General features: G+C 20.2%; 50 protein-coding genes and 5 tRNA genes (1 of these 55 running past the window's edge). 12 read left to right on the top strand and 43 right to left on the bottom strand.

The window, feature by feature from the left end; translation table 11 throughout:
- Positions 1-21 precede the first annotated feature (21 nt).
- The 27 genes from V9D86_RS00825 to V9D86_RS00955 all read right to left on the bottom strand — a co-directional run bounded on the left by V9D86_RS00825 (position 22) and on the right by V9D86_RS00955 (position 28,277).
- Positions 22-112 (bottom strand) — tRNA-Ser (locus tag V9D86_RS00825).
- 141 nt (positions 113-253) lie between these two features.
- Positions 254-1,429: an acetate kinase gene (locus tag V9D86_RS00830; RefSeq protein WP_334330913.1), complete on the bottom strand. Its 1,176-nt coding sequence runs from the start codon at positions 1,427-1,429 to the stop codon at positions 254-256.
- A 66-nt stretch (positions 1,430-1,495) separates the two neighbouring features.
- The gene (gene trhA / locus V9D86_RS00835; RefSeq protein WP_334330914.1) at positions 1,496-2,185 is read right to left on the bottom strand and encodes a PAQR family membrane homeostasis protein TrhA; all 690 of its coding nucleotides are present in this window, start codon (positions 2,183-2,185) and stop codon (positions 1,496-1,498) included.
- A gap of 46 nt (positions 2,186-2,231) precedes the next feature.
- A complete protein-coding gene (gene priA / locus V9D86_RS00840) occupies positions 2,232-4,592 on the bottom strand; it encodes a replication restart helicase PriA (RefSeq protein WP_334330915.1) in 2,361 nt (786 codons plus the stop codon).
- A 64-nt stretch (positions 4,593-4,656) separates the two neighbouring features.
- Positions 4,657-5,001 carry a 30S ribosome-binding factor RbfA gene (rbfA, locus tag V9D86_RS00845; protein ID WP_334330916.1) on the bottom strand — a complete coding sequence of 115 codons (345 nt, stop codon included), beginning with the start codon at positions 4,999-5,001 and terminating at the stop codon, positions 4,657-4,659.
- A gap of 5 nt (positions 5,002-5,006) precedes the next feature.
- Positions 5,007-6,824 carry a translation initiation factor IF-2 gene (infB, locus tag V9D86_RS00850; protein ID WP_334330917.1) on the bottom strand — a complete coding sequence of 606 codons (1,818 nt, stop codon included), beginning with the start codon at positions 6,822-6,824 and terminating at the stop codon, positions 5,007-5,009.
- A 48-nt stretch (positions 6,825-6,872) separates the two neighbouring features.
- A complete protein-coding gene (locus V9D86_RS00855; protein WP_334330918.1) occupies positions 6,873-7,148 on the bottom strand; it encodes a YlxR family protein in 276 nt (91 codons plus the stop codon).
- Between the two features lie 45 nt (positions 7,149-7,193).
- On the bottom strand, positions 7,194-8,270 hold the full coding sequence (gene nusA / locus V9D86_RS00860; protein WP_334330919.1) for a transcription termination factor NusA: 1,077 nt from the start codon (positions 8,268-8,270) through the stop codon (positions 7,194-7,196).
- 362 nt (positions 8,271-8,632) lie between these two features.
- A complete protein-coding gene (locus tag V9D86_RS00865; protein ID WP_334330920.1) occupies positions 8,633-9,400 on the bottom strand; it encodes a diadenylate cyclase in 768 nt (255 codons plus the stop codon).
- A 65-nt stretch (positions 9,401-9,465) separates the two neighbouring features.
- Positions 9,466-12,129, bottom strand: a complete 2,664-nt coding sequence (gene mgtA / locus V9D86_RS00870) for a magnesium-translocating P-type ATPase (RefSeq protein WP_334330921.1) — start codon at positions 12,127-12,129, stop codon at positions 9,466-9,468.
- 189 nt (positions 12,130-12,318) lie between these two features.
- Positions 12,319-12,918 (bottom strand): 30S ribosomal protein S4, encoded by a 600-nt coding sequence (gene rpsD / locus V9D86_RS00875; RefSeq protein WP_334330922.1) that lies wholly within the window; start codon positions 12,916-12,918, stop codon positions 12,319-12,321.
- A gap of 182 nt (positions 12,919-13,100) precedes the next feature.
- On the bottom strand, positions 13,101-13,736 hold the full coding sequence (locus V9D86_RS00880; RefSeq protein WP_334330923.1) for a hypothetical protein: 636 nt from the start codon (positions 13,734-13,736) through the stop codon (positions 13,101-13,103).
- A gap of 102 nt (positions 13,737-13,838) precedes the next feature.
- Positions 13,839-14,036, bottom strand: a complete 198-nt coding sequence (gene rpmF / locus V9D86_RS00885; RefSeq protein WP_334330924.1) for a 50S ribosomal protein L32 — start codon at positions 14,034-14,036, stop codon at positions 13,839-13,841.
- 102 nt (positions 14,037-14,138) lie between these two features.
- A tRNA-Arg gene (locus V9D86_RS00890) sits at positions 14,139-14,215 on the bottom strand.
- A 99-nt stretch (positions 14,216-14,314) separates the two neighbouring features.
- Positions 14,315-14,815, bottom strand: coding sequence for a tRNA (adenine(22)-N(1))-methyltransferase TrmK (locus tag V9D86_RS00895; RefSeq protein WP_334330925.1), 501 nt, complete (start codon positions 14,813-14,815; stop codon positions 14,315-14,317).
- A 650-nt stretch (positions 14,816-15,465) separates the two neighbouring features.
- Positions 15,466-16,725, bottom strand: coding sequence for a sigma-70 family RNA polymerase sigma factor (locus tag V9D86_RS00900; protein WP_334330926.1), 1,260 nt, complete (start codon positions 16,723-16,725; stop codon positions 15,466-15,468).
- A 36-nt stretch (positions 16,726-16,761) separates the two neighbouring features.
- Positions 16,762-18,582, bottom strand: coding sequence for a DNA primase (gene dnaG, locus V9D86_RS00905; protein ID WP_334330927.1), 1,821 nt, complete (start codon positions 18,580-18,582; stop codon positions 16,762-16,764).
- A gap of 13 nt (positions 18,583-18,595) precedes the next feature.
- Positions 18,596-19,954: a glycine--tRNA ligase gene (locus V9D86_RS00910; protein ID WP_334330928.1), complete on the bottom strand. Its 1,359-nt coding sequence runs from the start codon at positions 19,952-19,954 to the stop codon at positions 18,596-18,598.
- Between the two features lie 53 nt (positions 19,955-20,007).
- Positions 20,008-20,655, bottom strand: a complete 648-nt coding sequence (gene recO, locus V9D86_RS00915; RefSeq protein ID WP_334330929.1) for a DNA repair protein RecO — start codon at positions 20,653-20,655, stop codon at positions 20,008-20,010.
- Positions 20,655-21,536, bottom strand: a complete 882-nt coding sequence (era, locus tag V9D86_RS00920) for a GTPase Era (protein ID WP_334330930.1) — start codon at positions 21,534-21,536, stop codon at positions 20,655-20,657. Before era ends, recO begins: the two co-directional genes overlap by 1 nt.
- A 28-nt stretch (positions 21,537-21,564) precedes the next feature.
- Positions 21,565-21,999 carry an rRNA maturation RNase YbeY gene (gene ybeY / locus V9D86_RS00925; RefSeq protein WP_334330931.1) on the bottom strand — a complete coding sequence of 145 codons (435 nt, stop codon included), beginning with the start codon at positions 21,997-21,999 and terminating at the stop codon, positions 21,565-21,567.
- A gap of 119 nt (positions 22,000-22,118) precedes the next feature.
- Positions 22,119-22,286 carry a 30S ribosomal protein S21 gene (gene rpsU, locus V9D86_RS00930; RefSeq protein ID WP_012504448.1) on the bottom strand — a complete coding sequence of 56 codons (168 nt, stop codon included), beginning with the start codon at positions 22,284-22,286 and terminating at the stop codon, positions 22,119-22,121.
- 105 nt (positions 22,287-22,391) lie between these two features.
- Positions 22,392-22,652 carry a hypothetical protein gene (locus V9D86_RS00935; protein ID WP_334330932.1) on the bottom strand — a complete coding sequence of 87 codons (261 nt, stop codon included), beginning with the start codon at positions 22,650-22,652 and terminating at the stop codon, positions 22,392-22,394.
- A 28-nt stretch (positions 22,653-22,680) separates the two neighbouring features.
- Positions 22,681-25,017: an endopeptidase La gene (gene lon / locus V9D86_RS00940; protein WP_334330933.1), complete on the bottom strand. Its 2,337-nt coding sequence runs from the start codon at positions 25,015-25,017 to the stop codon at positions 22,681-22,683.
- Between the two features lie 101 nt (positions 25,018-25,118).
- Positions 25,119-26,414, bottom strand: coding sequence for a trigger factor (gene tig / locus V9D86_RS00945; protein WP_334330934.1), 1,296 nt, complete (start codon positions 26,412-26,414; stop codon positions 25,119-25,121).
- Between the two features lie 300 nt (positions 26,415-26,714).
- Positions 26,715-27,848, bottom strand: a complete 1,134-nt coding sequence (gene metK, locus V9D86_RS00950) for a methionine adenosyltransferase (protein ID WP_334330935.1) — start codon at positions 27,846-27,848, stop codon at positions 26,715-26,717.
- Positions 27,849-27,959: 111 nt separating this feature from the next.
- Entirely contained in the window at positions 27,960-28,277 is a 318-nt protein-coding gene (locus V9D86_RS00955; protein WP_367950704.1) for a cold shock domain-containing protein, read from the bottom strand.
- A 348-nt stretch (positions 28,278-28,625) separates the two neighbouring features.
- On the opposite strand from V9D86_RS00955, the gene V9D86_RS00960 reads away from it, so the two are divergent.
- Together V9D86_RS00960 and V9D86_RS00965 are read left to right on the top strand one after the other, a co-directional pair.
- Positions 28,626-28,985: a 4'-phosphopantetheinyl transferase superfamily protein gene (locus tag V9D86_RS00960; RefSeq protein WP_334330936.1), complete on the top strand. Its 360-nt coding sequence runs from the start codon at positions 28,626-28,628 to the stop codon at positions 28,983-28,985.
- A 121-nt stretch (positions 28,986-29,106) separates the two neighbouring features.
- Positions 29,107-29,198: transfer RNA gene (locus tag V9D86_RS00965), tRNA-Ser, on the top strand.
- Between the two features lie 97 nt (positions 29,199-29,295).
- Here V9D86_RS00965 and V9D86_RS00970 read toward each other — a convergent pair.
- From V9D86_RS00970 to lepA, 5 genes are all read right to left on the bottom strand, one after another.
- Entirely contained in the window at positions 29,296-30,510 is a 1,215-nt protein-coding gene (locus V9D86_RS00970; protein WP_334330937.1) for an extracellular solute-binding protein, read from the bottom strand.
- Positions 30,507-31,298 carry an ABC transporter permease gene (locus V9D86_RS00975; protein WP_334330938.1) on the bottom strand — a complete coding sequence of 264 codons (792 nt, stop codon included), beginning with the start codon at positions 31,296-31,298 and terminating at the stop codon, positions 30,507-30,509. Before V9D86_RS00975 ends, V9D86_RS00970 begins: the two co-directional genes overlap by 4 nt.
- A gap of 21 nt (positions 31,299-31,319) precedes the next feature.
- Entirely contained in the window at positions 31,320-32,123 is an 804-nt protein-coding gene (locus V9D86_RS00980) for an ABC transporter permease (RefSeq protein ID WP_334330939.1), read from the bottom strand.
- The gene (locus tag V9D86_RS00985) at positions 32,123-33,415 is read right to left on the bottom strand and encodes an ABC transporter ATP-binding protein (protein ID WP_334330940.1); all 1,293 of its coding nucleotides are present in this window, start codon (positions 33,413-33,415) and stop codon (positions 32,123-32,125) included. Before V9D86_RS00985 ends, V9D86_RS00980 begins: the two co-directional genes overlap by 1 nt.
- Before the next feature lie 225 nt (positions 33,416-33,640).
- Complete coding sequence (gene lepA / locus V9D86_RS00990; RefSeq protein WP_334330941.1) at positions 33,641-35,458, bottom strand: translation elongation factor 4; 1,818 nt, start codon at positions 35,456-35,458, stop codon at positions 33,641-33,643.
- 346 nt (positions 35,459-35,804) lie between these two features.
- Between lepA and V9D86_RS00995 the strand changes: the two genes are divergently transcribed.
- The 9 genes from V9D86_RS00995 to V9D86_RS01035 all read left to right on the top strand — a co-directional run bounded on the left by V9D86_RS00995 (position 35,805) and on the right by V9D86_RS01035 (position 42,392).
- Positions 35,805-37,142, top strand: coding sequence for an FAD-dependent oxidoreductase (locus V9D86_RS00995; protein ID WP_334330942.1), 1,338 nt, complete (start codon positions 35,805-35,807; stop codon positions 37,140-37,142).
- Between the two features lie 121 nt (positions 37,143-37,263).
- Positions 37,264-37,617, top strand: a complete 354-nt coding sequence (locus tag V9D86_RS01000) for a hypothetical protein (protein WP_334330943.1) — start codon at positions 37,264-37,266, stop codon at positions 37,615-37,617.
- A gap of 108 nt (positions 37,618-37,725) precedes the next feature.
- Complete coding sequence (locus tag V9D86_RS01005) at positions 37,726-38,328, top strand: nitroreductase family protein (RefSeq protein ID WP_334330944.1); 603 nt, start codon at positions 37,726-37,728, stop codon at positions 38,326-38,328.
- 187 nt (positions 38,329-38,515) lie between these two features.
- Positions 38,516-39,457: an oxygen-dependent tRNA uridine(34) hydroxylase TrhO gene (trhO, locus tag V9D86_RS01010; RefSeq protein ID WP_334330945.1), complete on the top strand. Its 942-nt coding sequence runs from the start codon at positions 38,516-38,518 to the stop codon at positions 39,455-39,457.
- Positions 39,458-39,488: 31 nt separating this feature from the next.
- Positions 39,489-39,797, top strand: a complete 309-nt coding sequence (gene rplU, locus V9D86_RS01015) for a 50S ribosomal protein L21 (protein ID WP_334330946.1) — start codon at positions 39,489-39,491, stop codon at positions 39,795-39,797.
- A gap of 13 nt (positions 39,798-39,810) precedes the next feature.
- Entirely contained in the window at positions 39,811-40,128 is a 318-nt protein-coding gene (locus V9D86_RS01020; RefSeq protein WP_334330947.1) for a ribosomal-processing cysteine protease Prp, read from the top strand.
- Positions 40,129-40,156: 28 nt separating this feature from the next.
- Positions 40,157-40,447 carry a 50S ribosomal protein L27 gene (rpmA, locus tag V9D86_RS01025; protein WP_334330948.1) on the top strand — a complete coding sequence of 97 codons (291 nt, stop codon included), beginning with the start codon at positions 40,157-40,159 and terminating at the stop codon, positions 40,445-40,447.
- Between the two features lie 66 nt (positions 40,448-40,513).
- A complete protein-coding gene (gene obgE / locus V9D86_RS01030; RefSeq protein WP_334330949.1) occupies positions 40,514-41,779 on the top strand; it encodes a GTPase ObgE in 1,266 nt (421 codons plus the stop codon).
- 28 nt (positions 41,780-41,807) lie between these two features.
- Complete coding sequence (locus V9D86_RS01035; RefSeq protein WP_334330950.1) at positions 41,808-42,392, top strand: ECF transporter S component; 585 nt, start codon at positions 41,808-41,810, stop codon at positions 42,390-42,392.
- Between the two features lie 66 nt (positions 42,393-42,458).
- On the opposite strand, the gene V9D86_RS01040 is transcribed toward V9D86_RS01035, so the two are convergent.
- Together V9D86_RS01040 and rpmB are read right to left on the bottom strand one after the other, a co-directional pair.
- Positions 42,459-44,147 (bottom strand): hypothetical protein, encoded by a 1,689-nt coding sequence (locus V9D86_RS01040; protein WP_334330951.1) that lies wholly within the window; start codon positions 44,145-44,147, stop codon positions 42,459-42,461.
- 100 nt (positions 44,148-44,247) lie between these two features.
- Positions 44,248-44,436 carry a 50S ribosomal protein L28 gene (gene rpmB, locus V9D86_RS01045; protein WP_334330952.1) on the bottom strand — a complete coding sequence of 63 codons (189 nt, stop codon included), beginning with the start codon at positions 44,434-44,436 and terminating at the stop codon, positions 44,248-44,250.
- A gap of 260 nt (positions 44,437-44,696) precedes the next feature.
- On the opposite strand from rpmB, the gene V9D86_RS01050 reads away from it, so the two are divergent.
- The gene (locus V9D86_RS01050; protein ID WP_334330953.1) at positions 44,697-45,671 is read left to right on the top strand and encodes a DAK2 domain-containing protein; all 975 of its coding nucleotides are present in this window, start codon (positions 44,697-44,699) and stop codon (positions 45,669-45,671) included.
- A gap of 1,408 nt (positions 45,672-47,079) precedes the next feature.
- On the opposite strand, the gene V9D86_RS01055 is transcribed toward V9D86_RS01050, so the two are convergent.
- From V9D86_RS01055 to hisS, 9 genes are all read right to left on the bottom strand, one after another.
- Positions 47,080-47,154, bottom strand: a tRNA-Gly gene (locus V9D86_RS01055).
- A 56-nt stretch (positions 47,155-47,210) separates the two neighbouring features.
- Positions 47,211-47,285: transfer RNA gene (locus tag V9D86_RS01060), tRNA-Thr, on the bottom strand.
- A 122-nt stretch (positions 47,286-47,407) separates the two neighbouring features.
- The gene (locus tag V9D86_RS01065; RefSeq protein WP_496559802.1) at positions 47,408-48,751 is read right to left on the bottom strand and encodes a hemolysin family protein; all 1,344 of its coding nucleotides are present in this window, start codon (positions 48,749-48,751) and stop codon (positions 47,408-47,410) included.
- 315 nt (positions 48,752-49,066) lie between these two features.
- Positions 49,067-51,046, bottom strand: a complete 1,980-nt coding sequence (gene ligA, locus V9D86_RS01070; RefSeq protein ID WP_334330954.1) for an NAD-dependent DNA ligase LigA — start codon at positions 51,044-51,046, stop codon at positions 49,067-49,069.
- 56 nt (positions 51,047-51,102) lie between these two features.
- The gene (locus V9D86_RS01075; protein ID WP_334330955.1) at positions 51,103-52,005 is read right to left on the bottom strand and encodes an RluA family pseudouridine synthase; all 903 of its coding nucleotides are present in this window, start codon (positions 52,003-52,005) and stop codon (positions 51,103-51,105) included.
- Between the two features lie 109 nt (positions 52,006-52,114).
- Entirely contained in the window at positions 52,115-54,118 is a 2,004-nt protein-coding gene (gene ftsH, locus V9D86_RS01080; protein WP_334330956.1) for an ATP-dependent zinc metalloprotease FtsH, read from the bottom strand.
- A 150-nt stretch (positions 54,119-54,268) separates the two neighbouring features.
- On the bottom strand, positions 54,269-55,522 hold the full coding sequence (gene tilS, locus V9D86_RS01085) for a tRNA lysidine(34) synthetase TilS (protein WP_334330957.1): 1,254 nt from the start codon (positions 55,520-55,522) through the stop codon (positions 54,269-54,271).
- 35 nt (positions 55,523-55,557) lie between these two features.
- The gene (gene aspS / locus V9D86_RS01090; protein WP_334330958.1) at positions 55,558-57,282 is read right to left on the bottom strand and encodes an aspartate--tRNA ligase; all 1,725 of its coding nucleotides are present in this window, start codon (positions 57,280-57,282) and stop codon (positions 55,558-55,560) included.
- Positions 57,279-57,671, bottom strand: partial view of a histidine--tRNA ligase gene (gene hisS, locus V9D86_RS01095; protein ID WP_437439147.1) — the end only. Its footprint extends 876 nt past the window's final position; the window shows 393 of its 1,269 coding nt (coding positions 877-1,269); the start codon falls outside the window, past its right edge — the gene reads right to left on this strand; it ends in the stop codon at positions 57,279-57,281. Before hisS ends, aspS begins: the two co-directional genes overlap by 4 nt.

Consider the following 57,671-nt stretch of genomic DNA (forward strand, 5'->3'; position numbering starts at 1 on the left):
TTATTTTTATTTAATTAATAATGGCGGAGGAAAAGGGATTCGAACCCTTGCATCTTTTTAAAGACCTATATACTTTCCAAGCATACCTCTTAAACCTCTTGAGTATTCCTCCAATCCATGAAAAATAAAAAAATACAATAATTACAATTTTATTGATAAAATTAACAAAAATATATTTTATTTAATTAAATAAAATAATAAATAATTTTATCAATAAAAAATATAATATCTTTGTATAACTAAGAATAAAAATTTAATTTTTAATTCTAACAACTTCCCGAACAATTTCAATTTCTTCATTTGTAGGTATAACTAAAACTTTAAAAAATGAAGATGGAGTGCTAATAACTCTTTCGCCTTTGGAATTATTAAATTCATCATCTAAATAAACTTTTAAAAATGATAAACGTTGAATGATTTTTTTTCTAAATAATAAGGAATTTTCACCAATACCTGCGGTAAAAACTAAAGCATCTATTCCTTGTAATAAAAAATAATAAATACCGATATAATCGACTATTCTTTTAATTTGAACATCATGAGCTAATAAAGATCTTTTATTTCCTTTTTGCAAAGATATTTCAATATCTCTAGCATCATTAGAAACGCCTGAAACACCTAAAAAACCTGATTTTTTATTCAAAATATTCATAATTTCTTTAATACTTTTATTTTCTTTATAAGATATAAATTCAATAATAGTAGGATCGATATTACCACTTCTTGTACCCATCGGCACACCTTCAAGTGGTGTGAATCCCATAGAAGTATCTACAGACTTGTTATCTTTAATAGCACATAAAGAAACACCATTACCTGCATGACAAACAATAATTTTTAAATCTTTTTTATCTAATATTTCTGAAGTTCTATTAGATACATATTTATAAGAAATACCATGAAATCCATATTTTCTAATTTTATATTTTTGATACCATTCATAAGGAATAGCATAAGAAAAATTTTCTTGATTTATAGTTTGATGAAATGTAGTATCAAAAACCCCCACTTGAAAAATATTAGGTATAATTTCTTCAAAAGCCTTTATGCCCAAAACATTAGCATAATTATGTAAAGGAGCTAAGTCATTTAAACTTTCAATTTTTAAAATATTTTCTTCAGTTAAAACAACAGAATCTTTAAATAATTCTCCACCTTGTACAATTCTGTGTCCCACTCCTTTAATGTCTTCTAAATTATCAATAATTTTATTAATTTGCAAAGATTCTAACAATAATTTTACCGCTTGTTGATGATTTAAAACTGGTATAATTGTTTCTTTTTTAGTAATCCCATAAATTAAACTAAAAATAGCGTTTTGATCTCCTATTTTTTCGATCAAACCAGAAACAATCAATTTTTCTTTTGGCATATCAAATAATTTAAATTTTAAAGAAGAACTTCCAGCATTTACTGATATAATTTTCATATAATTAAACATTTCTCCTATGATATATGTATTAGTATACATTATAATTTATTATTATTGAATTTTTTATAGAAAACTTAAAAAAACAATAATAGCAATAAAATGACAAATAGTCCCTAATGAAACAAATAAATGCCAAATAAAATGATAATATTTTTTATAATCTTTAATATAAAAATAAACTCCTAAACTATAGAAAAAACCACCAAATAATAAAAAATACAAAATTGACTTGTCTAAATTTAAAAATGGAAAAATAAACAAAGAACTCCAACCTAATAAAAGAAATAAACAAATATGTATTTTATTCCATTTATAAATCCAAAACCATTTTAATATAATACCAATTGTTATTATAATAAATTGAACAACAAACAAAAATAGACCCAAATTAATATTACCAAAAAATTTTTGTTTATTTAATTCTGGAGATAAAAGTAAAAAAGGAGTAAAAGTTCCAAATATTAACAAATAAATACCAATATGATCTAATTTTTTTAATATTTTTTTTGCCTTTGTAAAACTTAAAGCATGATATAAAGTGCTAACTAAATAAAGAAAAATCATAGAAAAGGGTGAAAATATAGAAAAAAATTTATTAAAAGGTGAAATAATGGTAATTTTTAATGAAAATATATAACATGAAATAAAAATTAGCATTATAATTCCAAAAGGAATCATTAAACCATGAGAAATAGCATTAGCTATTTCTTCACCTAAAGTTTGTGAGTTATTTTCTTTTTTTCTTTTATACATAAAAAATTATCTCCTAAAAAATATAAAAAAATTTAAAATCATAAATTTAAAATAAATTTGCAAATCTGTCAAAAAAAATATCAGCATTTTTTAAAACATTATATTTTAAAATAAAATCTAAATTTAAAGGCCATTTAAAATATTTTAATGTTAATAATATTCTATATTTATTATTTTTTTTAGATATTAAAGATAAAATAGGTCCCAGTACTATCATTTCTTTTTTATTATATGTTTGCTCTAAAATATATTTAATATTTTTAGATATTAAAAAAACCTGTAAATATGATTCATGACAAATTAAAATTTTACTAAGATAATTAAATGGAGGTAATTGAGATATTTTTCTTTCATATAAAAGTTTTTTTAAAACATATTTTTCTTGATAACAAGAAACTGATTTAATAATATAATTATCAATATCATAACTTTGAATAATTACTGTACCTTGTTTAGTTCTTCCAGAACGACCTGATGTTTGCATTAATAACTGAAAAGTTTTTTCAGAAGCTTTAAAATCAGGTATTTTTAATAAATTATCAGCTGCAATTATTCCAACAAAAGTAACATTAGAAAAATCTAAGCCTTTAGAAATCATTTGTGTGCCTAATAAAATTTGAGCTTTGTTTTGATTGAATTCATTCCAAATATTTTCATATTCACCAATTTTTGAAATAGTGTCTGCATCTGTTCTTTTAATTATTACTTTAGGAAAATTTTGTTTTAAATAATTTTCTAAATATTCAATTCCTATACTAAAAGTTTTAATTTTTTTTTGATTACATTTAGGACAAACTAATTTAAATTCTAAAATAAAACCACAATGATTACATTTTAAAATATTTTTTTTTTGATAAAATGTAAGACTAATGTTGCATTTGATACATCTCGGAACATAACCGCAAAAACGACACAACAAAAAAGGTGCATAACCTTTAGTATTAATAAAAATAATTGCTTGTTCATTTTTTTTTAATGTTTCATTTAGTTTTTTTTTTAATTCAAAAGAAAAAGGTTCTAAATTACCCTTTTTTAATTCTTCTTTCATATCAACTAATTTTATTAAAGGAAAATGATTTACTAAAACTCTTTTATTTAAAGTTAATAATTTATATATATTTTTTTGAACATTATAATGACTTTCCAAAGAAGGAGTGGCGCTACCTAAAATTAAAGGAACATTATGATATTTTGTTCTAATTTTAGCTAATTCTTTTACATCATAAGATAAAGATGTTTCTTTTTGTATAAAAGATTCATCATGCTCTTCATCAATAATAATAATACCTAACGATTGTAAAGGAGAAAAAATAGCACTTCTAGTGCCTAATACAATTGATGCTTCTTGATTTTTAATCATTTTATATTGATTATATTTTTCTTTTGGCGATAATAAACTATGCATAATAGATATTTTTTCTTCAGTAAATTTAGATTTCAACCTTTGTGCTAAAGGAGCTATCAAAATTATTTCAGGAACTAAAATCAAAACTTGACGTTTATTTTTTATTATTGTTTCAATTAATTTTAAATAAACTTCTGTTTTTCCAGTTCCAGTTTTACCATAAAGTAAATATACTTTATTTTTATTTAAGTCAATTTGTCTTAAAGTTTCTGTTTGTTCTTCATTTAAATTTACTTCTTTAGTTTTTGATAAAGAAAAATTATGATTCAAAAAAAATTCATTAAAATTTTTTTCATATTTCAAAATAATTCCTTTTTTTAATAAATTATTAATAACAGCATAAGAACTAAATTTTAAAAAATCTATTTTTTTAATATTTAATTTTTTTTTTAATTTTTCTACAACATATTTTTCTTTAGTTGTTAAATATATTTGATTATAGTCATTATAAATAGGGTTAAAATGATAAAAAGTTTCTTTTTTTTCTGAATAACGGGGTTTTAACAAAGTTTGTATTTTTACAACATTAAGTTTACAAGCTAATTTATTTAATTCAACGCCAAATTTTTTATATTCTGAATTATTAAGTAACCATTCATTTTTATTATTAAATTTTTTTAGTATTTCTTCCGAAATAGCTTCTTTATTAAAAAGTAAAACTTTTTTTTGATAATTAATTAAAAGTCCTTTAGGAATAACTGTTTCATAAACTAACGCTTTTGAAATAAAAGGAATTTTTAAAATTTCTTCTGCTAATAAAAAAAGTTCTGAATCAATAGAAGGTTCCACATCTAAAACTTCAGACAATTCTTTTGTAGCAAAATAACTAAAGTTAACCAAATTACAAACATAACCTAATCTTTTTTTATCTTTTGAACCAAAAGGAACTATAACACGCATACCTTTTTGAATCATTCCTTGAAACTTTACAGGTATTATATAATCAAAATATCGGTTTCTTAATTCAAATGTTTTCAAATCAATAACAACTTGAGCAATCATTAAAATCTAATTATACCTATCATTCCTTTATTTAATTAATAAAAATATTTTATAATTTAAATTTTTATTTATTAATGCCCTTCAAAATATTATCAATATGATTACCATATTCTAAAGATTTATCATAAATAAACACTAATTGAGGTATTTTTCTTATATTTCTTATTTTTCTAGCTAAAGACATTCTAATTGTAACTTTATTTTTTTCTATAATTTCATTAGCTAAAGATAAAAATTCTGGTTGATTATTTAAAATAACATAATAAACATTTGCAAAAGATAAATCATTAGTTAACTTAACTTCAGTTACATTAATAAATCCAATTTTATCATTCTTAATAACTAAATTAATTATTAAAGCTAATTCTTTTTTTATCAAACTAGATAATTTTTCATTTGTTATTCCCATATATTTTAATTCTCCGATTTCTCTAACTTATATGCTTCTATTATATCATTGATTTCAAAATTACTAAAATTTTCTACTAAAATACCGCATTCATTACCCTTTTTAGAATTTTGAATATTATTTTTTAAATGCTTTAAAGAAATTATTTTACCTTGATGAATAATTTTTTTATTCCTAATTACTCTTAATAATGAATCATTAGTTATCATACCACTAATAACATAACAACCAGCAATAGTTCCTATTGTACTAATATTAAATATTTTTCTTACTTCAGCTTGGCCTATAACTTTTTCTTCTAAAGAAATTTTTAATAAACTTTTCATTATCTTTTCTACATCTTCGAAAATACGATAAATAACGTTATAAAAATTTATTTGAATACCTTTATTTTTTGACAAATTTCTAACAAAAAGATTAGCATTTACATTAAAACCTATAATTAAAGAAGAATTTAATTGACCTAAATTAACATCACTTTCAGAAATATCACCAACACCCATTTTTATAAATTTAATTTTAACATCAGATAAAGAAATTTTTTCTAAAATGCTTTTTATAGCTTCTAAACTACCTTGAAAATCTGTTTTTAAAATAATATTTAAATATTTAGTTTCTGCATTATCTACATTACTTAAAAAATTTTCTAAACCAGCAATTTTATTTTCTGATTCTAAATTTTCTATATGTTGTTGTTTTTTTTGATTAACCATTTTTTTAGCAGTGAATTCATCTTTAACAACTATAAAAAAATCTCCTGCTAATACAACCTCTTTTAAACCCGAAACTTTAACAGGTTGCGAAGGTAAAGCTGTTTTTAATTGTTGTTTTAAATCATTTTCTATAGAACGAATTTTACCATAAGTTTTACCAACAACAACAATATCACCAACTTTTAAAGTTCCTTTTTTAATAATAAAAGTAGCTATAGGTCCTTTTGATATAGCTAAGTTACTTTCTAAAACATGACCTTCAGCAGGAATTTTTATTTCAGTTTGATAATTTTCTATTTCACTAATTAATAAAATCAATTCTAATAATTGATCAATACCTTTATTTTTTAATGCTGAAATTTCAACATATGGTGTTTTACCCCCCCACGCTTCAGGTAATAAATCATAATTAGAAAGTTCAGACATAATTGGTTCCAAATTAATTCTATTAATTTTATCAATTTTATTTAAAGCAACAATAATAGGTACTTTTACTGCTTTTGCGTGTTGTAAAGCTTCAATAGTTTGTGGTTTAACTCCATCATCTACTGCTAATATCAAAACACAAATATCTGTAAATTTTACACCTCTAGCTCTCATTTGATTAAAAATTTCATGACCCGGAGTATCTATAAAAGTAATTAAATTTCCTTTATATTTGGTTTGATATGCACCTATATGTTGAGTAATACCACCAAATTCTTTATCAACTATTCTAGTTTTTCTAATTGTATCTAATAATGTAGTTTTTCCATGATTAACATGACCCATAATAGTAATAATTGGAGGTCTTTTTTCTAATTTTTGAATATCTTTTTTTGTTTCCGTAATCATTTTTTTTGAATTATCCAGATTTTCAAAAATAATTTCAACATTAAATTCAATACCTATTAATTCAATAGTTTTTTTATCTAAAGTATCATTAATATTAGCAATTATTCCTATCTGTAAAAGTTGTTTTATTAATCTAGCGCTAGAAATACCAAATATTTTAGCTATTTCTTTAATATTGTGTTTTGCATCAAAAACATAACTTTTTTTCATTTTTTGTTTTTCGACGTTCGAATAATTTTTTGTTTTATTTTTTGATTGAGGTATTTTTTTTTTCATAAGCTTTATCCTTTCCTAAATAAAATATTTTTTTATTAAATTCAATAATTAATTTTCAATAGTTTTAACAATTTCTAAAAGTTTTTGATAAATTTCTTGTGGTATATAAGTTTTTAATTTTTTTTCTAAAATTTTTTTTTTTTGAATTAATAAAACATTTTTAAGAGTTAGAACAAAATAAGCTCCTCTGCCGAAAATTATATAATCAAAATCAATAAAAATTAATTTATGTTTTGTAACTACAACTCTTATTAAATTTTCTTTTGGTAAAATACAGCGACTAGCAATACAAGTTCTCAAAATAAGTTTTTTTTGTTTTATCATTAATTTACCTTATTTTATTAAAATATATATAATATAAATATTTTTTTAAGTCATTTTTTTAATTTTTTGAAATTGAGATAAAGTTTTAATATCAATATTCCATTTAGTAGCTTGTACAGCTAATTTAACATTTTTACCTAATTTACCAATTGCTAAAGATAATTGATCATCTTCTACAATTACCAAAGCAACTTTATTTTCTAAATCAACAATATTTACTTGAAATATTTTAGCTGGTTGTAGAGAATTAGAAATTAATTCTTCATTTTTTTCGCTCCATAAAAATAAATCAATTTTTTCTCCCTGTAAAACTTTAATAATGCTTTTAATACGATCGCCATTTTTACCAATACAAGAACCAATTGGATCAACTTGAGGATTATTAGAAAACAATCCTATCTTAGTTCTTTCACCAGGAATTCTAGCAATCATCATAATTTTTAAAGTACCATCATTAATTTCAGGAATACAATCTTCAAAAATTTTAGTTACTAAACCAATATGAGTTCGACTTACAAAAATTCTTGGTAATTTAGTAGTTTTTTGAACTTCAACTATATAAACTTGAATACGATCACCTTCAGAAAAAATTTCTTTTTTAAAAGTTTCTTTTTTAGGCAACAAAGTAGTCATTTCTTTTTCTAATTCTAAATAATAAAATTTACTATTAGAACCAATAACTTTGGCATTAATCAATTGACCTTCATAACTTTTAAAATAAACATAAATATTTTCCCTTTTTTGTTTAGTTAATTCTTCTTTTAATTTATTTTTAAAATCTTTAACAGCATAAAGATTAAAATCTTTAGGATTAATTTTAATATTAATAATTTGACCTAATTTTACTCTTTTTTTAAATTTTTTAGCTTCTTCTAAATCAATATGAGTATAATCTTTGTAATTGTTTAAATCTTTTTCTTCTGGATCTATTATATAATATTGTTTATATAAATTTATTTCATTACGCTCTTCTTTGATATCAACTCGACAAGATTTAACTTGATGTGCTTTTCTACAACCATGAATAAGAGCTTTTGTAAAAGCATCTTTTATTTGTTCACTAGTTAAATCATTTTCTTCTGCAAATTCATTAATAATATTAAAAAAATCTTTACTATTCAAAATTACTACCTACCTTATAAAAAAAGAATGATACAAATATTAATATATATAAAAAAAAATTTAAAATTAAATAATTATTTTTTTATTTTGTATTATTTTATAATTTTTTTTACTATCAATAATATTAAAAATAAACATTAAATCAAAAAATAGTGATTTAAAATCACTATTATAATTAAATAACTAATTTTTTAAAATTTAAAAATAATAAAATAGTCAAAAAATAAAACAAAAAGAAAAATCCTAAAATAAAATTTTTTTAATATTATAATTATAACATATTTATAATGACATTAAAATCAAATTAAAGATTATTTCAATATTCAAAAATTAATAAATAAAAAAAATAAAATCATTATTTATTAAATCATAAACATAATTAAATATTCTTGAATTTTATTTTTATCATCAATATTTAACATAATACCTTCTAAAGCAATAGAAATACGTCCAGTTTCTTCAGATACTACTAAAGTCATACTATCGGTAGTTTCACTAATTCCTAAAGCAGCACGATGTCTAGAACCTGTTGTTTTTTCAAAATGTTCATCATCAGATAATGTATAATAAGCACCAGCGCATAAAATTCTGTCTCCGCGAATAATAGTTCCACCATCATGAAGTGGAGTATTAGGAATAAAAATATTCATTATTAATTCTTTTGAAACTATACCATTGATTAAAATAGCTTTTTGCGAAAACATATCTAAAGTATTATGTTTTTCTATAGTAATTAAAGCTCCAATTTTTTTACTTGACATTTCGATTACAGAATCTAAAATAGCTTTTTGAGTACTATGACTTCCCATAACAATATTTTTCTGTTTAGACCAAAATTTTAAATAATTATTAAAATAAATTCTTAAATAAGGAGCTTTTATAATAATAATACTAATTAAAGCAAAAATTAATAATGAATCATAAATTTTTAATTCTAATAAATAATCCAAATCGTATGGTCCTAATAAATGTTTAGTAATTATTTTAAAATAATAAACAAAACCAGTACATAAAAACATTAAAAAAATAATTTTAAAAATTTGATATTTACTAAAAAGAATTTTAAAAGCAAAAAAAATTAATATTATAAATGCAATAAAATAAATTAAAACTTCCAAAAAAAAATCCATAAAATACCTTTTCTTTTTTTTATTTTAGTTAAAAAATATTAAATTTATATCTAAATATATGTAAATTATAATAAATATTTATACTTCTTAATAAAAATATTCTTAGCTATTATTACAATAATAAAATATAAAATTAATATTGTTCCAAACGATAAACAAAAATACCAATCTTGAAATTTACGAAAAAAATTAGATTCTAATTTTAATGAATCACATAAAAAAGGTATAAAGGGAGAAAGTGTTACAATACTAACACCTGTTATAGAAAAAATAAACATTAATAATGATGGTTTAATATCTTTAATAATATTTTCTGTACGTAATAAAAAAATAATAAAAACTTGCGACCACATAGAAAAAATAAACCATCCAGTTTGAAAAATAGATTCCTCTTCACCTCTCAAAATGAAAAAAATTAATAAATCAAATAAAAAAGAAATAAATCCAAAAAAAATCATAAAATTTATAATATTTTTTAAATCCCAATTACGCGGCTTTTTTAAATAATTAGATTCTACGTTATCAAAAGGAATAGCAAAACAAGTTAAATCATAAATCACATTTAAAAATAAAATTTGAATTGATTTCATCGGAATAAATTCTAAAAATAAACTAGCTGTTAAAACACTTAAAACATTACCAAAATTTGAAGCTAAAGTAAATTTTAAATATTTTAACATATTAGTATAAGTTTTTCTACCTTCAATAATTCCTTTTTGTAAAATATTTAAATCATTACCTAAAATAATAATATCTGCTGCTTCTTTTGTGATATCAGTCCCAGAGTCAACAGAAATAGCTAAATGAGCATTTTGCATTGCTAGAACATCATTAATACCATCTCCCATAAAACCAATAATATTTTTTTCTTTTTTAAAAATATTTATAAGTCTTCCTTTTTGTTCTGATGAAAATTTTGTAAAAATATTTATTTTTTTAGCTTTCTGATATAATTCATCATCATTTAATTTATCTATTTCATTACCAGATAACAAACTAACATTATTAATATTAATCATTTTAGCTATTGTCTTAGTTAAAATATCATTATCACCAGTTAAAATTTTTACTTCAACACCGTATTTTTTTAAAGAAGATATTGCTTTTTTAGCACTTTTTTTTATAGAATCAAAAAAAGTTAAAAAACCTATTAAAATCATTTTTTGTTCATCAAAATAATTTAAATTTTTAACAAAAGAAGAAATATTTTTTTTAGCTAATCCAACAACTCTAAAACCTTTTTGATTATAATAAATAATGTTATCATAAATAATTTTTTTATATTCTGGTGTTAAAGGAACAATATTTTTTTTACTAATTTCAACATAATCACAAATATTTAAAATTTCTTCTATAGCTCCTTTAGTAATCATTATTTTTTTTTGATTATGTTTATTTTCTAAAATAACACTGACCATTCTTCTAGAATAATCAAAAGAAATTTCATCTATTTTATGAAATTTTTGATGATAATCAATTTTAATAAAATTATTTTTTTGTAAATCTTGAATTTTAGAAATAATAGAATCATCTATAATATTTTTAGCGCCAGAATGAAAAAAACTATTAAGATAAGCATTTTTTAAAACACTTTCGCTTAAATTATTATTTAAATCAAAATAACCATCTAGTGATATATGACCTTGTGTTAAAGTACCTGTTTTATCAGTAAATAATATATTCATAACACCGAAATCTTGAATAGAACTCAAATTTTTAACTAAAACTTTTTTTTTTGATAATAAAAGTAATCCAATAGATAAAGAAGTAGTGGTAACCAAAGGCAACATTTCCGGAGTTAATCCAAAAGCAATAGTCAACGAAAATAGTAAAGGTTCAATTATACTTCGACGACCAATTTTAACATAATTAATTATAAACATTAAAGGCATCATAAAAAAAATAAAAATAAGTAATAATTTAGAAATAGAAGTAATACCTTTTTGAAAATTAGAAAAATTATTTTGTTTATCAATATTTTTATTTATTTTACCTAAATAAGTGTTTTCACCTGTAATAATAACAATACCTTTAGCATAACCAGAAATAACACTAGTTCCAGTAAAAATTAATCTTTTATCTTCTAAAAAATTTTCATATATATCTTTATTTTTAGCATCTTTCTGAACTGAATAAGCTTCGCCTGTTAAACTTGCTTCTTGAACAAAAAAATTTTTAGTCTCAATTAACTTAATATCGGCCGAAATAATATCACCAGAAGTAAAAAAAACAATATCACCTCTAACTAAATCATCTGAAAAAATTTTTTGAATTTTATTATCTCTTTTTACTTTAGTAGTTGTTTGAACAAATTTTTTTAGCTTTTCAACTATTTTCGAAGATTTCATTTCTTGAAATAAAGAAATAAAATTAGATAAAAAAAATATTAAAAAAATAATAATAATAGTTGTAAAATCTTTAAAAGAAGATTTTTTTAAATCATTAAATATGACATCAGTTAATAAAGAAATAATTAACATTAATAATAAAATAATATTAAAAGGATTAAAAAAAAATTTTATAAATTTTTGAATATAAGAAATTTGTTGATGTTTTACAAATTCATTTCCACCGTAAATTTTCCGATTAATTATAACTTGTTGTAATGTCATTCCATTTTCTTTATTAGAATTGAAATAATCTACAGTATCTTTTAAATTTTGTTGACTAATATCTCTCATAAATTTAACATAATTAAAAGAAGAATTTTTATTTGATTTTTTTTTCATAAAATTAAAAACCTCCAAATAATAAATAAATTAAAAACAACAATATAAAAATTTTATTATTATAATCAATTAATAAAATTTAATCTTATAAGTTAATTTTACTAAATTTTTTACTTTTTAATAAACAAACCTTAATTTAATATAAAAATATAACAAAAAAACACCCTCTAAAAAGGGTGCATAAATTTTTTATTTTCTATTATAAAACTCAACTATTAGTTGTTCTTTAATATTAGGTAATAATTCATTTCTTTGAGGAATGCGAGCATATTTTCCAACTAAATCTTTATTTAAAGAAACATAATCAACACGATTTAATTTGTTTGCTAAAGATTCTTTTACAATAATTAAATCTTTTGATTTTTCTTTTAAAGTTATAGTTTGACCAACCTTTAAACTATAAGAAGGAATATCTACCTTTTTACCATCTACCAAAATATGACCATGATTAACCAATTGTCTTGCTTGTTGTCTAGTTTTAGCAAATCCTAAACGATAAACAATATTATCTAAACGAGACTCCAATAAAAACAAAAATATTTCACCATGTATACCTTTTAATTTACCCGCATCTTTAAAAATTTTTTTAAACTGTTTTTCGGAAATACCATAAGTAAAGCGAACTTTTTGTTTTTCTTGCAATTGCAAACCATAATCTTTAGCTTTAATTCTTTTTTGTCCATGCATTCCCGGTGCATAAGATCTTTTAATTAATTCTTTACCTGTTTCTAATAAAGAATAATTTAAACGACGCGAAACTTTCCAAATAGAACCTATATAACGAGACATTAATCACATTTTCTCCTTAAATTAAAATATTATCAAAATAAAATTAAAAATTTTTAAATTAATTTATATTAAATACTAAAAATATTTTAGTTTAAAATAAATTAAAAATTTTTAATAAAATTTTCATTAAAAAATAAATATTATCGACATAATTTAAAAAAATAATAAATTTATAAAATCATTTAAAATAATTTTAAACGTGATTTATTCAAAAAACAAAGAATTATTCCATTTAATAAACCAGTTAATATAGATGGAATAAAATTATAAAAAATAGAAAAAATCAAATAATGTTTATTATTAAATAACTTTTGCAAAAAATCAGGAAATTTAATAATGTATTCAGGAGTGATAACATGAACCCAAATAAGATAACCAGATAAAGTATGCAATATAGCTTTTAAAGAAAAAATTAAAAATACAGCTAAAAAAATTTTTTTAAAATGATTATTATTTTGAAAATCAGGTAAATAAAATAATCCAGAAATGCTATAAGATAAATCTGGCAAAATATAATCCATAATATAAACTAATATTGAATAATTGGAACTGATATTAAATAAATCTAACCAAACTTTTAATGTAAAAAAACTTGCTTTTTGTAAATTATAAAAATTAAATAAAATACAAGATCCTAAACTATACTTAAAACCAAATATAAATCCTATTAAAATTATGGGTAAAACTGAAATTTTAAATATCGTTCCGCTACCAAATGTATTCCAAGAAAAAGTCAAAGTCCAAAAAATATCTAAAAAAATAGCAAAAGAAACTAACGAAGCTGAAGTTGCTGTTTTTTGTAAATTATTTAATTTCACGTATTTTTTATTAACTCTCTTTATACTTAAAATGTTTTTATATCCAAAAAAATAAAATATTATAATTTTATATAATGAATTAATTAAAATTTAATGAAAAAATTAATCAACTTTTTGATCAGTTTTTTTATTTTCTAAATATAATTTATCTTTATAATAACCACTATTTTTAGTAACACGATGTGATAAAGTGAAATTTTTTGTTATAGAACAAACTACTAAATTTGGAGTAATTAGTTTATAATGTGTACGTCTTTTTCTTTTAACAGTTTTACTGGTTCTTCTAAACGGAACAGCCATAATAATTTTCTCCTAATTTCTTATTAATCATATTAAATATACAAAAAATATAAAAAAATATTTTTTTAATAATAATTTAATATTAAAAATTTATTATTTAAATGGCGTTTGAGAAGGGATTCGAACCCCTGACCGACAGCTTAGAAGGCTGTTGCTCTATCCAACTGAGCTACTCAAACACTAAAGAATTTCAATAAATTTAACAATTTATATTATACTTTAAAAAATATTTTTTTTCAAATAATTATATATTAAATTAAAAAATATATAATAAAATCTTAATTATTAATTTTAGAAGTTATTTTTAAAAATAAATAATTAAATTTATCAAAAATATGATACTTTGCTATAATTTGAAAATCATTTTCTTCTAACCAACATAATAAATATTCAATCTTACCTTGTGGCCCTAATAAAAAATGTTTACTTTTATCAGGAACTTTAGATAAAATTTTAATAATAGTTAAAACACCCATACCACAAATTAAAGCTAAATCAAAATCTTCTTTAATATTATCAAAACCATCACTTAAATAAAAATTAACATAATATTTTTTTAAATTTTTTTTAGCTTGCATTAAAGGTTGAAACTTATTATCTGAAGCAATACCTTTTTTAATATATCGCAATTCAAAAGCCTTTTTTAAAACTAATCCATGATCAGTACCAATATCTAAAACTTTTTCGTAATTTTTAGATGAAGATCGAATTAAAGTAATTAAATAAAAAAAAATAATCAATTTAAAGCTTCTTCCCAAACCCAGCAGGCATGTCTCCATGCACTAAGCTTTCACAATTAAGTTTAATAATTTAAACATAATTCTAGCGTTCTTTGCCATGTAATCGGTGTTACCGTCTCAAACTACTACAACGCCTCTGCCACCATAAAAAACAATAATAAACTAAATTATTTTTTTGTTCTTCTTAGGTTTCCCTGGTAATATAAAAAGCTAAGTAATCATGAATATCGGTTATTTCAATGTCTTTTTTTATTTTTATAAAATGCTTATCATTTTTCAAATAATATATTGAAAGTAAATGACTTTTAAAAACCGTTAACTAATTTTTTTAAAATAAATGATAACAAATAGGGATTTGATAGGGAATATTCCTATATTGAATTTAATTCAATCTCATTACCTATTAGAGGCTTGCTATACCCAACTCGACCTGAAATTCAATCTTTTTTGACTTTAACCTTATTTCATATGAACTTGCAACTTAGTAGTAACATAATATTCTTTTTAGTTAACTTATTGCTTTACAGACATGCTATTTTCCTTTTTTATTTTTCAATTTCAAAGTTAATCTGTTATTCTCGTTTTGTCATTTCTAAAACGTCTAGTCTTTTTTCTAGATATCTTTTTATATCCTAACAGGCGCCCTTAACGAAGCAATAAATAAAATTCTTTTCATTTTTTTATATATCCTATTTTTTATTCATCCTATTATAAAGAGTTTTTAACTTATTTTGTCTTGCTGGAGTTCTTAAACGTCTAAAAGCTTTAGCTTCTATTTGTCTTATTCTTTCACGAGTAACACCGAATGCATTTCCCACTTCTTCTAAAGTATGAACTTTACCATTTAATAATCCATAACGCATTCTTAAAATCTTTTCTTCTCTATCTGTTAAAGTGTCTTCTAAAATTTCATTTAAAGTATTTTTCATAATTTCTTGCAACATATAATCATGTGGTGATAAAGAATCAGGATCACTAATAAATTCTCCTAAAGAAGAATCATCTTTTTCTCCAACTCTAGCTTCCAAAGAAATAGGTTTTTTCTTAATGATTTCAATAATTCTTAATTTTTTTTCAGAAATATTAATAAATTCAGATAATTCTTCAGTAGTTGGTTCTCTATGTAATTTTAATCTCAACTTACTTTTTGCCATAGAAATAATATTAATCCTATCCACAATGTGAACCGGTAATCGAATAATACGAGCTTGATCAGCTACTGCCCTTAAAATTTTTTGCACAATCCAAAAAGTAGCATAAGTAGATAATTTACAACCTTTATCAATATTAAATTTATCTATAGCACGCATTAATCCTCTATTACCTTCTTGAATCAAATCTAAAAATTCTAAACCTCTTCTAATATAACGTTTTGCAATAGAAACAACTAAACGATAATTAGCCTCAATCAATCTATGTTTAGCTTTATTAGATATTTTTAAAATATCATTTAATTCAGAAATTTCTTTTTCTGATAAATCAATCTCTTTTTTTCTATAACTTTCAAGCTTTTTTTCTGCTTCTCTTCCATTATAAACCAATCTAAATTGTTCTTGTTCTTCTTCTAAAGTTAACAATGGAATTTGACCAATTTCTTTCAAATATATCTTAACAGGATCATAAAATTTTAAATCAATTGGATTTTTATCAATATTTAAAAATTCTTCTTTTTTTTCTTCAAATTCATCCAAAACTAAAGTATCTGTTTCATCTTCATAAATTAAATCTTCTTTTTCTAAAACAATTTCATCTAATGAATCAGATAAATCTTTTATTTTATCTTCTGAATATTTAAGTATAAAAGAATCATTATCTTCTTTTTTAAAATTTAATAAAAAATTATCATTAATATCATTTTTTTTAACATAATTTAAAAAATATTTATTTTTATTTTTTTGTTTAATATTAATTTTTTTAAATAAATTTTCAATCAATATTTTCCAATTCATATTAATTACCTTTATTTTATTTTTTTATTTTCATTTTCAATCTTTATATAATTTGAAATTGTTTAATTTTAATTGTAGTTGTAATACTTTTTTTAAAATTTCTTTTTTTTTATTTTCTTTTTTTTCATTTTTTATTTGTAATTTATAATTATAAATTAAATTATCAATTTTTTTAATTTCAATTTTGTTTTTTAAATCAACTATAAAACAAAAAGCTTTAGGATATGATTTTAAAAAATCATCTATATTTTCTATTGTAATAAAATTTTTTTGAGTGTGAGAATCATAATATTTTTTAATTTCTTTAAATAAAAAAACATAATAATAATAAATTAAATCTTTTTTAGATAAAACATCTGGTGACTTTTTTTGAAAATTAGAAAATTTTTCATCTTTAGATAATCTATCCCAATTGCTATATAAATAATGTCTATCAAAAATAACATCTAATAAAAAATTCGTTGTCATAAGTTGTTTAACTTTATAAATATCAACAAATTTTTGTATATTACTATTTTTATCAAAAGACAATTTAATTTTAATATTATATTTATTATTCAAAATATTTTGATAATATATTTTAATTTCTTCATTTTGTTTATCCAATAAAGAAAATAATTCAAATTTAATTTTTTCTTTTTCAATAAAATCTAAAGAAACAGAATTTATTTTTTTAGATAATTCTTCACATTTAATATCTAAAAAATCTTCTGTATTATCTATAATAAATTTTTTAAATTGAATTTCACCTTTTTGACGATAATATTCATCCGGATCCTGACCATTAGGAAATAATATTCTTTTAACTTTAAAACCTTCTTTAGTTAAATAACTACCTAATTTAAAAAAAGATTCTTGGCCGGCAAAATCGTTATCATAAGCAAAAATAAATTCTTTAGTTAATTCACTTAATATTTTAATTTGTTTAATGTTTAAATTAGTGCCCATAGTAGCTACAGTATTTTTAATTCCGCATTGAAAAGAAACTATAACTTCAAAAAATCCTTCATATATGATAACTTTATTTTGTTTTATAATTTCGGATTTATTTTCATAAAATTGATATAAAAGTTCTTGCTTATTAAACAACTTAGTATTAGTATTAAATAAATATTTAATCGGCTCATTGTTATTTAAATTACGACCAGCAAAACCAACAAATCTACCATAATTATTAGTAATTGGAAAAATCAAACGTTCATTAAAAAAATTATAATATTCACCTGTTTTTTCATTTTCTTTAATTATTCCTAAATCCATCAAATCATTAATAGAATATGTTTTTTTTAAATAATCAATCAAAGATGAAAAATTGTTAAATTCTTTTTTATTTTTTACTTGATTATGAATAATATTTTGTCTTGAATAACCCAAAGCATAACCTAATTTAAAATATTTTATTGTTTCATCTTTTATTTTACGTTCTTCTTCGAGATATTTAAAAGCTTTTTTACCAAATTTTCTATCATATAAATTAGATTGAAAAAAAATCATTGTTTCTTCTATAATTTTATAAAAATGATTATTTGAATTAAATAAAAAATTTTTTTCAGATAAATCAGCAATATTTAATCTTTTAGCTAACGCTGTAACAGCATATTGAAAAGAAACTTTTTTAATTTCTTTATAAAAAGAAATAGGTTTACCACCTTTTTTACAAGACATACAAAAAGCAATATTTTTTTCAGGTGAAACAGAAAAAGAAGCAGTTTTTTCAGAATGAAACGGACATAATCCCATAAAATTCCTACCAACTTTTTTTAAAATTACATTATTTTCTTGAACTAAATCATAAATAGGAACTTCTGTATTAATTTTATTAATAAATTCTTCAAATTTCAATTTTTCTAATTTCATATTACCTCAAAAACTAAAATAACAATTTATTTTCTAAATATTTTTTTATATCTTTAATAAATATCCTGTCTTGTTTTAAATTATCACGATTTCTAATAGTACAAGTATCATCTAAAAAAGTTTGATAATCTATTGTAATACAAAAAGGAGTGCCTATCATATCATGTTTACGATATCTTTTGCCAATACTTTGATTTTCTTCATAACAAACTTCAAAATATAACATTAAATTTTTATAAATTTCCTTTGCTTTTGAACTATGATCTTTTTTATTTAAAGGTAAAATAGCTGCTTTAAAAGGAGCTAAAAAAGGATGAATCTTCAAAACTATTCTAATATCTTTTATATTTAATTTTTCTTCTTCATAACTATTAAATAAAAAAGCTAGAAATAATCTTTCTACACCCACTGAGGGTTCAATGACAAAAGGTAAATATTTTTTTTTATTTTTTTCATCTAAATAAGTTAAATTTTTTTTAGAAAATTGTTGATGTTTTTTTAAATCAAAATCTCTTCTTGAAGCAATACCCCATAATTCAGAAAAACCCCAAGGAAAATTAAATAATACATCGGTCGTAAAATCAGAATAATGACTTAAATCTTCTGGTAAATAATCTTTGAACATCAAATTTTTAGAATAAATACCTAAAGATAACAAAAAATCATTAACATATTTTTTCCAATATAAAAACCATTTTTTTTGAGTTCCAGGCTCACAAAAAAACTCTAGTTCCATTTGTTCAAACTCACAAGTACGAAAAATAAAATTTCCTGGTGTTATTTCATTTCTAAAAGATTTACCAATTTGACCAACCCCAAAAGGAATTTTTTTTCTAGATGTTTTTAAAATATTTTTAAAATTAATAAAAATTCCTTGCGCTGTTTCTGGCCTTAAATATAATTTTTTACTTTTTTCTTTAACTACTCCTTGATAAGTTTGAAACAACATATTAAAATTTTTTATAGAAGACCAATTTTTAGTACCTAAAAGTTGATTATCAATAATATATTTTTGCATTTTTTCAAAAGACCAACTACTAATATTTAAGTTAGAATCATTTTTATTAATTAATTGATCCACACGATAACGTTTATTATTATCTTTATTTTCTATTAAAAGATCTGAAAAATGTGCTAAATGTTCTGAAGCTTCCCATACTTGTGGATTTAATAAAATAGAACTATCGAATAAAATATTATTTTCTTTTTCTTTAATAAATTTTTTTAACCAAGCTTTTTTTATATTTTGTTTTAATAATGATCCTAAATGACCATAATCAAAACTATTAGCAAAACCACCATAAATTTCACTACTTGCAAAAACAAAACCTGTCTGTTTAGCGAAAATAAAAATTTTTTCTAAAGATGTCATAAAAACCTCTTATTGTTTATATATATTGAAAAAAATAATAAATATTGTTAATTTTAATAAAGATTTTGTAATTTTATATCTAAATAAAATTCATAATAATAATAAATAAAATTTAAAACAGGAAGTTTTGTTTTAAGTTCTTGAATGTCATAAGAAGATCGAAGTAAAGATAGTTCTTTAATTTGAACATCACTAAAATTATTTTTGTCTTTTAAATAAAAATCACTTTCTAAATTGATAATAGATTTATTTTTTAATAAAAGACTATTAAAATTAATTTTATAACCTAAAAAATTCAAAAGTCTTAAAGCAAAACTTAAATATCCAGTTTGAATAAATTGTAATGCTTTCAAAACTTCTTGAAAAATAACATCATGTGGTAAATAATTATCAATATTATAAATTGTTTTATCAATTAATTCTAAAATTAAAGAAGCTTTTTTAATATTAGCATAGTTTTTTTTAATATTTTTATAATTATTTACTAAAAAAGCTTTATTAAGAATTAAAAATGAAGAATTTTTTCTGTTTTCAAATTCTATTAAATTTAAATACTCAATTAAAATACGATAAGGATTTATTATCATTTGAGAACCTTTAGCAATTAAAGTTTTTTTTCCTTCAGGTGTATAAATAAAAACTAATTTTGAATATTCTTTATATGACGAAATTTTATAAATCAAACCTATAGTTCTAACCATCAATAATAACCTAATTGTTTTAATAAATAAATATTTTCACGCCATTTTGGTTTTGTTTTAATCCATAAATTTAAGAATACTTTTATATTTAAAATATTTTGAATTTCTTTTGCAGCATTAATAGAAATTTGCTTTAACTTTTCACCTTTACTACCTATTAAAATTTTTTTTTGAGATGTTTTTTCTATTAAAATTAATACCCAAACCTCAATCAAATTATCATTAATATAATTAATACGTTCAACCATAGTACCAACAGAATAAGGTATTTCTTGACGACAATAAAAAAATATTTTTTCTCTTACTAATTCAGCAATTAAACGATCTTTTTTTTGATCAGTGATCATATCACAAGGATAATACTTTGGCCCTTCTTTTAAATAAGACAAAATACTATTTTTTAAAGGAATTAAATTTTGACTATTAATAGCAGAAATAGGAATAATATTATCAAATTTAAAATATTTTAAACAATCTAAAATAATTTTATCTATTTGAATTTTATTCTTAAAATTATCTATTTTATTAATTACTAAAATAATAGGTTTTTTATATTTTTTAATATTTGATAAAAAATTTTTTTCTGATAAATTTAAAATATCAGTTATTAAAAATAAAATTATATCTACACCATAAATACTTTTTAAAGAAGTTTCATCCATTCTTTTTGATAATAAAAACTTACGATTATTAAATCCAGGCGTATCTATAAAAATTAGTTGTGAATTAATATCATTACAAATTCCTATTATTTTATTAATAGTAACATTTGGTTTATCACTAACAATAGAAATTTTTTGTTTAACTAAAACATTAATCAAAGTAGATTTACCAACATTTGGCCTTCCTAAAATTGTTATAAAACCGGATTTAAATTTCATATTTATCTCCTTAAAAATGAAATTATTGTTATTTTTTATTTTTAAAAATGATTTTTTTATCTAAGCCAACTTTTTTTAACATTTTTTCTTGAATAATAAGCATTTTTTTTAATTCATCCTCTGAATGATGTTCATAACCTTTTAAATGTAAATAGCCATGAGTGACTAAAAAACCAACTTCACGACTTAAACTATGATTATAATTTTTCGATTGTTTTTGAGCTTTATTTAAATTAATAAAAATATCACCTAAAGAATCTTTATCTATTTCATTAATAAAAGATAAAACATCAGTATCATAATCTTTTTGACGATAATAAAAATTCATTTTTCTCATTTCTAAAGGAGTTATAAAAATAATATGTATATTTTTTTTTTCAGGTAAAAAAGAAAATATTTTTTTTAAAATTTTTGTTAAATATTTAACGGAAATATCAGTTTTATTATGTATTTTAACTTTCATTTTTTAAACTTTTTTTAATTTTAATAGATTTTAAAAAAATAATTAATAATAAAAAATATAATAAAAAAAGCAACTTAAAAAGATGCTTTTAATTCAAATTAATATTTAATATAATATTATTAACGTAATGACATTTTATTACGACGATTTTTCTTTTCTACACTTGGTTTAATATAGTATTCTTTTTTACGTGCAGCGGCAAGATTACCAGATTTGGATACTTCACGTTTAAAACGACGTAAAGTTTCTTCAATAGTTTCTTCTTCACGAACTATAGTCTTTGGCATATTTTTTAACACCTCTTTTCATATTAAATAAAATTAAGTAAATAAATAAAAATAACATCTCAAATAATTATACAAAATTTATTTTTTTTGTCAAATAAATATTTATTAAATTAGTTTATTTTTTACTTCTGTTAAATAATATACAGAAATAATAAAAATAAAATAAAAAGTAATTAAAAAAAACAATAAACGATTTAAAAATAATTCTGCTCCTTGAATTTTACGATTTTTATCTTTTTCTGAATAACTACCTGAATAAGAATTAATATCATTATCATCAGAAAATAATAGTACACTAAAAATAATCAAAAAATTCAACAAAATTAAAATAACTTTAAATAAATATTTTATTGTTTCTGAATCCATCATAATTATTAACCTCTATTATTCAACACTAAACTAAAGCTTTTATAAAAACATCATTAATATTATCAACAAGAATAATTTCTAAAACTTTAAGAACTTCTTCGGGAATATCATCAATATCTTTTAAATTATCTTTAGGAATTAAAATAGTATTCAAACCACTACGATTAGCAGCAATAGCTTTTTCTTTTAAACCACCAATAGGTAAAATTGTTCCATTTAAAGTAATTTCTCCTGTCATACCAATATCTTTACGAATATATCTTTTTTTGACAGCAGAAATAATAGAAGTAGCTATAGTGATACCTGCAGATGGTCCATCTTTAGGAATAGCACCTTCAGGTAAATGAATATGAAAATCATTTTTATTAAAAATATCAAAATCAATTTCAAATTCTTTAGCATGAGATTTTAAAAAACTTAAAGCTGTCATTGCACTTTCTTTAATAACTTGACCTAATTTTCCTGTTAAAATTAACTGTCCTTTGCCTTTATAATAAGTTACTTCTACAGGTAATATGTCACCACCAAAAGAAGTATAAGCTAAACCGTTAGCTATTCCAATTTGTTCTTTAATATTTGCTAGTGTATGAAAATAAATAGGTTTACCTAAATAAAATTCAATATTTTCTTTATTTATAATAACTTTTTCTTTTTTATTAATTAAAATTTCTTTTACAGTTTTTCTAACTAAATCAGCTATTTTTTTGTTTAACTCTCTAACGCCTGCTTCTTTTGTATAATGGCGTATTATATGAAATATACTAGAATCATCAATTTCAAATTGTGATTCATCTAAACCATGACTTTTAATTTGTTGTGAAATCAAATGATTTTTAGCAATCATAAACTTATCTTGTTCCGTATAAGAATTTAATTCAACTATTTCTAATCGATCCCTCAAGGGAGCAGAAATATTTTCTAAATAATTAGCAGTTGTAATAAATAAAACTTGTGATAAATCAAAAGGTTCAGACAAATAATTATCCATAAAAGTTTTATTTTGTTTGGGATCTAAAACTTCCATTAAAGCTGAAGATGGATCATAACTATTATTAAATACTAATTTATCAATTTCATCTAACAAAAATACTGGATTCATAGTACCTGCTTCTTTCAAGCCATTTAAAATACGTCCCGGCATAGCACCAACATAAGTTTTTCTATGACCTCTAATTTCACTTTCTTCTTTCAAACCGCCAAGTGACTGTTTAACAAATTTACGACCTAAAGCTTCTGAAATAGAAATAGCTAAAGAAGTTTTTCCTACACCTGGAGGACCAGATAAACAAAGAATAGTTTGAGGATTTTTTTTAGTCATAATTTTTACTGCAGCATATTCAATAATACGTTCTTTTACTTTTTTTAAACCATAATGATTAATATCTAATTTATCTTGAATCTTTTTTAAATCATTAACATCTTTGCTAAATTTTTTCCACGGTAAAGATATTAAAAAATCTAAGTAAGTTCTAATTACAAAATATTCAGCAACTAAAGAAGAAGATGATTGATAACGCGATAATTCTTGAAAAGCTTTTTCTTTTATATTATTAGGCATTTTAGAAATTTTAATTTTATTTCTAAGTTCTTCAATTTCTTCTTCTTTTTTAACTTTTTCACCTAATTCATTTTGAATAGCACGCATTTTTTCTCTTAAATAAAACTCTTTTTGATTTTCATCAATACTACGTCTAACCTGATCATTAATTTTTTGTTCAATAGAAATATTAAACATATGAGAAGCAATATCATTTAAAATATAAAAAAGTCTTTTATTTAAATTACATTCTTTTAAATATTTATATTTGTGAGATTCATCGATACGCAAACAAAAAATAATTAAATCAGTTAACTTTTCACTGCTAATTTCTTGTCCAAATTGCTCTAAAAGATTTTTATCTGAATTACCAACTATTTCATGAGAATTATTACTAATTTCTTGAATAACCATTTTAATTAAAACTTTTTCATCTTTTAAATCACCATATAAAGTTTTAACTTCGTTATATTCAACTAAATATAAAGGAGAAGTTTTTACAAATTTTTTAATTTTAATTCTTTTAACAACATGAAATTTAACTTTATAAATATCATTAGAAATTTTAACTTTAGTAATAATTTTAGCTAAAACTCCGAATTTTTCAATATCTAAAATTTTAATTTTATCACTAAAAAAATTCTTTTGTAATAAAACTAAAACATAAGGATAATTATTTTTTTCTGCTAATTTTAAAGCTTCAACAGAAAAAGAACGCCCCACTTCTATTCTGAAATCATTGTGCGGAATCGGAACAAGCCCTCTAATAACTACAGCAGGCAATTCATTATTAATATTTTTTTTTTCTTCTTTATAATTATCCATGTTTTTTTACTCCTATCCGAAATAAACTATGAAATTATTATATTATAACTAAATAAAAATAAAAAAATTATTATATTGAATAAATTAATTTTTTATTTTTTTCAATATCTATTTTTAATAATTGCTTTTGATATTATAAAATTAAAAACTTTTTCTTCTAATAAATAACTTTTAATTCTTGAAGAAGAAAAATTATTTTTATTTACTTGAATATTTTTATTATCTACTTTATTGATTTCTTGTTTAATTTGTTCTACTTCTGTTTCAAATACTGTTAATTTTTCTTGTTCGATAATCTTTTTTAATAATATTTTCCATTTAAATTCATTCAATATTTTTTCTTCTATATTTTTTTCAAATTTTTCTTGTGATATGTTTAAAGAAATAAAATATTGTTCTAAAGTAATTTTTTCTTGCATAATTTTTCTTTTTAAATTTTCTATTTCTTGTTCTTTAATTTTATCTAAAAAATATCTAGAAATATCTACATAAGAATTATTAATTATATGATTTAAAATTTGTTCTTTAAAATATTTTTGTTCTTTGAAATTATTTTCAATTTCTAAATTTTTTTTTATATTTTTTTTCAATTCAAATATATTTTCAACATTTTTAAAATTCATTTTTTTTACTACTTTGTTTGAAAGAATCACTGGTTTTTTAATTTTAATAGCTTTTAAACAAACATTAAAAATAGCTTTTTTGTTAACTAAATTTTGTAAATGATAGTCAGAAGGAAAAGTAACATTAATTTCTTTTTTTTCTTGAATTTTCATTCCTATCATAGATTCTTCAAATCCAGGAATAAATTTACCGCTCCCAATTTCTAAATAAAAATTTTCAGCTCGATTTCCTTCAAAAGTTTTTTTATTAATAAAACCTTCAAAGTCAAATACAGCAATATCACTTAATTCTAATAACAAATTACTTTTTTTATCTTCAAAAATATATTGTTGTTCTAATAATTGTTTTATTTTTTTTTCTACTTCTTCTTCAATATTAAAGTTTTTTTTAATTATTTCTAAACCTTTATATTTACATAAATCAATTTTTGGAACTAAATTAACATCTAAACCAAAACTTAAGGGTTGTGTAAAATCCAAAGGATATGGTTTTAAATCTATTAATTCAGGTTGACCAATGATTTCCATTTTTTTATCTTTTAAAATTTCTTGATATTTTTGAGTTATCAAATCTTCAAAAACTTTATTATATAAATAATCAGTATTAAAAAATTTTTGAAAAACTTTTATTGGTACATGACCTTTGCGAAAACCTTTAAAATTTATTTTATGTTTTATAATATTATAATTATAAGACAGTGTTTTTTCTAATTCATCAATATTAATACAAAAATAATATATTACACGATAATCACTAATTTTTTTTATTTCCATAATTTTCTCTCTGATATTTATTATTACCTATTTTTAAATAAGTTTTAAATAATTTTTTATAATTTAGTATTTACTTTTAATTTACAAAATAAATATATTTATATAGTAAATTATAATAAATAATGATAATTTAAAAAATTATAAAAATTAAATTAATTTGTATTAAAATATCACAGTAAAAATTTCTCAATATATAATTATATTATACAAAATTTTAAGTAAAAATATAAAATTTATTCAAAAAAAATATAAATAAAAACAATAGTCAATGATAAATATGTAATTTATAAAAAATAAAAATTAAAATAATTTTTTAAAAATATTTTTTTTATCTATTTTTTCCCAAGAAAAATTATTTTTATAATTACCAAAATGACCTTCAGAAGCTGTTTTTTGATAAATAGGTTTTTGTAAATCTAATGTTTTTATAATTCCTTTAAGTTTTAAATCAAAATTATTTTTAATTGTTTGTAAAATTATTTCTTCAGAAACTTTATTTGTATTAAAAGTATTAATATAAATTCCTAGCGGATGTTCAATTCCTATAGCATAAGAAATTTGAATTTCACAAATATCACAAATTCCTGAAGCAACAATATTTTTAGCTAAATACCTCGCCATATAAGAAGCACTTCGATCAACTTTAGAAGAATCTTTACCACTAAAAGCACCTCCGCCATGACGAGAATAACCACCATAAGTATCTGCAATAATTTTTCTACCGGTTAATCCAGTATCTGCATTAGGACCACCATTAACAAAAGATCCCGCTGGATTAATATAATAATTTGTTTTAGAATTAATAAAATTATTATTTATAACTGGAATTATTACTTCTTTTTTGATAGCATCAACTAAAATTTTTCTATCAATATTAGCCTCATGTTGAGAAGAAATAACTATTGAATCAATATATAATGGTTTATTATTAAAATCATAAACCATAGTTATTTGAGTTTTACCATCTGGTCTTAAAAAAGGGATAATTTTATTTTCTCTAACTTCTGTCAATCTTAAAGAAAGTTTTTTTGATAAATCAAAACCAAAAGGTAAAAAAGAGAGCGTTTCATTAGTTGCATAACCAAACATTAAGCCTTGATCACCTGGTAAATTTTTATCAACAACTAAAGAAATTTCTTTCGATTGAGAATGTACTTTATTAATAATTTTTAAATCTTGATAAGAAAAATTTTCTTCTCTTCTATCATAACCTATCGAACGAATAATTTTTTTAATAATATTATTATAATCAATAAAAATATTCGGTTCAACTTCACCTAAAACAAAAACTGTTCCAGCAGTTACAATAGTTTCGATAGCAACTCTAGCATCTTTTTTCTGTTCTAAAAAAGCATCCAATAAAGCATCAGAAATTTGATCTGCAACTTTATCTGGATGGCCTTTAGTAACTGATTCACTAGTAAATTTTTGCATTTAAACACCACTTAATTTTTTAATTTAAATATTTTAAAAAAATTATTTATAAAAAATAAATTAAAAAAAACCTGAAAAAAACAAGTTTTTTTTAATTAAAATAAATTGTAATTAATTTGATTCTTTTATTGGTTGTGTTGGTATTTTTGTGAAACGAACAATGTCAATAGCTTGTGGTCGTCCGTCTTCTCCTTCAACAAGAGTAAATTGAACTTCTTCACCTTCATCTAAAGATCTAAAACCTTCCCATTGGATTTTGCTTTGATGAAAAAAGATATCTGGTGCATCAGCTGGAACATCATTACCTATTTGTCTTAAAAATCCAAAACCTTTTTCTTTATTGAACCATCTACAAACACCTGTTAGTTGTAGATTTTCTTCGCCTTGTGAAAAAATTTCTTCACAATTTTTTATTTCTTTTTCTGACATAGTAAATTATATAATACTCCTTTTATTTTAATGATAACATTTTTAATGATAACATTTTCGGTTTAATAAAACCTAAATATATTATAACTAATTTATTTAAAATTTCAAGATATTTAAAATATAAATTTAAAAAATATTTTAATTTTAACAATGTTAGAATAAAAATAAAATATTAAATAATTTTATATTAACAAAAATCAAATAAACTTAATAATTAAAATTTTATAAAATAAAAAAAATTTGATAAAATAGAAATTAATATATTTTTATCAATTTTAATAAAAATATTTCAATAAAAAATCAACAAACGTTGAAAAATAAAAATTATTTTAAAAAAGAAAGAAAATAATGAAAATTGAAAATATTGGCATAGATATTATAGAAATTAAAAAAATTGAAAAAATAGGTATAGAAAAAATATCTAAAAGAATTTTATCTCCAGAAGAATATAATATATTTTTAAATATAAATAATATTAAAAGAAAATTAAGTTTTATTGCCGGTAGATGGGCAATAAAAGAAGCTATTTTTAAAACTTCATATACTAATAAAAATAAAAAAAATAATTTTTGTTCGTATACAATTTTAAATAATAAAATAGGAGCGCCATATATACAAAATTTAAATAAAAAAAAAAAAATTATTATTTCTATTTCGCATAGTGAAAAATATGCCGTAGCATTTGCAATTTTAATAAATATAAATTAAAAAAAATTAATTTGACTTTATTTTAAATTTATAATAAAATAAACTATTATTTAAATATAAAAAAATAATATAAAAAAACATTAAAAATTATTTTTTTAAATATAATTTTTAATAAAATAACGGAGTAGTACTCAAGTGGTCGTAAGAGGCGTCCCTGCTAAAGACGTAGTCCGAGTAATCGGTGCAAGGGTTCGAATCCCTTCTACTCCGCCATAAATTTTAAAAATTTAATATTTTTTTTAAAAAAAATAAATTATTAAAATTTTAAAATTTATCTAACGATTAAATCCCATTTAAAATAATATTTATTTTAAATGGGATTTAATTTTTTTTTAGAATAATAAAAAAATAAATTAAATAATAATATAAAAATAATTATCAAAAAACTAAAAAAAAATAACCATTTATCACTTCTAATAGAAGATGAATAAATTTCGTACCAAGCATCAAAAATTTTTTTATTTAATTCTTTATCATAATGATATATTACACATTGTTTTTCGTTCAAATTATTATTAATAGTTTGTTTATCAGAATAAGGAGAATCATATTTAATATAATTATAATTTTTTTCTAGTTGATCTTTATTAAATAAAAAATTAATAAATTTATAAGCACCTTTTATATTAGAATTTTTAGGAAAAACAATACCATCGATCCAAATATTAGTTCCTTTATTTATTTCATCTTCATTATCAAATGTATAATAGTCTAAATTATCATTTTTTTCTTTTAAAAAAGTAGCATCACCAGAATAAACTAATGATATATCATAACGTTCATTATTTTTTTCTTTCATATTATCCAATATTTGGTCTGTAATAAAAGAAAGTTGAGAATTGTTTTTTTTTAATTCTATTAGCCATTCTTTAGCTTTTTTAATCTGTTCATCTGAAGGATTTTTTATATCTTTATTATCACAATTAGTAGCTTTTAAACCTATAAATAAAACATCTTTAGGATTGTTGTATAAAGATATTTTTATTTCAGGATTTTTTAATATATTTCTCCAATCCTTAATTTCCATATTCATACTTTTGATAATTTTTTTATTATACAATAAACCAACATTACCCCAAACATAAGGAATAGCATAAAAACCATTAGTTTGATTAACTTTATTATTATAAAAAATTTCTCCAAAAGTACTTTTTTTTAAAATATTTGATAAAAAATTATTTAAAGTTAATTTTGATTCATCAAATAATAGACCACCAGAACCTAAAAATAATTTCGTTAGATAATTATCTTTTTTTAATTGTTCTATAGCATATTCACTTAAAATAACAATATCATAAATATTTCCTGTTTTAATTTTATTGATTGCTAATTCATTAGAAACAAAAAAACTTTGCTTAACTTCAAAATATGGATCTTTTTTATTAAATTCTTCAATAACTTCATTATCAATAAATTCACCCCAATTAAATAAAGTTATTATTTCTTTATTTTTTTTAGTTGGATAACAAAAAAATAATAAAATTAAAAAAATGCTTAAAGAAATTAAAAATATATATTTTTTCATTTAAAAATAGTTTCTTTTCTTAATTTTAGATAATTAATAAAAATTTTAAAAAATATAAATAAAATCAAAATAGATGATAATGCGTTAATAGAAGGATTAATAGTTCCTTTTAAACTATAAATATATGAAGAAATATTTTGATAATCAGATCCTCCTACAAAATAAGATATAATAAAATCATCAAATGATAAAGCAAAAGCTAAACTAGCTCCAGCTAAAATAACACTTTTTAATTGTGGTAAAACAACCCTAATTAAAGTTTGTAAAGGACTAGCGCCTAAATCATAAGCAGCTTCAAATAAATTTATTTCAAAATTATAACATTTAGGAAAAATAGTAGCCAAAACATAAGGAACACTAAATGAAATATGAGCAAAAAGCATCCTTAAAAAACCATTTTCTAATCTAATAAAACCAAAAAAAACAAATAAAGCTAAAGCGATAATTATTTCTGGAATAATAAAAGAAATTTGATTTAAATTTAAAATAAAATTTTGCCATTTTAATTTATTTTGAGATAAAGAAATTGCTGCTAGAGTACCTATAATAGTCGAAATTAAAGTAGAAAAAATGGCAATCTTAAAAGTAACAAAAATAGAATTTCTAATAGAAGAATTACTAAAAATTTTACCATACCATTGAAAACCAAAACGTTCCCAATTTACCAAAGAAGCAATTCTACCTTCTGCTTGATTAAAAGAAAAAATTACTAAAGATAAAATAGGAATGTAAATAAATAATAATATTAAATTCAAATAAAAATAATCTAAAAAATTTTTTTTAAACATAATTTTAACAATACCTTTAAATTATTTACTTTTTTTACAAAAAACAAAAACCAACAACATTAATAAAATTAAATTAACAGCAATAGAACAAACGCTTTGAATATCGCCAATTAAGAGAGTTTTGTTTTCTATTAATTCAGAAATCATAGGAATAGTAGAATGTCCAAGATATTTAGAAACTACGATATTAGTAACCACTTGAAAAGAAACTAAAATACAACCTATAAAAGACTCATCAAAAGATAAAGGGAAAATAATTTTTTTAAAAACTTGAATTTCATTAGCACCAAGATCTTTAGCAACATTAATTAAATGAGGATCTATAGAAATAATGCTTAAATAGATAGGCAAAAACATATAAGGCAAAAATAAATAAATAAAACCAACAAACATAGATAAATTAGTTTCTAAAATGATAACATGAAAAATTTTTTCTAAAAAACTAAAAATTTGTACTAATGCTTGTGTTTTTAAAATCATATTAATCCAAATCATACCATTAATTAATAAAACTAAAATTCCTTGTTTTAAAGGATTAAATTTAGAAACAATATAACCCAAAGGATAAGATATTATAAAAAGTAAAAAAACAGTAATAATAGATATAGATAAAGATCTAAATAAAATATAAAAAAAAGAAAAATTAGTAAAAAGAGAATAATAATATTTTAAAGTAAAAGTAGTATGAAAAAAACCTTCATTATGAGTTTCTTGAAAAGAATTTAAAATAACAAAAAAAATAGGTAACAAAATAAAAAATATTAAAATTAAATAATAAGGTATTAATGATATTTTATATAAATAATTTTTTTTTATATAAACCATTACCATACTTCCATAACATGTAAATCTTCAGGATTGAAAAAAAGTCCAACAAAAGTATTAAATTTAACATAATCTGTTGTGTGAATAATATATACTCTATAAGAAGTTTCTACATTAATTTCCCAATGAATTCCTTTAAAAGCTACTAAAGTAACTTGACCAGTTATCAAACCTTTTTCTTCTTTTACAATATCAATATCTTCAGGTCTAATAACAATATCCACTTTTTCATTTTTTTTAAAACCATGATCAATACATTTAAATTCTCGATTATCAAAAAATACCAAATAATCATCTTTCATTATTCCAGAAATTAAATTAGATTCTCCTATGAATTTAGCAACAAAATTATTAGTTGGTTCATTATAAATATCTTCTGGAGTTCCTATTTGTTGTACTTCACCCTGATGCATAACTAATATTTTATCACTCATAGTTAAAGCTTCTTCTTGGTCGTGTGTAACAAAAATAAAAGTAATTCCTGAATTTCTTTGAATTTCTTTTAATTCATATTGCATTTCTTGTCTTAATTTCAAATCTAAAGCTGCTAAAGGTTCATCTAATAATAATACCTTTGGTTCATTAATCAAAGCCCTAGCTATAGCTACTCTTTGCTGTTGTCCTCCAGATAATTGGTTAATATTTCTATTTTCAAAACCTTCTAAACCTACAATTTTTAAATATTTAAATACTTTTTTAAGAATTAATTTTTCAATATCTTTTTTATCTAAAATTTTATCATGCATTTTATTTAATTCAAAATTAAAATTATTTTTAAAATTAGTAATTTCTATTTTTAATTTTTGTTTTAACTTATTAATCTTAAATTTAATTTTATCTTTATTAGAAATAGCAACATATTTTAAAATATTCGATAACTCTTGAATTTTAATTTGATAAATTTGTTTTAAATTATATATTTCTTGTTTATTATCATTTTTAAAAATTTTTATTTTTTGTCTAATAAATAAATTAAAATCTTTAATTCTTAAACCAAAAGCAATATTTTCAAAAACATTTAAATGAGGAAATAAAGAATATTTTTGAAAAACAGTGTTAACTGGTCTTTTATGGGCAGGTATTTGTAAAATACTTTTACCTTCAAATAAAATGTCACCATTATTAGGAGTTTCAAATCCGCCAATAATTTTTAAAATAGTAGTTTTCCCACAACCAGAAGGGCCTAATAAGGTAACAAATTCATTAGTTTTAATTTCAAGACTAACACCTCTTAAAACTAATTGTTCATCAATTGTTTTCGTAATATCTTTTAATTCGATCAAATTAGCCATAAATTAATTTTCTTCCTAAAAATATTTAATAAAAAAAATATAAATAAATTAATTGTTAAATTTTTAAACATTTTTTAATAAAATGTATATAATAAATATATAATATTAAATTTAATAAAAAATACAAAATATTTTTTATTAAATTTTTTTAAAATACCAAATTTAAGAAAAAATTTAAGAAAATCATAACTAAAATAAATAATAATTTATTCAATAATTAAATATTTATTCGGTTGAAAGAATAGCCAAAAAAGCTTTTTGTGGTAATTTAACTTTTCCTAAATTTTTCATTTTCTTTTTACCCTCTTTTTGTTTAGATAATAATTTTTTTTTTCTACTAACATCCCCACCATAACATTTAGAAATAACATCTTTACGCATAGATTTAATATTTTCTCTTACGATAACTCGTTTTCCAATTGCTACTTGAATAGGGACTTCAAACATTTGTTTAGGAATACATTCCATTAATTTTGAACAAATTACTTTACCCCTAAAATAAGCAAAATCTTTATGAACAATAATAGACAGAGCATCAATAACATCTCCATTTAATAAAATATCCATTTTTTGTAAAGATGAAGTTCGATAACTATCTATTTCATATTCAAAAGAAGCATAACCTTTAGTAATGGATTTTAATTTATCAAAATAATTATACATAATTTCAGCAAGCGGAAAAAAATAAATTATCATAGCTATATTTTTATCTAAATAACTAATATCTTGCATTTGTCCTCTTTTACTTTGTGAAAGAGTTATAACAGTTCCAATATAAATTTGTGGGCAAATTATAGTTGCTTTAATAAAAGGTTCTTCTACTCTTTCAATTATTTGAGAATTAGGCCATTTAGAAGGATTATCAACTAAAATTTTTTCACCTTTTTTAGTATAAACATGATAAATTACAGAAGGAGCAGTAGTAATAACCTCTATATCAAATTCTCTACTAATCCTTTCTTGAATGATCTCCATATGCAAAAGACCTAAAAATCCTATTCTAAAACCCAATCCTAAAGCAATAGAAGTTTCAGGTTCAAAAGTTAAAGAAGCATCATTTAATTTTAATTTTTCTAAAGCTGATTTTAAAGTTTCATATTTACTAAAAGTAATTGGATAAAGTCCGCAAAAAACAACAGGTTGGATTTTACGATAACCAGGTAAACGTTGTTTAGTTGGATTTTTATGATTAGTAATTGTATCACCAACTCTAACTTTATCAATATTTTTAATGGAAGCAGCTAAATAACCTACTTCTCCTACAAATAAAAAGGGTTTTGGAGTTTGAAAAGGACTATAAACACCAACTTCTGAAACTTCATAAACTTCATTATTAGACATAAAACGAATTTGATCACCTTTTTGAATTTTGCCATTAAAAACTCTAATTAAAGAAATAACACCTTTATAAGGATCAAAAAAAGAATCAAAAACTAAAGATTGAAAAGGTTCATTAATATCTCCTATCGGTGATGAAATATGAGAAACAATTTTTTCTAATATTTCTGATACTCCTACACCAGTTTTACCACTAACTAAAATAGTGTTTTCTGGTTCAATACCTAAAGTGTCTTTAATCTCTTTTTGAACCTTATTAACATCAGCATTTTGTAAATCAATTTTATTAATTACAGGAATTATCAATAAATTATTTTCCATAGCTAAATAAAAATTAGTTAAAGTTTGTGCTTGAATACCTTGGGTTGCATCAATAACTAAAACAACTCCTTCACAAGCTGCAAGTGCACGAGAAACTTCATAATTAAAATCTACATGTCCAGGTGTATCAATTAAATGCATAATATATTCATCACCTTTTTTATCATTAAAAATAATTTGTACAGCGTTTAATTTAATAGTAATGCCGCGTTCTTTTTCTAAATCCATAGAATCTAAAAATTGTTTTTGCATAAGTCTTTTTTCAACTGTATTAGTAATTTCTAAAATTCTATCGGCTAAAGTCGATTTACCATGATCAACATGTGCAATAATAGAGAAATTTCTAATTCTTTTTTGTTTATTATTTATTTGTTTTATTTGCATTTTTAAACACCATTTAAAATAATCTAATATTTTAAATTTAATATTAAATTAAGTTTATTATAAAATAACAATTTTACAATATTATAACAATAAAAATTCTTTAAATAAATAGTTTTATATATTTATAATTAAAATATATTAAAAAATTTAAAATATTTAAAAAATACTTGAATATAAATTGATATAAGTTTAAAATGATAATGTTAGATATAATAATTTTAGAAATATTTAAATGCTACTATAAAAATAAAAAAAAATAAAAATATATTATAATGTAATTGAACAAAATATTTAATATGCAACAGATAAAAAATTAAAATAAATGTTGAAAGAGGTTTTCGTATAAATGAAGATAATTATAATTGGTTGTACTCATGCAGGAACAGCAGCAGCAAAAATTATTAAAAAGAATAATCCTAAAGCAAAATTAACCATTTACGACAAAAATGATAATATTTCATTTCTTTCTTGCGGTATAGCGTTATATATAGAAGGAATTGTTAAAGATAAAAATGGTTTATTTTACTCTAATCCAGATGAACTTTCAAATATGGGTGCAGAAATAAAATTAAAACATGAAGTTATTGATATAAATTTTGAAAAAAAGCAAATTTTAATTAAAAACTTAGAAACAAATAATAAATTTATTGATAATTTCGATAAATTAGTTTTAGCTTTAGGTTCTTGGCCTATCGTACCACAGTTAAAAGGAATTAAATCAAAAAATATTTTATTATCTAAAAATTTTAATCATGCAAATAATATTATAGAATACATTAAAAATATTAATAAAATTACAATAGTTGGGGCTGGATACATTGGTATTGAATTAGCAGAAGCTTTAGCAGTACAAGGTAAAAAAGTAGTTTTGATAGATGCAGAAAAAAGAATTATGCCTAAATATTTAGATAAGGAATTTACTGATATAGCTGAAAAAACATTAAAGGATAACGGTGTTCATTTAGCTTTAAATCAAAAAATTACAAGTTTTGATGTCGAAGGAGAACTAATAACTAAGGTTCATACTGAAAAATCAAATTTTGAAACTGAAATGTTAATTATGTGTATTGGTTTCAAACCAGATACAAATTTAATAAAAGATAAAATAAAAGTTTCAGAAAATGGAGCTATATTGATTGACGAATTTATGGTAACTTCTCATCCAGATGTTTATGCGTGCGGCGATTGTATCAATAGTTATTATAACCCTACACAAGAACCAAAATATATTCCTTTAGCAACTAATGCTATTAGAACAGGAATAATTGTAGGTTTAAATATTAAAAAACCAATATTTAAATATTTAGGAACTCAAGGAACAAGTGGCATTAAAATTTATGATTGGCATATTGCTTCTACTGGTTTAAATGAAAGTATGGCTAAAAAATTAGGAAATCATTATGATTCTGTAATTATTAAAGATGCTAATAGACCTGAATTTATGCCTCAATATAATACAGTAATATTAAAAATAGTATTCGATAAAATTTCTCGTAAAATTTTAGGTGGTCAAATTATTTCTAAATCAGATTTAACAGAAAAAATAAACACTTTAAGTGTTTGTATTCAAAAAAACATGACTGTTGAAGAATTATCATTAATAGATTTCTTTTTTCAACCACATTTTAATAAACCTTTAAGTATATTAAATTTAGCAGGTTTGAAAGCTTTAAATATTAAATAAAAAATACAACAAAATATATTCTTTAATATTTTATTTATATTTAACTAAAAATATATCTAATATTTTATTTATTTAAAATAAATAAAATTATAAATAATAACTTAAAAGAAAGATTTAGAAAATGAAAATTATAAATAAACAAAAAATCAAATTAATTTTATTTCTATTTTTAATTTTAAATTTAATTTTACATACAAACATTATAAACATTCATGCATCAATTATACCAATAAATAATGATATTTCAAAAACACAAAAAGAAAAAATTTTAAATTTAATAGACGAAACAGACAGAAATTTTAAAACATTTAAAAAAAATTTTAATAAAGAATTTATTATAAAATTACAAAAAACAACTTCTAAACTAAAAAAAAGTTTGTCTCAAGTTAATTGTAAAGAAAAAAATATAAAAGAATTAGAAATATATATAAATAATTTAAAATATTTTAATCAACAATTATTTGAACAAAAATAAAAAATAAAATTTAATTAAAAAAATTTTAATAATTCAAAAAATTAAAAAAATAATAAAAAATATTATTATTATAAATGCAAATAAAGGTTCAATAAAAGGTTTTAAAAAATGAATTTATTAACTTCTAGAAGAGCAGTTCGTAATTTTGAAAAAAATCATAAAATACCAAAAAATATTTTTGAACAAATTCTAAAAGATGCTGCTTATGCTCCCTCTTGTTTTAATCTTCAACCATGGCGTTTTTTTATTATTGAAACATTAGAAAATAAAAAAAAATTAGCAAATTGTTTAAATGATGGAAATAAAAATCAATTAGAAACTAGTTCAGCTATGATTTTAATTTTTGGAGATATATATATAAAAGAATTAAAAACAAAAATATATAATGATTTAGAAATATCAAAAAAAGAAATAATATTTAAAAAAATAAATAATTATTATGATTCTATGACTAGTGAAGAAATAAAAAATGAAATTTTTTTAGAATGTGGTATTGTATCTTTACAATTAATGTTATCTGCTAAAAATTATGGCTATGAAACATGTCCTATTGGTGGTTTTAATAAAAAAAAATTGAATAAATTTTTTAACATTGAAAAAAATTATTTACCAACTTTAATTATAGCAATAGGAAAAAAAGTTAAAAATAATCAAGAACAAGAAGTAAAAAATTTTAAAATGAAAATCAAAGAACTAACACATTGGTTATAATTTTTAAAAATTAATTTTTTTTATAAATAAAATAATTAAATGATCATAAATCTTTTAAAATAAATAAAGGTTTTATGATCATTATTATTTTTAATAAATTTTTTAAATTAAAAATAATTTTTTAACAAACAAAATGTTACAATTAATAATGAGTCATTAATTTTTATAAACAAAGGGTTAACTTTTTATGGAACAAATAGAAAAATATATTATTATTTTATATTATAAATACACAAAAATTAAAAATCTTCAATATTTTAAAAATAAACATTTTAAATTTTGTCAAAATTTAAAACTTTTAGGTAGAATAATTATATCTAACGAAGGAATTAATGGTACTTTATCTGGAAAAGTTGAAAACATAAATCAATACATTAAGATAATGCAAGAAAATGAAATTTTTAATGATATAGATTTTAAAATCACTAAATATAAAAAAAACGTATTCAAAAAATTATCTATTAAAATTAAAAAAGAAATAGTTAATTTAAAACTAGATAAAGATATAGATATGTTAAAAATAAAAAATAATTATTTAAACCCTCAAGAATTTCATGAAAATTTAAAAAATATAGATAATATTATATTAGATGTTAGAAACGATTATGAATATCAATTAGGTCATTTTAAAAATGCAATAAATCCTAAAATTAAAAATTTTCGTGATTTACCTACATGGGTAGAAAAAAACAAAAATTTACTAAAAAATAAAAAAATTATAACATATTGTACTGGTGGAATACGTTGTGAAAAATTTTCTGCTTTTTTAAAAAGTAAGGGATTTTCTAACACTTTCCAATTAAAAGGTGGAGTTATTTCTTATGGTAATGCAAATTTTACAAAAGAAATATTATGGAATGGTAAATTATATGTTTTTGATAGTCGAATTGCTATTAAAATAAATAATCAAAAATATAAAATAGTAGGCAAAGATACTTTTGATAATAAACCTTGTGAAAGATATATAAATTGTGCAAATCCAATTTGTAATAAACAATTTTTTTGTAGTGAAAATAATGAACATAAATTTTTCGGAAGTTGTTGTTATGAATGTCAAATTAACAAAAATAATCGTTATATCATAAAAAATAAAATCATAAAAAATAAAAATATAAAAAATAATTTATAAACTTAAATAAAAAAAAACAAAGGATAAAAATATGTTTGCAATAATAAAAAATGGTAGTAAACAATTTCAAGTTTTTGAAGGACAAGAAATTTTTGTAGAAAAAATATCACTTACGGAAAAAAGTAATTATGAATTTAAAGAAATTTTAGCTATCGGTGGAAAAAAAAATATTTTAGGTCAACCTTTTGTAACTGGAGCTAAAGTTCAAGCACAAATAATTAAACACGGAAGAACAAAAAAAATTATTGTTTTTAAATATAAAAGTAAAAAAAAATATCGTTGTAAAAAAGGGCATAGACAAAATTATACTAAACTTTTAATTACAAAAATAATTGCATAAATTTAATTGAAATATGATTTATTATTATTTTTATAAAAAAAATGAAAAAATAAAAAAAATTCAAGTTTTTGGTCACTCTTTATATAATAAAAAAAATAATGATATCGTTTGTTCTTCAGTTTCTACGGCAATTATTTTAACTTTAAATAATTTAAAAATGTTAGGATTACAAAAAAATATTGATTATATATTAAAAGATGGTTTTTTAAATTTAAAAATATTAAAACAAAATTCAATAATGATTATTTTATTAAATAATCTAGAATATTCATTAAAAGAACTAGAAAAAAATTATAAAAAATATATTAAAGAATATTCAAATATTAAATAATTTTTAAAAATTTAATAAGGAGAAAAAAATGTTATTAAAATTAAATATTCAATTATTTGCTTCTAAAAAAGGAGTAGGATCTACTCGTAATGGACGTGATTCCCATTCTAAAAGATTAGGAGCAAAATTATCAGACGGACAATATGCTACAGCAGGTTCTATTATTTATCGTCAAAGAGGAACAAAAATACATCCCGGTTATAATGTAGGGTTAGGTAGTGATTACACTTTATTCACTAAAATAAATGGATTTATTAAATATACAAATAAAAAAAATAAAAAACAAGTTTCTGTTTATGAAAATATAAAAAAAATATAAAAAGATAATTTTTATATTTTTTTTAATTTTAATATTCTAAAAAATTAAAGGAAAAAAATATATAAAATGTATTTTATAGATGAAGCAATTAATGAAATTAAAGCTGGTAATGGTGGTAATGGCATTGTTTCTTTTAGAAAAGAAAAATATGTTCCTTTTGGTGGTCCTGATGGTGGCAACGGAGGAAAAGGTGGATCTATTTTTTTTATAGGAGAAAAAGGCGAAAACAATTTATTAAAACTAAAATATCAAAAACACTTAAAAGCTAAAAATGGTGAAAATGGTAAAAACAAAAATAAACATGGTGCTAATGCTGAAAATATTTACATAAAAGTTCCTTTAGGAACTATTATCTATAATTTAAAAAATCAAATAACTGGAGAAATATTAAAACACGGTGAAATATTAACTATTGCAAAAGGAGGAAGAGGCGGAAAAGGAAATAAATCTTTAGCAAATTTTAAAAATCCAGTTCCTACATATGCAGAAAAAGGGGGATTAGGAGAAAGTTTAACAATTAAAACTGAATTAAAAATTCTAGCTGATGTTGGTTTAATAGGTTATCCTAGTGTAGGTAAATCTACTTTAATTTCTATAATTTCTGATGCTAAACCAAAAATAGCTGATTACCATTTTACCACTTTAAAACCTTACTTAGGGATGGTTTATGTCAACAATCAAAGTTTTATTGTAGCTGATTTACCAGGTTTAATACCAAATGCTCATTTAGGACGAGGAATGGGAATTAAATTTTTAAAACATATCGAAAGATGTCGAATTTTAATACATATTTGTGATATGAGCAAAAAAAATCCATTAAAAGATATTGAAAATTTAAATCAAGAATTAAAAATATATAATAAAAATTTATTACAAAAACCACAAATAATTGTAGCCAACAAAATGGATATACCAGGAGCAAAAATAAAATTAATCAAATTACAAAAAAAAATATTAAATAAAATTATAATTCCCACTTCATTATTAAAAAATAAAAATTTAAAAATATTAAAATATAAAATGTTAGAAATGTTAAAAAAAAATATTATAAATTTACCATTATATGAAAATTCTTCTTTTAAAATATATACATTAGAAAAAGAAAAACCTGATTTTATTATTAAAAAAGATTATAAAGGATTTTTTGTTGTTGAAGGAGAAAAAATAGAAAAATTTTTTTATAAAACTGATTTTAATAATGAAGAAGCTACTAAAAAATTTGCTATTTTTTTAAAAAAAATAGGTGTTGAAGAAGAATTGATGAAAAAAGGAGTTTATTTTTCTAAAAATAAAATTAAAATTTGTGATCGTATTTTTGAATTTATAAATTAATTTTATTATAGAAAAATTAATTTATATAATGAAAAAATATAATTTAATAATTTTAAAACAAATTATTTTGACATCTCTTTTATCAGCTTTATCAATCGTACTAGTGAAAATGAATAATATAATACAATTAAATATTCAAATTATAAAATTTAGAAACTATGATTACGCAATTAAATTTTTACCATTAATAATAATGTCTTTTTATGTTCCCTTTTATTTATCTTTTTTAGGTTCTTTTTTATCAGAAACATTAGGTTTTTTTTTAATTAACAATAATCAAAAATATACTTATAATCCTATAATTAGTATTATAATTGCTATTTTATTTGGTGTTTTACCGGGTTTAATTTTGAAAAAAAAAAATAACTATTTAAAATTTTATATTTTTTTTATTTTAATTTCATTTTTTTATCAAATTTTTAATACTTTATCTTTTATATACTTTAATATATATTATTATCATGATAATAACAATATAAATTTTTGGAAAACAATTGAAATAAAATATATATTATCAAAATCATTATCAATTTTAATAACGCCATTTTTTTTAACTTTTATTATAAAAAAAATAATAAATAGTTTGAATTTTTTCGATGAAATCATAAAATAAAAAAAGTTATTCTTTCTATTATAGAAAATAACTTTTTTTATTTAAAATATATTTTTTTTAATTTTTTTAAAAAATTTTGTTTATCCATTTCTTAAACTTATTGAAAAAATTATTTTTATTTTTAATTTTTTTAATAGGGCATATAGATAAACTCTTATTTGAATTAATTATATTTGATAAATTTTCGAAATTATTATCTTTAGAATTTTCAAAAATATCTTCTTCTTTAAGTGAATACATAGATACAGAAGATTGAAAAGGCGAATCTGTATGATTATTAATGGAATAATTATCAACAAAATTTGTTAAATCAATATCGTCATCATCTACAAGACTATAATTATCATAAGAAGGCAACGTAATTTTTTCATCAACTTTTTCATTATTAAATATATATTCAAATATAACTACAGGTATAAAATAATTAGTAAACAAATAATATTTTTTTTCTAATTTAAAATTTTGTTTATTATGTTCAATTAAATGCAATTTATTTTTATGAATAATATCAAAAAATGGAAAAAGTTGATATTCTTTATATTTTATTTTTCCTTTATTTGCTTTCATAATTTCTTCAATTGAAAAATCTAATTCTTTAACAACATCATCAGGCAAAATAGTAACCGGTAAACTAGATATTATCCCTTCAATATTTTCAAATTGAAAACCGTTTTTTGTTAATAATGTTTTAATATCTTTTACATTACCTTCAATAACTTTTAATCCAGGAAAACGTTTACTTAAAAATTTACAAGAATCCGAATTAATCTCAATAGAAATAATATTTTCTTCTCCATATTTATCAACTAAATATTGAGTAATATTTCCTATTCCAGCACCTAATTCTAAAATTTTTTTATTACTAAAATTTAATTCATCTTTAGTTTTATTAGTTATATTATTACTAATTTCATTAGCAAAATGTTGTGCTTCAACACTTAGTAAAGAACCTTGTGTACTATGTTCCATCAAAGCTTTTCTCATGTGTTGTAAATCATATTTATTATAAAAAATTAAAGATATACAAAAAAATAATAAAATAATTAAAAATAATTTAAATAATTTGTAAATTTTTAAATTATTAATAAAAATTAAAGATCCACCTAAAAAAAGAAAAGATAACATAATTTTAAATAAATTTAAAATTAATGATATTGAATTTTTTTTAATATAAGGAGAAATAAAAAGATTATATAGAAAATTATTTTTTAAAAAATACATTTCATTTGTAAAAAAATCTTTAAAAAAATATATTGAAAAATCAATTAAAAAATAAAAAAAAGGAAAAATTAAAAGAATCCAAAGATTTTTATAATTCGGAAAATCATAATTGTAACAAAAAAAATATAAAAATAAAATAGGGAAAATAAAGTAACCTAAAATATAATTAAAAAAATAAATAAAAACACCTAAATTATTTGTAGAATTTGGACTAATTAATCCAATATTTTTAGTAACATCAACTAAAATAACAACCGAAAGCAAAATATTTACCAAAGCAATAAAATTCAATTCAGAAGCAATTTTTTTATATTGTAATTTACTAATAAATTTACTTTTTGAATTAATAAAACTTAAAATCAAAATTAAAAAAACAAATAAATAACTACATTGTGTTAAACTCAAAATATTTTCGAATATTTTTCCAGTAACAAAAAATTCAATTATAATATTTAATAAAAAAACAATAAAAGATATAATAACTAAAATAAAACGAAAAATAAAATTTTTTTTATTTTCAATATTTTTATACATAAATAAATAAAACACCGTATGCTTTCTAATTCATTAATTAAATATAAATATCATACTTAACTTAAATTTACTTAAAAAATTTAATTAAAAATTAAATAAATCAAATTCTTTTAAAATTTAATTTTTTTAAAGAACGAGCAGATATTTTAATTTTTTTAATTTTACCATTTTCATCTTTAATACGAATGTTTTGTAAATTTGTTTTCCAAATTCTCTTGGTTGCATTCATAGCATGACTACGTTTATTACCAAATAAAGTTGATTTTTGTGAAATATAACATTTTCCCATAATAAAATTTTTTACACCTTCCAATATAAAATATTTTTTTTATTTAAAGAATAATATATTAAAAATATTTGATAAAAATATAAAAATATACTAAAATAAATAATGATTAATATAATTATATTATAATTATTAAAAAAAATCAAATTTGAAATTTAAAATATTTTTTATATTTTCTATAATTTAAAATATAAAACATTAAATTAAAAAATATTATTAACCATTAATATAAAAAATAAATTAGAAAATAGGTAAAAATCAAAATGATAAATACAAAAAAAATTAACGCAGATTTATTTAAAAAAATGATAACTAATGGTGCCATTAATTTAAAAAATAATTATAAAAAAATAGATAATTTAAATGTTTTCCCTGTGCCAGATAGAGATACAGGAAATAATATGAAAATGACAATGATGGAAGGCATTAAAGAAATTAACAAAATAAAATCTAACTCTATTATTAAAATTGCAGAAGTTTTATCTAAAGCTTTATTAATAGGAGCTAAAGGTAATTCAGGAGTTATCTTATCTCAATTTTTTGATGGAATTTATATAAAATTAAAAGAAATTAATAAAAACACTATAAACATTTCAGATTTTATGCAAACTTTAATTTGTGGATATAAAAAAGCTTATCAAGCTGTATTAGAACCAACAGAAGGAACTATTTTAACAGTAATTAGAGAATCTGTAGAAAATATGAAAGAGAAAGAATACAAAGATAAAGATATTAAAGAATTAATGCAAAAAATAATTAAAAATAGCGAGATTTCTTTAGAAAAAACACCACAATTATTACCTATTTTAAAAAAAGCTAAAGTAGTTGATAGTGGAGGAGCTGGTTTTATTGAAATTTTAAAAGGAATGTTAATGTTTTTGCAAGGTAACAAATTAAAATATGATAATAAAGACAAAGAAGAAGAAACAAATAATTTCGAATTTATTCATAATTTAAATATAGAAGAATTAAAATATATTTATTGTAGTGAATACATAATAAATTTAAAAAATAATAATGAAATAAATAAAGAAAAAATAAAAAAATCATTATATAATAAAGGAGATTCTATAGTTTTAATTATTAATGAAAATATTTTAAAATTACATATACATACTAATAATCCTGATATTATATTAAATTATCTATTAAATTACGGTGAATTAAATAAAATAAAAATAGATAACATGAAACAACAATGTCAAAAAATAATAAAAACAAAAAAAATAATCAATTAAAAAATCAAAAAATAATTCCAAATATACTATAATAACTGTAGTATTTGAAAAAAAATGTTAAAAACAATTCGAAATTTAAATGCCAACATTATAATTAGATTAAAAAATAAATATGTCGTCAAAATTTGATTATTTTATAAAAAAAATTAAAGAAATTAATAATAAAAACATTATTATTTTATATAACAAAAAAATATATCTTAAAGTAAAAAAATTATTAATATTTTACTTGAAAATAATATACAAAATAAATAATAATAAATATAAAATAAATACTATAATATAACATTAAAAAATAATCACAATAAAAATGATTTTTTATGTTGTTCAGAAGAATAAAATATATCAAAATAATGATTTAAAAAATGCGAAAAAGATACTTAAATTACTAACAAAATAACAAATTATTAATATTATAATAATATTATGATACACAATAATAATACAACAGCAAATTTTCTCATTTCTAAAAACTAAATAATTCAGGATTAAAACAGAGAATAAAAGCAAATTAAGAGAAAAATATTTAAACAAAATATTATAAAAAACGAAGATAACAAGAAATAAGATTTAAAACAATTCTAAGATAATAAAGAAGAATAATAAAATAAATTGGAAATAAAATAGTTAAAGTTTTCAATTCTTAAAGCAATTAAATATTTTTTTTGTTTAAATACTTGAAATTATAAACCTAAAAAAGTTAATAAAACATAAAAATCAACACTGTCAAAAAATAATTTATTATAGTATAGTAAATAATAATTTATATTTAAAAAATATTTTAAAAAATAAAATAAAATTAACCGAATTATGCTTGGAAACTTATTTACATAATAATAGTATATTTGGAATTTTTTTAGAGGATCAAAAAATAAATATCGTAATATAAAACACCCTAATTCTATTCCGATAAACTACTTTTTATTTAATAAAAAAATTAACAAAAAACGATTAAGAATTTTAAACTATTTTTTTATAATAAAAATATAATCCAAAAAAAAATCTAAATAATTTAAAATTATTTTTTTAAAAAAATTCGTTAAAAAATAAACAGAAATTATAAAAAATGAAGAAAAAATAAAAATATAATAATGATATAAATTTATCATTTAGGAATATCAAGAAAATTGAAAAATAAAACATACTTAATAAATAATATGTAAGAAGATAATTATTTCTTATTATAAGCTATCAAAATCTCATTATAAAACCAAATTAAATAATCTTCGTTATTAATCATCGTTAATATAAAATATAATATATAAGTAACAAAAAAAAAAGAAAAAGTTAGATATAAATTATCTAACTTTTTCTTTTTTTTTGTTACTTATTACAATTATCAATAATAAATTTTTTATAAATAATAATAATAAATAAAAAAATAAATAACAATTTAAAAATTAACAATTGGAGCGGACGAGGGGAATCGAACCCCCATTTCGTGCTTGGCAAGCACGTATAATAACCACTATACGACGTCCGCACAAGATTTGATTTTAAAAAAAAAAAAAAATAATAACTTATATATATATATAATTTTGGTGCCCTCAACAAGAATCGAACTTGTATTTTAGCATTACCATTGCTATGTTTTACCATTAAAACTATAAGGACTCACCAAATAATAAATTAATTTTTTTTGAAAATTAAATTTAATAAAAATCATAATCAAAAATATTATACACTAAATCAAAAAATAATAAATATAATAAAATTATTTTACTAAAAATAAAAAATTAATTTGTATCATTAATAGATAAAAAATTATCTTTATTATCAATAGATAAAATTTTAATAACCTTAACTTTAGTAATAACTCTATTAATATATTTTAAACTCTGAAATCGATAACCTTGAAAAATAATTGTTACATTTTCGTTTTTTTTAGGCCATCTTTTTAATTGACTAATCATAAAACCACTAATTGTATCATAATCATCAACTGGCAATCCAGCTTGAAGAATATTTTCAACTTCATATAAACTAGTAAATCCTTTAATTATATATTCATGATCAGAAATTTTTTCAATATCAACACTTTTATTATCATATTCATCTGCAATTTCACCTAAAATTTCTTCAATCAAATCTTCAATAGTAACAATACCAGCAGTTCCACCATATTCATCAATAACAATAGACATATGATTTTGTTTCAACTTCATTTCTCTAAACAATTCGCTAATTTTTTTAAATTCCAAAACATAATGAGCTTCTCTCATAAAACAATTAATTGAAAATTTTTTACTTTCATTAATATCTATTTCATTATTTTCTATTAAATATTTAAAAAAATCTTTAATATGAATTATACCAATAATATTATCTATACTTTCATCATATACTGGAAATCTAGTATATTTGTGAACTTCGATAAATTTAATTAATTCTTTTTTAGTGAAATTAATTTCAATCGCAACTATTTCTTTTCTATGACGCATTACTTCTGAAACAGAAGTATTATCGAATTCAAAAACATTTTGAATAATTTCGTTTTCATTTCGATCAATAATACCTTTTCGGTAACTAGAAGATAATAATAAACGAATTTCGTCTTCAGAAAAAGAATTAAAAATTTTATTTGGATCAAATCCTAAAATAATTAAAATAAAATTATTAATTTTAGTTAATAACCAAACTAAGGGAGTAAAAATAAAAGAAATAAAATTCATTAAATTTACAAAAATATAAGCAGTTTTTAAAGGAGAATTCATAGCTAATCTTTTAGGAATCAACTCACCAAAAATAATAGAAACAAAAATAATAATTATTTCAATAATATATAACTTAAAACCTTGAATATTATTAATATTATTAAAATATTTCATAACAACATTACCTTGTAAAAAAGTTAAGATATGAATCATTATTTGAATCATTGATAAAAAATTTGTTGGTTTTTCTTTATTTTTTTTAACTTTAATGGCTTTTTTAAAACCTTTTTTTATATCTAAATCAATTGCGTTCTCACTTGATGAAACCAAAGCTATTTCACTAGCAGCAAAAATAGCATTAAACATTATCAAAATCATTAATATAATTATAGGATATGTTAAATCTCCTAATGACAACGACGGCACTTATAATATAACCTCTTTTTTTCTATTTAAAAAATTTTCTTAAAAATTAAGTTGATTTAATATATTTTTTATACTATTATTTAAATAATTTTATTTATTCTGTATAAATTATATAATATATTGTTAATATTAATAAAATTAAAAAAATAAAATACTTTTAGTATATAAATAATTGAAACAATTAGAATAAAATATAATTTTAAAAATCTTTATAAAAATATATAAATTCAAAATACATATAAATTTTAACATTTATTTATAAAAATTTTAAAATAATCAATATTAAAAAAAAATATAAACTTAAAAATTAAAAAATTATTTAATTAATTCTTCAAATTCATGTTCTTGTAAAACTTTAATATTAAATTTTTGAGCTTTTAATAATTTAGAACCTGGATTTTTACCTAAGATTAAATAATTTGTTTTATGAGTAACGCTATTAATAATAATACCACCTAATTCAATAACTTTTTTTTTAGCTTCATTTCTAGAATATTTTTCTAAAATACCTGTAAAAATAACTTTTTTATTTTTAAAAATATTATTTTTAATATTATTTTTACTTTTAAAATAAAATAAATTTAATCCTGAATTTTTAAATTTTTTTATTACTTTTAAATTCTCTAAATTTAAAAAAAAATCTTGAATATTTTTAGTACTTTTTATTCCTATTTCATTAATTTCTAATAAACTTTCTATGGAAGCGTTTTGTAAATTATCAATATTTTCAAATTTTTTAGCTAAAATTTTAGCTAATTGAATACCAACATTTTTAATTCCTAAACCTATTAAAAAATTAGATAAACATTTATTTTTACTTTTTTCTAAAGAAGTAATAATATTATTAAATTTTTTTTTACCAAAACCATGTAATTTTTCAATTTGTTTTTGATATTTATTTAAATAATATAGATCTGAAATATTATTTACAAAACCTTGATAAAATAATGTTTTTAAAGTTTGTAATCCTAAAGCATTAATATCCATAGCAGGTTTAGAAACAAAATAAGATAATGATTGTATTTTTTTTTCTTCACATTCTGAATTAAGGCAAAAATAATTAGCATCTTGTTTAATTAATTTTGAATTACAACAATAACAATTTGTAATCATTTCAAAAGGAATTTGATTTTTCCTTTTAGTTTTAATAACCTCTATAATTTCTGGAATAATACCGCCAGATTTGTGAACCAAAACAAAATCATTAATTCTAATATCTTTTTTTTTAATATAATCAAAATTATGTAAATTAACTTTAGAAATTAAACTACCATCAACTATAGTTGGTACAATTTCCGCAATAGGAGTAATAACACCTGTTCTTCCGATTTGAAATAAAATATTATTAATTAAAGTTTCAGTTTTAAAAACTTTAAATTTATAAGCAATAGCCCATTTAGGAGCTTTAGCAGTATAACCAATTAAATCATGAAATGATAATTCATTAATTTTAATTACAACGCCATCAGTGTTATAACCTAAATGATTTTTTATTTGTTCATAATAATTAATTTTTTTAATTAATTGATCCAAATTAGAAACATATTCATAATGATTATTAACAGGAAATCCTAAATAAATTAAAAACTCTAAAATTGATTTTTGAGTAATAATAAATTTCGGAGGATTTACAATAGTATAGAGAAAAATAGATAAATTTCTTTTCGAAACAACCTTAGAATCTAATTGTCTTAAAGTCCCAGAAGCTGCATTTCTTGGATTAGCAAATAAACTTTTATTTTCTGTTTTTCTAATTTCATTCAAAAAATTAAATGATGCATGAGACATATAAACTTCACCACGAACTTCTAAATCTAAAGGTTCTTTTAATTTTAAAGGTAATTGTTTAATAGTTTTAACATTATCAGTAATTAATTCTCCTTGATAACCATCACCCCTAGTAATAGCTTTTTCTAAAATTCCTTTTTTATATTTTAAACTAACTGCTAATCCATCTATTTTTAATTCAGTCAATAAAGTAAAATTAGAAATTTCTTTTGCAATTCTATAATAAAATAATTTTAATTCTTTAATATTAAAAACATTGTTTAACGATAACATTGATTTTTCATGAAAAACTTTATGAAATTTTGATGAAATAGGACCACCAATTTTAGTTGTTGGACTAAATTTATAATTATATTCTGGATATTTAGATTCTAAATATAGCAATTCTCGAATTAAAGCATCATATTGTTGATCGCTCAAACTAGAATCATTTAAAGTATAATAATCGTAATTTGCTTTATTAATTTTATCAATCAAAAATATAATTCGTTTTTCAATTTCTTTCATTAATTCTACCTTATTTACATAATAAAATAAAAACATAAATAATAAATAATTATTTATTATTTTATAGATAATTTTTTAACAACATTTTTAAATCCAATAGGTAAAACACTTTCTAAAAAAATATTTTTTTTAGTTATAGGATGAATAAACTCTATTTTTTTAGAATGTAAAAATTGACCATCACTAGAAAAATAATTATCTTTTAAACCATATAATTTATCACCTAATATATGATGTTTTAAATAAGATAAATGAACTCGAATTTGATGTGTTCTGCCTGTTTCTAATTGACATTCTATTAAAGAACAATTATTAAAATATTTTAAAACTTTAAAATAAGTAATAGATAGTTTACCATTTTTTATAACAGCCATCTTTATACGATTATATGGATCTCTACTAATAGGTAAAATAATTTTACCTTGTTGTTCTAAATGACCATTAATTAAAGCCCAATAATACCTTTTTATTTCTCTTTTTTGAATAGATAATTGTAATTTTTGTCTAATTTCATCATTTTTAGCTACAATCATCAAACCAGTTGTATCTTTATCTAAACGATGAACTATTCCCGGTCTTAAACCCTCCATTTTTCTAAAATTTTTAATTTGAAATAATAAACCATTTATCAAAGTAACTCCAGAAAAACTTATAGAAGGATGAACGACTAAATTTTTAGGTTTATTTATAACAACTAAAAATTCATCTTCATAAACAATTTCTAAATTTAAATTAATAGGTTTTAAAACATTAAAAGAAGTTTGTTCAGGCATAAAAATTTTTATATGATCATTTTCTTTTAGAATATAACTTTTTTTAGATGGATTATTATTAACTAAAATTTTTTCCGAAATTATTAACTTTTGACATCTGTTTTTACTAAAATAAATTTTTTGATTTAAAAAATGATCTAAACGCATACCTTTTTCTACGCCAACAATAAAAAAATTTTGCAACAAATTTATTTTATTCCTCTCTAGTAAAAAATAATATTATAATTAAAAAATAAAAAATCTCTTAAAAAGAGATTTTATAAAATATTAATTTAAATATAAAATATATTTATTTTTATTTACTACAGTCTTCTTTTTCTATTTTTTTAAGATTTTTTTTTAATTTATCATTTTCCCACCATTCAATAACACCAGTGTTTAAAATTTCTTCTAAATCTTTTTGAGTAATGGTTTCTATTTCTAATAAATATTTAGAAATTAATTCTAAAAGATCTCTATTGTCAGTAATAATTTGCTTAGCATTTTTATAACAATCATCAATTATCTTTTGAATTTCTTTATCAATTTCCACAGCTTTAGAATCTGAAAAATTTTTATAAAAATTATTTTCCATATACTGAATAGGGCCTAAATCACTCATACCATATTGAGTTACCATTTTTTTAGCAATTTCTGTAGCATATTTAAAATCACTATATGCACCATTAGAAACATCTTTAAATACTATTTCTTCAGCAGCTCTACCACCTAAAAAAGAAGTTATTTGAGCTAAAAGTCTTTTCTTAGAAGAAAAAAAAGTTTCTTCTTGAGGTAAAGTTAAATTATATCCACCAGCATTACCTCTAGGAATAATCGTTACTTTTTGAATTTGGTTAGCTTCTGGTAATTTTAAACCAATCACAGCATGACCTGATTCATGATATGCAACCATTCTTTTTTCTTTATCGTTATATTTTTTACTTTTTTTAGAAGGTCCCATTAAAACACGATCCAAAGCTTCACTAATATCTTTATTGTCAATCATTGAAACATTTCTTCTCGTAGCTAATAATGCAGATTCATTTAAAATTGCTTCTAATTGAGCTCCACTAAATCCTGGAGTTTGTTTAGCTAAAGATTCAAAATCTACATCATCATTAAATTTTTTATTTCTAGCATGAAGTTTTAAAATAGCTTCTCTATCTTTAACACTAGGTAAAGAAATATTAAAATGACGATCAAAACGACCTGGTCTAGTAACAGCAAGATCTAAAGATTCTGGTTGATTTGTCGCCGCCATTACAATAACGCCAATATTTTTAGTAAATCCATCCATTTCAACCAATAACTGATTTAAAGTTTGATCATGTTCACTATTACTATAATTTACACTCCCTCTTTGATGTGATATAGTTTCTATTTCATCAATAAAAATTATACAAGGAGCATTTTGTTTAGCTTCATTAAATAATTTTCTAATTCTAGAAGCACCTAACCCTACATATACTTCTATAAAATCAGAACCAGAAACAGCAAAAAAGGGGACTTTAGCTTCACCAGCAACAGCTTTCGCTAACAAAGTTTTTCCAACACCAGGAGGTCCAAATAATAAAACACCTTTAGGGATTCTAGCACCCATAGCTTCATATTTAAAAGGGTTTTTTAAAAAATCAATCAATTCTGACATTTCTTCTTTTTCTTCATCAGCTCCAGCAATATCTTTAAAAGTAAACTCTTGTTGATTAACTAAAACTTTTTGTCTTGATATATTTAAATTTTTACCAGAAATTTGAGCACTAGTTTTTTCAATACTATTGTATATAAAATAAAACATAATAATCAAAATACAAATATTCAAAGCAGACATAAAAGGAGAAAATCCAAAATAAGGTTGATATTCTTTTCTTTTTAATGGAATTAAATTAGTTTTTGCGTTAATTATTTGAATCAAATCATTTAATTTTAATGTTGAAATGTTTTTTTCACTAATGGGTGTTTCTATAATTTCAAAACAAGTTTTCATTATTTCTTTATAAGTTTCTTGATCAACATTAGTAAATGTTTTTTCTTGCGACCATTCATCTTGTTGGCCCCATTGAAAAACAATTACATAAGAACCAAAATTCGAAGTTTCATTAATATCAAATTTTTTTATTCTAAGATTATTATTTCCTGGTTGTTCTAATTGTGATTTTTTAATTTGTTTTAATACAGAAATTATTTCTATAGGTTTATTATTTTCATGTTGATAATTCATTTCCATAAGAATTAAACAATATAATAAACTTAAAATTAAGAAAATAAGACAAAACCAAAAAATATTAAAATTTTTAAAAATGTCTTTTATATTTTTTTTCATTAATTTAATATTCCTTATTGTGTAATATTATATAAATAAAATTATAAATTATTTAATTTCAATTATGTTTATATAATTTAATTGTTTTGTAATTTACTTTAGGATTTATAATTTATTTTATCATAAAAAAAAAAAAATATATTAAAATGATTATTTTAAAATCAAATAACAATTATTTTTTTTACCTAAAGTTCTATTAATATATATTTGCGGTATCCATAAAATTTGATCTTTATTATCAACTATTAACCATAATTCATCTCTTTTATATAAAGGTATTTTTTTTTCAATTAAAAAACTTTTTAATTTTTTTGTACCATATAAAAATTTTAAAACATCACCTTGTTTACGATGTCTTAATTTCAAAGGTAATAATAAATTATCATAATAAATTTTACATATATAATTAACAAAAAAATTTATCAATTCTAAAACAAAAACAATCAATAAAATAGGTTTTTTTAATTGTTTCAAAGAGTTTTTTGTTTTATCTAACAGAAAAAATTGATCGTAACTTTTAACAAATTGAAAATTTTTAGAAAGATCCCAAAATAAATTAGGTTTTAGTTTTTCTTTTAAACCCTTAATAATATTTTCTAATAAATTAAAATTTTTAAAAATATTTTTATTTTCTAATAAAAATAAAATAATATCTTTTTGTACTGCCGAATTTAAATTTAAAAATTTTTTTAAACAAAAAATATTAGAATTGTGTAATTTTAAAAAATTTTTCGTTTCATTTCTAATCAATTCATAAGTTTCTAATAGTTGAAAATGATAAATTTTAATATGTTTTAAAAAATTAATATCTTTTTTAAATAAAGGCATAATTTGATTACGAATTTCATTACGTTTATAAATATTTAAATTATTAGTAATATCATCTAAATAATTAATATTATTTTTTTTGGCATAATGCAAAATGTCTTTTTTAGTCACATATAAAAAAGGTTTTAAAAAATAAAAATCAGAAATTTTTTTTTTTACTTGCATACCACCACTATAACCCAACAAAGAACTTCCACGAGCAATTTTCATAAAAATATTTTCTGCCAAATCATCTAAATGATGAGCTGTTATAATATAATTAGTATGATAACGAAAAGCAACTAATTGTAAATTTTTTTGTCTTAAAAGCCTAGCTTCATTTTGAAAATTATTTAATGATGATAATTTAATTTCAAAATAAAAAAAGGGAATTTTATTTTTTAAACAATAATCTTCTACTAATATTTTATCTTTATATGATTCTTCTCTTTTTAAATGATTAAAATGAACTACAGCTAAACGAATATTTTTGTGAAATAAAACATTTAATAATGTCATTGAATCTACTCCACCACTAACCGAAATAATATAAAATAATTTTTTATTCAAATTAATAGATAAACTAATACTACACATAATTAATATCCCTTTTAATAAAAAATAATTAAAAATTAATAATTTAAATTTAAAATTTTTAATTGTTCTTTTTCTACAGAATCAGGAGTTTCCAACATTAAATCTTTAGCACTTTGAGTCTTAGGAAAACCAATAACATTTCTAATATTACTAGTTTTATTAAACAACATAGATAAACGATCTAAACCTAAAGCAATACCACCATGAGGTGGAGTTCCATATTTTAAAGATTCTATAAAAAAACCAAATTTTTTTTCAATTTCTTCATCAGTAAAACCTAAAGTTTTAAACATTAATTGTTGAATATTATAATCATTAATTCTTAAAGAACCACCGCCAATTTCATAACCATTCCATACTAAATCATAAGATTGTGCAAAAGATTTATTTGGATTTTTTTTGAAAATTGATATATCTTGAGGTTCAGTAAAAGGATGATGAATACTATAGTATCTATTTGTTTTAACATCAAATTCTAATAATGGAAAATCTGTAATCCATAACAATGATTCTTTAGTATAATCAATTAAATTTAAATCTTGAGCTAATTGATTTCTAACAAAACCTAAAGCTTTATTAATATATAATTGATTTTTTAAATCATCATTGAAATAAAAAAATATTTCATTTTCATTTAAAAAACTATTATCATCGATATATTGACTTAAAAAACCCTTAATAACTTGATTTTCTTTTTTTAATGTAACTAAATTTAAATTATATTTTTCTTTTAATATTGATTTATATTTATTTATTATTTTATTTGTTAAATTTATTTTTGAAAAATTCTTTTTAACTTTAATTCCTTTAATTTCACCATTAAAAATATTTTTTTCTATAATTTCTTTTTTTAAATAATAAGTAATATTTTCAATCGGAAGTTCAAACCTTAAATCTGGTTTATCAGTTCCATAAGTATTTATAGCTTTTTCATAAGTTAATGTTAAAAAAGGTGCAGATAAATTTTTATGCCAAATTTTTTGAAACAAATCAATCATTATATGTTCAACTAAATTCATAATATTTTTTTTTGTTAAAAAAGATGCTTCAATATCTATTTGTGTAAATTCAGGTTGCCTATCAGATCTTAAATCTTCATCACGAAAACAATGCGCTATTTGAAAATATCTTTCAAAACCAGATATCATATATAATTGTTTAAAAATTTGAGGAGATTGAGGTAAAGCATAAAATTTACCAGAATAAAGTCTAGATGGAACTAAATAATCTCGTGCTCCTTCTGGAGTTGATTTAGACAATAAAGGAGTTTCTAGTTCTAAAAAATCATTAAATAAAAGATTTTTACGAATAATTTGAGTAATATTATGTCTAGTTATTAAAAATGATTTCATTTCATTTCTTCTTAAATCTAAATAACGATATTTTAATCTTATTTCTTCTAAAGGTTCAATAGAAGTTGTGGCAATACTAAAAGGTAAAGTTTTAGCTTTAGATAATATAAATAATTCAGATATTAAAACTTCAACATCGCCTGTACTTAACATTTTATTTTTATTAATACGTTCTCTTACTAAACCTTTAACTTCAACAACAGTTTCTATTTTTAAACATAAAATTTTTGGATATTGAAAATGATCAGATTTTACAATTAATTGAATATTACCTGTAAAATCCCTTAAATCTAAAAAAATCATTTTACCCAAATTTCTTTTATTCGATATCCAACCTTTTAAATAAACTTTTTCTCCTATATTTTTTAAGTTTAATTCATTATTATTATGAGTATATTTAATATTCATAAACCAAGTTCCTTTTTTAAATATTGAATCATTTCTAATTGAGATAATTTTTTTTGATTTTGATTAATAGTATTTTTTATAGAAATTTCATTATTTCTATCTTCTTTTTCACCCAAAATAACAAAATATTTAGGATTATATTTTAAAGCTTTTTTTAATTGTTTTACAAAAGGTAAAAAACGATAATTAATATCAGTTTTAATACCAGCGTTTCTTAATTGATTTACTAAAAATAAGGATTTTAAAAATAATTTAGATTCCAAAAATAAAAAATAAACATCTAATTGATTATTGTTATAATTTTGTAATAAATCATATTTTTTTAAAACAGAAATTAAACGTTCTGTTCCTAAAGCAAAACCAATACCTGATGTTTTATTACCTCCTAA

The sequence above is a fragment of the Candidatus Phytoplasma prunorum genome (genome assembly GCF_036924415.2).
GTDB classification, from domain to species: domain Bacteria; phylum Bacillota_I; class Bacilli_A; order Acholeplasmatales; family Acholeplasmataceae; genus Phytoplasma; species Phytoplasma prunorum.

Bases quoted from the DNA above. Each gene is read 5' to 3' on its own strand.
- tilS (WP_334330957.1), bottom strand. From the start codon at position 55,522: ATGTGTAGTATTAGTTTATCTATTAATTTGAATAAAAAATTATTTTAT.
- recO (WP_334330929.1), bottom strand. From the start codon at position 20,655: ATGGTTAGAACTATAGGTTTGATTTATAAAATTTCGTCATATAAAGAA.
- mgtA (WP_334330921.1), bottom strand. From the start codon at position 12,129: ATGAAAAAAAAATCAAATAAAAATTCTTCTTTTAATTATGTTAAATTT.
- ybeY (WP_334330931.1), bottom strand. From the start codon at position 21,999: ATGAAAGTTAAAATACATAATAAAACTGATATTTCCGTTAAATATTTA.
- V9D86_RS00865 (WP_334330920.1), bottom strand. From the start codon at position 9,400: ATGGATTTTTTTTTGGAAGTTTTAATTTATTTTATTGCATTTATAATA.
- V9D86_RS00900 (WP_334330926.1), bottom strand. From the start codon at position 16,725: ATGAATTGGAAAATATTGATTGAAAATTTATTTAAAAAAATTAATATT.
- ligA (WP_334330954.1), bottom strand. From the start codon at position 51,046: ATGAAAGAAATTGAAAAACGAATTATATTTTTGATTGATAAAATTAAT.
- era (WP_334330930.1), bottom strand. From the start codon at position 21,536: ATGAAATTTAAATCCGGTTTTATAACAATTTTAGGAAGGCCAAATGTT.
- V9D86_RS00980 (WP_334330939.1), bottom strand. From the start codon at position 32,123: ATGGTTTATATAAAAAAAAATTATTTATATAAAATATCATTAATACCT.
- ftsH (WP_334330956.1), bottom strand. From the start codon at position 54,118: ATGAAAAAAAATATAAAAGACATTTTTAAAAATTTTAATATTTTTTGG.
- rbfA (WP_334330916.1), bottom strand. From the start codon at position 5,001: ATGGGAATAACAAATGAAAAATTATCTAGTTTGATAAAAAAAGAATTA.
- metK (WP_334330935.1), bottom strand. From the start codon at position 27,848: ATGCAAAAATTTACTAGTGAATCAGTTACTAAAGGCCATCCAGATAAA.
- V9D86_RS00830 (WP_334330913.1), bottom strand. From the start codon at position 1,429: ATGAAAATTATATCAGTAAATGCTGGAAGTTCTTCTTTAAAATTTAAA.
- V9D86_RS00960 (WP_334330936.1), top strand. From the start codon at position 28,626: ATGAAAATTGAAAATATTGGCATAGATATTATAGAAATTAAAAAAATT.
- trhA (WP_334330914.1), bottom strand. From the start codon at position 2,185: ATGTATAAAAGAAAAAAAGAAAATAACTCACAAACTTTAGGTGAAGAA.
- V9D86_RS00855 (WP_334330918.1), bottom strand. From the start codon at position 7,148: ATGATAAAACAAAAAAAACTTATTTTGAGAACTTGTATTGCTAGTCGC.
- V9D86_RS01040 (WP_334330951.1), bottom strand. From the start codon at position 44,147: ATGTATAAAAATATTGAAAATAAAAAAAATTTTATTTTTCGTTTTATT.
- tig (WP_334330934.1), bottom strand. From the start codon at position 26,414: ATGGAAATAAAAAAAATTAGTGATTATCGTGTAATATATTATTTTTGT.
- lepA (WP_334330941.1), bottom strand. From the start codon at position 35,458: ATGCAAATAAAACAAATAAATAATAAACAAAAAAGAATTAGAAATTTC.
- dnaG (WP_334330927.1), bottom strand. From the start codon at position 18,582: ATGAAATTAGAAAAATTGAAATTTGAAGAATTTATTAATAAAATTAAT.
- V9D86_RS01005 (WP_334330944.1), top strand. From the start codon at position 37,726: ATGAATTTATTAACTTCTAGAAGAGCAGTTCGTAATTTTGAAAAAAAT.
- rpmB (WP_334330952.1), bottom strand. From the start codon at position 44,436: ATGGGAAAATGTTATATTTCACAAAAATCAACTTTATTTGGTAATAAA.
- trhO (WP_334330945.1), top strand. From the start codon at position 38,516: ATGGAACAAATAGAAAAATATATTATTATTTTATATTATAAATACACA.
- rplU (WP_334330946.1), top strand. From the start codon at position 39,489: ATGTTTGCAATAATAAAAAATGGTAGTAAACAATTTCAAGTTTTTGAA.
- V9D86_RS00995 (WP_334330942.1), top strand. From the start codon at position 35,805: ATGAAGATAATTATAATTGGTTGTACTCATGCAGGAACAGCAGCAGCA.
- V9D86_RS01000 (WP_334330943.1), top strand. From the start codon at position 37,264: ATGAAAATTATAAATAAACAAAAAATCAAATTAATTTTATTTCTATTT.
- V9D86_RS01035 (WP_334330950.1), top strand. From the start codon at position 41,808: ATGAAAAAATATAATTTAATAATTTTAAAACAAATTATTTTGACATCT.
- V9D86_RS00935 (WP_334330932.1), bottom strand. From the start codon at position 22,652: ATGGATTCAGAAACAATAAAATATTTATTTAAAGTTATTTTAATTTTG.
- V9D86_RS00970 (WP_334330937.1), bottom strand. From the start codon at position 30,510: ATGAAAAAATATATATTTTTAATTTCTTTAAGCATTTTTTTAATTTTA.
- rpsU (WP_012504448.1), bottom strand. From the start codon at position 22,286: ATGCCAAAGACTATAGTTCGTGAAGAAGAAACTATTGAAGAAACTTTA.
- V9D86_RS00955 (WP_367950704.1), bottom strand. From the start codon at position 28,277: ATGTCAGAAAAAGAAATAAAAAATTGTGAAGAAATTTTTTCACAAGGC.
- obgE (WP_334330949.1), top strand. From the start codon at position 40,514: ATGTATTTTATAGATGAAGCAATTAATGAAATTAAAGCTGGTAATGGT.
- V9D86_RS00985 (WP_334330940.1), bottom strand. From the start codon at position 33,415: ATGGCTAATTTGATCGAATTAAAAGATATTACGAAAACAATTGATGAA.
- rpmF (WP_334330924.1), bottom strand. From the start codon at position 14,036: ATGGCTGTTCCGTTTAGAAGAACCAGTAAAACTGTTAAAAGAAAAAGA.
- V9D86_RS01050 (WP_334330953.1), top strand. From the start codon at position 44,697: ATGATAAATACAAAAAAAATTAACGCAGATTTATTTAAAAAAATGATA.
- V9D86_RS00895 (WP_334330925.1), bottom strand. From the start codon at position 14,815: ATGGAGACATGCCTGCTGGGTTTGGGAAGAAGCTTTAAATTGATTATT.
- aspS (WP_334330958.1), bottom strand. From the start codon at position 57,282: ATGAATATTAAATATACTCATAATAATAATGAATTAAACTTAAAAAAT.
- rpsD (WP_334330922.1), bottom strand. From the start codon at position 12,918: ATGTCTCGTTATATAGGTTCTATTTGGAAAGTTTCGCGTCGTTTAAAT.
- rpmA (WP_334330948.1), top strand. From the start codon at position 40,157: ATGTTATTAAAATTAAATATTCAATTATTTGCTTCTAAAAAAGGAGTA.
- priA (WP_334330915.1), bottom strand. From the start codon at position 4,592: ATGATTGCTCAAGTTGTTATTGATTTGAAAACATTTGAATTAAGAAAC.
- lon (WP_334330933.1), bottom strand. From the start codon at position 25,017: ATGGATAATTATAAAGAAGAAAAAAAAAATATTAATAATGAATTGCCT.
- infB (WP_334330917.1), bottom strand. From the start codon at position 6,824: ATGAAAAAAAAAATACCTCAATCAAAAAATAAAACAAAAAATTATTCG.
- V9D86_RS00975 (WP_334330938.1), bottom strand. From the start codon at position 31,298: ATGTTTAAAAAAAATTTTTTAGATTATTTTTATTTGAATTTAATATTA.
- V9D86_RS01020 (WP_334330947.1), top strand. From the start codon at position 39,811: ATGATTTATTATTATTTTTATAAAAAAAATGAAAAAATAAAAAAAATT.
- V9D86_RS00910 (WP_334330928.1), bottom strand. From the start codon at position 19,954: ATGACATCTTTAGAAAAAATTTTTATTTTCGCTAAACAGACAGGTTTT.